The organism is Rhizobium sp. BK289 (genome assembly GCF_014193575.1).
In the GTDB taxonomy this organism is placed as follows: domain Bacteria; phylum Pseudomonadota; class Alphaproteobacteria; order Rhizobiales; family Rhizobiaceae; genus Rhizobium; species Rhizobium tropici_C.
Window position 1 is genome coordinate 56850 of the sequence record NZ_JACHZO010000003.1, and the last position, 57671, is coordinate 114520.

54 protein-coding genes and 1 tRNA gene (2 of these 55 cut by a window edge) are annotated in these 57671 nt (G+C 60.8%); 28 read left to right on the plus strand and 27 right to left on the minus strand.

Annotation, left to right across the window (positions count from 1 at the left end):
• The 4 genes from ftsE to FHT84_RS06490 all read left to right on the plus strand — a co-directional run.
• Positions 1-245: the end of a cell division ATP-binding protein FtsE gene (gene ftsE / locus FHT84_RS06475; RefSeq protein ID WP_162736933.1), read on the plus strand. Its footprint begins 415 nt before the window's first position; 245 of the gene's 660 nt are visible here — the last part of the coding sequence; its start codon lies beyond the left edge, outside the window; its stop codon occupies positions 243-245.
• A 91-nt stretch (positions 246-336) separates the two neighbouring features.
• Entirely contained in the window at positions 337-1284 is a 948-nt protein-coding gene (locus FHT84_RS06480; RefSeq protein ID WP_113249118.1) for an ABC transporter permease, read from the plus strand.
• 68 nt (positions 1285-1352) lie between these two features.
• Positions 1353-2075, plus strand: a complete 723-nt coding sequence (locus tag FHT84_RS06485; RefSeq protein WP_112341298.1) for a YdcF family protein — start codon at positions 1353-1355, stop codon at positions 2073-2075.
• A 99-nt stretch (positions 2076-2174) separates the two neighbouring features.
• On the plus strand, positions 2175-2978 hold the full coding sequence (locus FHT84_RS06490; protein ID WP_183761440.1) for a 1-acyl-sn-glycerol-3-phosphate acyltransferase: 804 nt from the start codon (positions 2175-2177) through the stop codon (positions 2976-2978).
• Positions 2979-3010: 32 nt separating this feature from the next.
• On the opposite strand, the gene FHT84_RS06495 is transcribed toward FHT84_RS06490, so the two are convergent.
• Positions 3011-3544 carry a gamma-glutamylcyclotransferase gene (locus tag FHT84_RS06495; RefSeq protein ID WP_181592303.1) on the minus strand — a complete coding sequence of 178 codons (534 nt, stop codon included), beginning with the start codon at positions 3542-3544 and terminating at the stop codon, positions 3011-3013.
• Between the two features lie 50 nt (positions 3545-3594).
• On the opposite strand from FHT84_RS06495, the gene FHT84_RS06500 reads away from it, so the two are divergent.
• On the plus strand, positions 3595-4608 hold the full coding sequence (locus FHT84_RS06500; protein WP_112341301.1) for a DUF2125 domain-containing protein: 1014 nt from the start codon (positions 3595-3597) through the stop codon (positions 4606-4608).
• Between the two features lie 101 nt (positions 4609-4709).
• Here the strand turns inward: FHT84_RS06500 and FHT84_RS06505 are convergent, their stop codons facing one another.
• The 3 genes from FHT84_RS06505 to FHT84_RS06515 form a co-directional block, all read right to left on the minus strand.
• On the minus strand, positions 4710-5639 hold the full coding sequence (locus FHT84_RS06505; protein WP_113249120.1) for a prephenate/arogenate dehydrogenase family protein: 930 nt from the start codon (positions 5637-5639) through the stop codon (positions 4710-4712).
• Entirely contained in the window at positions 5636-6745 is a 1110-nt protein-coding gene (gene hisC, locus FHT84_RS06510; protein WP_112341303.1) for a histidinol-phosphate transaminase, read from the minus strand. The genes FHT84_RS06505 and hisC overlap by 4 nt, the downstream gene beginning before the upstream one ends.
• A 103-nt stretch (positions 6746-6848) precedes the next feature.
• Positions 6849-7628, minus strand: coding sequence for a class I SAM-dependent methyltransferase (locus FHT84_RS06515; protein WP_112341711.1), 780 nt, complete (start codon positions 7626-7628; stop codon positions 6849-6851).
• Between the two features lie 53 nt (positions 7629-7681).
• Between FHT84_RS06515 and gloB the strand changes: the two genes are divergently transcribed.
• The 4 genes from gloB (at position 7682) to FHT84_RS06535 (ending at position 10748) form a co-directional block, all read left to right on the plus strand.
• Complete coding sequence (gloB, locus tag FHT84_RS06520) at positions 7682-8452, plus strand: hydroxyacylglutathione hydrolase (RefSeq protein ID WP_112341304.1); 771 nt, start codon at positions 7682-7684, stop codon at positions 8450-8452.
• On the plus strand, positions 8452-8877 hold the full coding sequence (locus tag FHT84_RS06525) for a cupin domain-containing protein (protein WP_112341305.1): 426 nt from the start codon (positions 8452-8454) through the stop codon (positions 8875-8877). The genes gloB and FHT84_RS06525 overlap by 1 nt, the downstream gene beginning before the upstream one ends.
• A gap of 134 nt (positions 8878-9011) precedes the next feature.
• On the plus strand, positions 9012-10169 hold the full coding sequence (locus FHT84_RS06530; RefSeq protein WP_113249121.1) for an esterase: 1158 nt from the start codon (positions 9012-9014) through the stop codon (positions 10167-10169).
• Positions 10170-10310: 141 nt separating this feature from the next.
• The gene (locus tag FHT84_RS06535) at positions 10311-10748 is read left to right on the plus strand and encodes a VOC family protein (protein WP_113249174.1); all 438 of its coding nucleotides are present in this window, start codon (positions 10311-10313) and stop codon (positions 10746-10748) included.
• A gap of 47 nt (positions 10749-10795) precedes the next feature.
• On the opposite strand, the gene FHT84_RS06540 is transcribed toward FHT84_RS06535, so the two are convergent.
• Positions 10796-11695, minus strand: coding sequence for an EamA family transporter (locus FHT84_RS06540; protein ID WP_112341307.1), 900 nt, complete (start codon positions 11693-11695; stop codon positions 10796-10798).
• A 136-nt stretch (positions 11696-11831) separates the two neighbouring features.
• Complete coding sequence (locus FHT84_RS06545; RefSeq protein WP_112341308.1) at positions 11832-12608, minus strand: DUF3108 domain-containing protein; 777 nt, start codon at positions 12606-12608, stop codon at positions 11832-11834.
• Positions 12609-12845: 237 nt separating this feature from the next.
• Here FHT84_RS06545 and rpmB point away from each other — a divergent pair, with 237 nt between their 5' ends.
• Entirely contained in the window at positions 12846-13145 is a 300-nt protein-coding gene (rpmB, locus tag FHT84_RS06550) for a 50S ribosomal protein L28 (protein WP_069612914.1), read from the plus strand.
• Positions 13146-13262: 117 nt separating this feature from the next.
• Positions 13263-13898 carry a queuosine precursor transporter gene (locus FHT84_RS06555; protein WP_112341309.1) on the plus strand — a complete coding sequence of 212 codons (636 nt, stop codon included), beginning with the start codon at positions 13263-13265 and terminating at the stop codon, positions 13896-13898.
• 46 nt (positions 13899-13944) lie between these two features.
• Here FHT84_RS06555 and FHT84_RS06560 read toward each other — a convergent pair whose 3' ends face one another.
• The 4 genes from FHT84_RS06560 to FHT84_RS06575 all read right to left on the minus strand — a co-directional run bounded on the left by FHT84_RS06560 (position 13945) and on the right by FHT84_RS06575 (position 18990).
• On the minus strand, positions 13945-14976 hold the full coding sequence (locus FHT84_RS06560) for an esterase-like activity of phytase family protein (protein WP_210278808.1): 1032 nt from the start codon (positions 14974-14976) through the stop codon (positions 13945-13947).
• 74 nt (positions 14977-15050) lie between these two features.
• A complete protein-coding gene (gene cobT / locus FHT84_RS06565; RefSeq protein ID WP_112341311.1) occupies positions 15051-16952 on the minus strand; it encodes a cobaltochelatase subunit CobT in 1902 nt (633 codons plus the stop codon).
• 119 nt (positions 16953-17071) lie between these two features.
• The gene (gene cobS / locus FHT84_RS06570) at positions 17072-18061 is read right to left on the minus strand and encodes a cobaltochelatase subunit CobS (RefSeq protein ID WP_106999201.1); all 990 of its coding nucleotides are present in this window, start codon (positions 18059-18061) and stop codon (positions 17072-17074) included.
• 308 nt (positions 18062-18369) lie between these two features.
• On the minus strand, positions 18370-18990 hold the full coding sequence (locus FHT84_RS06575; RefSeq protein ID WP_112341312.1) for a J domain-containing protein: 621 nt from the start codon (positions 18988-18990) through the stop codon (positions 18370-18372).
• Between the two features lie 107 nt (positions 18991-19097).
• On the opposite strand from FHT84_RS06575, the gene FHT84_RS06580 reads away from it, so the two are divergent.
• Entirely contained in the window at positions 19098-19385 is a 288-nt protein-coding gene (locus FHT84_RS06580; RefSeq protein WP_112341313.1) for a BolA family protein, read from the plus strand.
• A gap of 19 nt (positions 19386-19404) precedes the next feature.
• Here FHT84_RS06580 and FHT84_RS06585 read toward each other — a convergent pair whose 3' ends face one another.
• The 3 genes from FHT84_RS06585 to FHT84_RS06595 are packed head-to-tail and all read right to left on the minus strand — an operon-like array spanning position 19405 to position 22435.
• Positions 19405-20715, minus strand: coding sequence for an HlyC/CorC family transporter (locus FHT84_RS06585; RefSeq protein WP_112341314.1), 1311 nt, complete (start codon positions 20713-20715; stop codon positions 19405-19407).
• Positions 20715-21845: a 3-dehydroquinate synthase gene (gene aroB / locus FHT84_RS06590; protein ID WP_112341315.1), complete on the minus strand. Its 1131-nt coding sequence runs from the start codon at positions 21843-21845 to the stop codon at positions 20715-20717. The genes FHT84_RS06585 and aroB overlap by 1 nt, the downstream gene beginning before the upstream one ends.
• Positions 21842-22435, minus strand: coding sequence for a shikimate kinase (locus tag FHT84_RS06595; RefSeq protein ID WP_112341316.1), 594 nt, complete (start codon positions 22433-22435; stop codon positions 21842-21844). Before FHT84_RS06595 ends, aroB begins: the two co-directional genes overlap by 4 nt.
• A 160-nt stretch (positions 22436-22595) precedes the next feature.
• Here FHT84_RS06595 and FHT84_RS06600 point away from each other — a divergent pair, with 160 nt between their 5' ends.
• From FHT84_RS06600 to FHT84_RS06620, 5 genes are all read left to right on the plus strand, one after another.
• On the plus strand, positions 22596-22763 hold the full coding sequence (locus tag FHT84_RS06600; RefSeq protein ID WP_162943920.1) for a hypothetical protein: 168 nt from the start codon (positions 22596-22598) through the stop codon (positions 22761-22763).
• A complete protein-coding gene (gene xerD / locus FHT84_RS06605; protein ID WP_112341317.1) occupies positions 22760-23749 on the plus strand; it encodes a site-specific tyrosine recombinase XerD in 990 nt (329 codons plus the stop codon). Before FHT84_RS06600 ends, xerD begins: the two co-directional genes overlap by 4 nt.
• Positions 23750-23812: 63 nt before the next feature.
• Positions 23813-24766: an acetyl-CoA carboxylase carboxyltransferase subunit alpha gene (locus FHT84_RS06610; RefSeq protein ID WP_183761444.1), complete on the plus strand. Its 954-nt coding sequence runs from the start codon at positions 23813-23815 to the stop codon at positions 24764-24766.
• A 230-nt stretch (positions 24767-24996) separates the two neighbouring features.
• Positions 24997-26292: a murein L,D-transpeptidase family protein gene (locus FHT84_RS06615; protein WP_183761447.1), complete on the plus strand. Its 1296-nt coding sequence runs from the start codon at positions 24997-24999 to the stop codon at positions 26290-26292.
• Positions 26285-26518 (plus strand): sulfurtransferase TusA family protein, encoded by a 234-nt coding sequence (locus FHT84_RS06620; protein ID WP_183761450.1) that lies wholly within the window; start codon positions 26285-26287, stop codon positions 26516-26518. Before FHT84_RS06615 ends, FHT84_RS06620 begins: the two co-directional genes overlap by 8 nt.
• A 166-nt stretch (positions 26519-26684) precedes the next feature.
• Here the strand turns inward: FHT84_RS06620 and FHT84_RS06625 are convergent, their stop codons facing one another.
• A complete protein-coding gene (locus FHT84_RS06625) occupies positions 26685-27881 on the minus strand; it encodes a GTP-binding protein (RefSeq protein WP_183761453.1) in 1197 nt (398 codons plus the stop codon).
• Between the two features lie 15 nt (positions 27882-27896).
• Entirely contained in the window at positions 27897-29015 is a 1119-nt protein-coding gene (locus FHT84_RS06630; RefSeq protein WP_183761736.1) for a D-alanyl-D-alanine carboxypeptidase family protein, read from the minus strand.
• Positions 29016-29256: 241 nt separating this feature from the next.
• Here FHT84_RS06630 and FHT84_RS06635 point away from each other — a divergent pair, with 241 nt between their 5' ends.
• The 5 genes from FHT84_RS06635 to FHT84_RS06655 all read left to right on the plus strand — a co-directional run bounded on the left by FHT84_RS06635 (position 29257) and on the right by FHT84_RS06655 (position 33065).
• On the plus strand, positions 29257-30417 hold the full coding sequence (locus FHT84_RS06635; protein ID WP_183761455.1) for a M20 aminoacylase family protein: 1161 nt from the start codon (positions 29257-29259) through the stop codon (positions 30415-30417).
• A gap of 122 nt (positions 30418-30539) precedes the next feature.
• A tRNA-Arg gene (locus FHT84_RS06640) sits at positions 30540-30616 on the plus strand.
• 226 nt (positions 30617-30842) lie between these two features.
• Positions 30843-31847 (plus strand): hypothetical protein, encoded by a 1005-nt coding sequence (locus FHT84_RS06645; RefSeq protein WP_183761458.1) that lies wholly within the window; start codon positions 30843-30845, stop codon positions 31845-31847.
• A 248-nt stretch (positions 31848-32095) separates the two neighbouring features.
• The gene (locus FHT84_RS06650) at positions 32096-32701 is read left to right on the plus strand and encodes a hypothetical protein (protein ID WP_183761461.1); all 606 of its coding nucleotides are present in this window, start codon (positions 32096-32098) and stop codon (positions 32699-32701) included.
• Between the two features lie 109 nt (positions 32702-32810).
• Positions 32811-33065, plus strand: a complete 255-nt coding sequence (locus FHT84_RS06655) for a hypothetical protein (RefSeq protein ID WP_183761464.1) — start codon at positions 32811-32813, stop codon at positions 33063-33065.
• A gap of 269 nt (positions 33066-33334) precedes the next feature.
• Here the strand turns inward: FHT84_RS06655 and FHT84_RS06660 are convergent, their stop codons facing one another.
• A complete protein-coding gene (locus tag FHT84_RS06660) occupies positions 33335-33601 on the minus strand; it encodes a BON domain-containing protein (RefSeq protein WP_169645124.1) in 267 nt (88 codons plus the stop codon).
• A gap of 199 nt (positions 33602-33800) precedes the next feature.
• Here FHT84_RS06660 and dxr point away from each other — a divergent pair, with 199 nt between their 5' ends.
• Complete coding sequence (gene dxr / locus FHT84_RS06665) at positions 33801-34994, plus strand: 1-deoxy-D-xylulose-5-phosphate reductoisomerase (protein WP_183761467.1); 1194 nt, start codon at positions 33801-33803, stop codon at positions 34992-34994.
• 105 nt (positions 34995-35099) lie between these two features.
• On the opposite strand, the gene hemA is transcribed toward dxr, so the two are convergent.
• From hemA to FHT84_RS06685, 4 genes are all read right to left on the minus strand, one after another.
• Positions 35100-36311 carry a 5-aminolevulinate synthase gene (gene hemA, locus FHT84_RS06670; protein ID WP_183761470.1) on the minus strand — a complete coding sequence of 404 codons (1212 nt, stop codon included), beginning with the start codon at positions 36309-36311 and terminating at the stop codon, positions 35100-35102.
• A gap of 218 nt (positions 36312-36529) precedes the next feature.
• Complete coding sequence (locus FHT84_RS06675; protein WP_112341328.1) at positions 36530-37324, minus strand: xanthine dehydrogenase family protein subunit M; 795 nt, start codon at positions 37322-37324, stop codon at positions 36530-36532.
• A gap of 14 nt (positions 37325-37338) precedes the next feature.
• Positions 37339-39684, minus strand: a complete 2346-nt coding sequence (locus FHT84_RS06680; protein ID WP_112341329.1) for a xanthine dehydrogenase family protein molybdopterin-binding subunit — start codon at positions 39682-39684, stop codon at positions 37339-37341.
• Between the two features lie 84 nt (positions 39685-39768).
• The gene (locus tag FHT84_RS06685) at positions 39769-40257 is read right to left on the minus strand and encodes a (2Fe-2S)-binding protein (protein WP_112341330.1); all 489 of its coding nucleotides are present in this window, start codon (positions 40255-40257) and stop codon (positions 39769-39771) included.
• A 294-nt stretch (positions 40258-40551) separates the two neighbouring features.
• Between FHT84_RS06685 and FHT84_RS06690 the strand changes: the two genes are divergently transcribed.
• From FHT84_RS06690 to FHT84_RS06710, 5 genes are all read left to right on the plus strand, one after another.
• Positions 40552-40851 (plus strand): glycine zipper domain-containing protein, encoded by a 300-nt coding sequence (locus FHT84_RS06690; protein ID WP_069612891.1) that lies wholly within the window; start codon positions 40552-40554, stop codon positions 40849-40851.
• Between the two features lie 319 nt (positions 40852-41170).
• A complete protein-coding gene (locus FHT84_RS06695; RefSeq protein WP_183761473.1) occupies positions 41171-43096 on the plus strand; it encodes an autotransporter assembly complex family protein in 1926 nt (641 codons plus the stop codon).
• Positions 43097-43161: 65 nt separating this feature from the next.
• Positions 43162-47346, plus strand: a complete 4185-nt coding sequence (locus FHT84_RS06700) for a translocation/assembly module TamB domain-containing protein (protein WP_183761475.1) — start codon at positions 43162-43164, stop codon at positions 47344-47346.
• Between the two features lie 326 nt (positions 47347-47672).
• A complete protein-coding gene (rocF, locus tag FHT84_RS06705; RefSeq protein WP_183761478.1) occupies positions 47673-48608 on the plus strand; it encodes an arginase in 936 nt (311 codons plus the stop codon).
• Between the two features lie 251 nt (positions 48609-48859).
• Positions 48860-49336, plus strand: a complete 477-nt coding sequence (locus FHT84_RS06710; protein WP_069612887.1) for a chemotaxis protein CheW — start codon at positions 48860-48862, stop codon at positions 49334-49336.
• 70 nt (positions 49337-49406) lie between these two features.
• Here the strand turns inward: FHT84_RS06710 and FHT84_RS06715 are convergent, their stop codons facing one another.
• The 7 genes from FHT84_RS06715 to FHT84_RS06745 all read right to left on the minus strand — a co-directional run.
• Positions 49407-51068, minus strand: a complete 1662-nt coding sequence (locus tag FHT84_RS06715) for an OFA family MFS transporter (RefSeq protein WP_183761481.1) — start codon at positions 51066-51068, stop codon at positions 49407-49409.
• Between the two features lie 103 nt (positions 51069-51171).
• Positions 51172-51438 carry a formate dehydrogenase subunit delta gene (locus tag FHT84_RS06720; RefSeq protein WP_112341334.1) on the minus strand — a complete coding sequence of 89 codons (267 nt, stop codon included), beginning with the start codon at positions 51436-51438 and terminating at the stop codon, positions 51172-51174.
• The gene (fdhD, locus tag FHT84_RS06725) at positions 51428-52255 is read right to left on the minus strand and encodes a formate dehydrogenase accessory sulfurtransferase FdhD (protein ID WP_112341335.1); all 828 of its coding nucleotides are present in this window, start codon (positions 52253-52255) and stop codon (positions 51428-51430) included. Before fdhD ends, FHT84_RS06720 begins: the two co-directional genes overlap by 11 nt.
• Positions 52256-52442: 187 nt before the next feature.
• A complete protein-coding gene (gene fdhF, locus FHT84_RS06730) occupies positions 52443-55322 on the minus strand; it encodes a formate dehydrogenase subunit alpha (RefSeq protein ID WP_183761484.1) in 2880 nt (959 codons plus the stop codon).
• 5 nt (positions 55323-55327) lie between these two features.
• Complete coding sequence (locus FHT84_RS06735; protein ID WP_183761487.1) at positions 55328-56884, minus strand: NADH-quinone oxidoreductase subunit NuoF; 1557 nt, start codon at positions 56882-56884, stop codon at positions 55328-55330.
• A complete protein-coding gene (locus FHT84_RS06740) occupies positions 56881-57360 on the minus strand; it encodes a formate dehydrogenase subunit gamma (protein ID WP_183761490.1) in 480 nt (159 codons plus the stop codon). The genes FHT84_RS06735 and FHT84_RS06740 overlap by 4 nt, the downstream gene beginning before the upstream one ends.
• A 161-nt stretch (positions 57361-57521) precedes the next feature.
• On the minus strand, positions 57522-57671 hold the 3' portion of the coding sequence (locus FHT84_RS06745; RefSeq protein ID WP_183761493.1) for a LysR family transcriptional regulator. Its footprint extends 744 nt past the window's final position; 150 of the gene's 894 nt are visible here — the last part of the coding sequence; the start codon falls outside the window, past its right edge; its stop codon occupies positions 57522-57524.

Sequence of the window (57671 nt, forward strand, 5' to 3'; positions counted from 1 at the left end):
CGGGCGGCGAAAAGCAGCGCGCGGCGATCGCGCGCGCCCTCATCGATCGCCCGGAAATCCTGCTCGCCGACGAACCCACGGGCAATGTCGACCCGCCGATGGCGCGCCGCCTGCTCAACCTGTTTCTGGAACTCAACCGCCTCGGCACCGCCGTCGTCATTGCCACGCACGATCTCGCTTTGATGGACCAGATCGAGGCCAGGCGCATGATTCTATCGGGGGGGCATCTCGATATCTATGACTGAGCCCGCCCCCCGCAGAAAAGCGCAGAGCACCGGCGCTCCGCAGGCACGGCAGGCGCCAGGTACACCGCCTGCGGAACGCAAGCGCCCGGAGATGCGCGTGCGCCCGACCGGGCCGATCGTGCCGTCCTCCAATATTCAGGGCAATGCGCTGATCGTCGTCATCGCCATCATGGCCTTTCTCGCCTGCCTGACGCTCGGCGCCGTCAGCATGGTGCGCTCGACGGCGGCAAGCTGGGAGAGCCAGATTTCCCGCGAGATTACCATCCAGATCAAGCCGGACGACAATCTCGACATGGAAAAGACGCTGGCAAGCGCGCGTGACATCGCGCTGAGCTTTGTCGGCACCAAGTCCGGCCAGATCGTCGACGAGGCGGCGACGGCGCGCCTGCTCGAGCCGTGGCTCGGCGCCGGTCTCGACATCAAGGAACTGCCGGTCCCGCGCCTCGTCATCATCACCATCGACGAGACCCACCCGCCTGACTTCGAGGCGATGCGCAGCCTGCTCAAGGCGCAGATCCCGCAGGCGTCACTGGACGACCATCGCACCTGGGTCGACCGGCTCGTCTCCATGGCACATACCACGGTCCTCATCGGCACCGGCGTACTGCTGCTGGTCTTCACCGCCATGGTGCTGACGGTGGTCTTCGCCACGCGCGGCGCCCTGTCAGGCAATCGCCACATCGTCGAAGTGCTGCATTTCGTCGGCGCCGAAAGCACCTTCGTCGCCAATGAATTCCAGAAGCACTTCCTGAAGATCAGCCTGAAAGGCTCCGCGGCCGGCAGCGCGCTCGCCGCCCTGTTCTTTGCCACCGCCGGCCTCCTGCAGAGCCGTACGATCGCCACGCCGCAGACCGATCAGGCAACGGCATTGTTCGGGACGTTCTCCGTCGGCGCGCTTGGCTATATCGGCATCCTCGCCACTATGATCATCATCGCCTTGCTGACGACGCTGACCGCCCGTTTCACCGTCATGCGCACGATCTACGAGATCGACCTGATCCGTTCCGATCCCGGCAGGACGGATAGTGTCCAGAATTGACGCTTTGCGATGTTTTTTTACCGTCCGCCAGCCCGTTCCTTGCCGCAATTGGCGTATAGTACCGAATCATGAGCATGGATCTGACGACTCGCAAGACCGTGAGTTCGCAGCCGTTGCAGGAGCAATCCCGCAGCGATAGACCCGTGCGGCGCAGCTTGTTTCGCCGTCTCCTACGCTGGGGCGGGTTCGCCTTCATTTTCCTCGTCGCCATCGTTTTCGGCGGCTTCCTGCATTTCGCCGATTCGATCACCACCCTGAAGCCGCCGCTCGACCCCAAGGCCGATGCCATCGTCGTGCTAACCGGCGGCTACCAGCGGATCGATCAGGCGGTCGAGTTGCTGCGCACCGGTGCAGGCAACCGCCTGCTGATCTCAGGCGCACATCCGACCACGACGCCGTCGCAGATCCGCAAGCTGACGCAGAGCTCCGTCAATCTGTTCAACTGCTGCGTCGACATCGGCTATGATGCCCTCGATACCATCGGCAATGCGCGCGAAGCAGCAAAATGGATCCATGCCAGGGGCTACAAGAGCGTTCTCGTGGTGACGAACAATTACCACATGCCCCGCAGCCTTGCGGAACTGAAATATGTCGATCCATCGACCGATTTCATCGCCTATCCGGTCGTCAACTCCGATCTCAAGACCAAGAACTGGTTCACGGATCCGAATGCATTGCGCACGATGATCTCCGAATATGCCAAGGTGCTGCTCGCGGGCGCCCGCAATCTGACCGGTCTCGGGCGGCCAGCCGGCTTGCGCTCGCGGCAGCCGATCGGTGACGATGACTAAGGTCGAAGCGAAACCACGCACCGACTTTTTATTGACGCCGTAATCGTGTAGGCAGACCTTCGAATGCCGGTGCCAAGCCGGTGCGCTGGGAAAGCCTCGATGATTATCTTGCGTTCGGTCCTGTTCAATACCGTCTTATATGCCAATCTGATCATTCGCATGATCGTATTGACGCCGATCTATTTCCTGATGCCGCGCAAGGCGGCTTACGCGATTCCCAAGGCATGGGCGAAATCCAGCACCTGGCTGATGGAGAAGATCGTCGGCACCACTTTCGAGATCGAGGGCTTGGAAAATATCCCCAAAGGCAGCTTCATCTTCGCGCCCAAACACCAGTCTTTCTGGGACACGTTTGCGCTGCTCCCTTACCTCGACGATCCGGTCTATATCCTCAAGCGCGAGCTGATGTGGATTCCGCTCTTCGGCTGGTACGCGAAGAAGCAGCGCATGATCCCGGTGGACCGCAGCGCGCGCGGCAAGGTGATGTTCGACGTGTTGAAGCGCACGCGCGAAGAACTCGCCACCGGCCGCCAGCTCATCATCTACCCGGAGGGAACGCGCCGCCCGCCGGGCGCCGAGCCCATCTATAAATACGGCATCGCCCGCATGTATCGCGACCTTGGAATACCCGTCGTCGCCGTTGCCATGCATCCCGGCCTGTTCTGGCCGCGACGGACCTTCCGCAAATATCCGGGCCACTTCAAGGTACGCATCCTGCCGCCGATCGAGCCCGGATTGGATCCGGATGCCTTCTTCGCGCGTTTGATCGAAGAAACCGAAAAGGCGAGCGACGAACTGCTGGTCGAAACGATCACCGAAAACCCGCATCTGCCCATCCCGCCAACCGCGGCCCAGCGCCTGGCGGAGATCGGCAAGACGAAGCAGGTGACCGCAGCGGTTTGAGCTTCTGCGATGGCCCGCATGGGAAAGAATGGCTAGGAAGCTTTTCGCATCCGCTCCACTTCACCGACGACTTGTTCAAGCCAGTGATCGCGGATACCCATGTCGCGCAGATGCGTCAGCGTATTGAAGACATAGGCGTCGTTCGGCCCGGAGCGCCCGCTGGCGGCTTCCACCACGTGGGCCGCCTCGACCGCATCCAATGCGCCGGCATATTGCCTGTGGGCGCGATCGACGACATAGGTGACGGCTGCGGCGCGCCGGCCATCGGCGAGCCGGATCGGCAGCGTCTTTTCAAGGTAGACATTGGTGACCAGCTCACGCTCGCGCAGATAGGTCAGCACCTCCTCCCAATCGGAGGCCGGGACACGGAAGGCCATGCCGCGGCAGGAACCGCCACGATCGAGGCCGAGGACCAGGCCGGGGCTCGCCTCTGTGCCGCGATGGACCCAGGAACGGACGCAGAGTGAGCGACGATAACCGAAAATAAGGGCCTCGGCCCGTTCGTCATAAGCAAAGCCCGGATTCCACATGAGGGATCCGTAGCCAAACACCCAAAATTCGTCCATATCCAACGCCAAATCACTGTGAAGCTTCAGTCCAACCATTGGAGAACAACATGGCGGCGTCAAGCCAGAGCGTAACGACCGGTCGAGGCAAGCGTCTGTGGTTCATCCTGCTGGGGCTGGTGGTGGTCCTGGCCGGCCTCTACACCGGCGGGTGGTATTACGCGACCAATTTCGTCAGGACCAATGTCCTGAAGGCGCTCGGCCAGCAGAACAGCGCCGGCGTTGCCGGCAAATGCGAAAACATGGCCTTCAACGGCTTCCCCTTCTCCATCGGTCTGACCTGCGACACGGTGACGGTCGATAATCAGACGCGTGGCGTTTCGGCCAGTTTCGACACGCTCAGCGCATCCGCGCCGGTCTTCCAGCCCAACCATGTCAGCTGGAGCCTGAAATCTCCGGCCGAATTGCGCACGACCGCGGGCCTGACCGTATCGGCGGAATGGGCCGATCTGCAATCGAATCTCGTCGCCAAAGGCCGCGGCGTGGCGCAGACTCAGACCGTTATCAATGGGCTGAAGGCGGGCATCGTCTCCTCCTTCACCGGCCAAAGCGTGAATGTCACCGCCGCCCATACCGAGATGCATGCCAGCCAGAACGGCAGCGACCTGGATTTCGCGATCGGCGTCGAGAACGCCAATGCCGTCATCAAGGACTTTCCGCAGACCTTGCCGACCGCATCGACCAGCGCCAATGTGACGCTATCAGGCAAAGCCGGTCTGCTTGACGGCAGCGACCGCGAGGGGCTCCGCGGTAGCGCGGGCGTGCTGCATCAGGCGGTCATCGATATCGGTGACGGCCGTATCATGACGCTTTCCGGACCCTTCAATTTCGACGATGAAGGCTTTCTGTCCGGCCAGTTCAAGCTGGAGATCAATCAGATCGGCCCCTGGGGCGATAGCCTGACCGCCACGCTTCCCGCCGCCAAGAACATCATCAAGACGGCCACGAAGATGCTGAAGGCCCTTGCCAACGGCGCCGATAAGGTCTCCGTCGATCTCACCGCCGATCGCGGCCGCCTCTCGCTCAGCGGCTTCATCCCGCTCGGCAAGATCCCGCCGATCTGAAGTGTGAAGCTTTCCGCCTGGTGGATCGCGCCCTGCAGCGATGCGAAAATCCTGCGAGAAACCCAACACCTTCTCCCCGAGGGGAGAAGGCAGAAGAAGAGCTATTCCTTCGCATCCAGGGCATGACGGCCGAAGTCAGGCACGTCGACATCCTGTCCGGCTTCGACGATCGAGCGGCGAATGGCGCGGGTGCGGGTGAAGAGCTCAAAAATCTTGTCGCCGTCACCCCAGCGGATCGCACGCTGCAGCGATGCCAGATCCTCGGAGAAGCGTGACAGCATTTCCAGGATGGCATCGCGGTTGTGCAGGCAGACGTCGCGCCACATGGTCGGGTCGGACGCGGCAAGGCGCGTGAAGTCGCGGAAGCCGGACGCCGAATATTTGATGACTTCCGACTCGGTCACCGTCTCCAGATCATCGGCGGTCCCGACGATATTGTAGGCGATCAGGTGCGGCAGATGCGATACGATCGCCAGCACCTTGTCGTGATGTTCCGGATCCATCTCGTCGACACGGGAGCCGAGAGTTTCCCAGAAGGTACGCAGCGTCTTGATCGCGGCCTCGTCGGTGCCCGGAACGGGCGTGAAGATGCACCAGCGTCCCTTGAACAGCCCGGGGAAACCCGCATCCGGACCTGACTTTTCCGTACCTGCGAGCGGATGGCCCGGAATGAAATGCACGTTGGAGGGCATATGCGGCTGCATCTGCGCGATGACCGACGCCTTGGTCGAACCGACATCGGTGACGATGGCGCCCGGTTTCAGATGCGCAGCTATTTCCTTGGCGACACTCTCCGAAGCGCCGACAGGCACGGAAACGATGACAAGATCGGCATCCTTGGCCGCTTCGGCCGAGGACAGCGTATAGCGGTCGCCGAGCTGCAGCTCCTCGGCACGCTTCAGCGTTTCGGCGCTGCGCGTCGAGATCACCACATCCTTGGCAAGGCCCAGCCGTTTGATGTCATGGGCGATGGAAGAACCGATCAGGCCGATGCCGATCAGCGCGATGCGGTCGAACTGGATCGTGCTCATGCCTTGCGTCCCATAAATTCCGTCAGCGTGTCGATGAGGCCGAGATTGGCCTCTTCCGTTCCGATGCTCATGCGCAGCGAATTCGGGAACCCATAGGCCCGGACGGCTCGCACGATATAACCTCGGCTGGTGAGGAAATCGTCGGCCTCGCCAGCGCGCTTGCCCTCGCTATCCGGAAAATGGACGAGAACGAAATTCGCGACTGATGGCGTGACCCTGAGCCCTATCGCCTCAAGCGCAGCAGTCACCTTCTCGAGCCAAAGCGTATTGTGCGCGACGGCCTTCTCCGTGAAAGCCTGGTCGCGAATGGCAGCGGCACCCGCAGCGATGGCAGCCGTGTTCAAGTTGAACGGAGCGCGCACGCGGTTGATTGCGTCGACGATATCGACGGGTCCGTACATCCAGCCGATGCGAAGCGCCGCAAGACCATAGACCTTTGAGAAGGTACGGGTCATGACAACGTTCTGATTGGCCGAAACGAGCTCAAGGCCTGCCTCATAATCGTTGCGGCGGACATATTCGGCATAGGCGGCATCAAGCACGAGAATGACATGCTTCGGCAGGCTTGCGTGCAGGCGGCGGATCTCGCTGACCGGGACATAGGTTCCGGTCGGATTGGCGGGGTTGGCGATGAAGACCATCTTGGTCTTCTCCGTGACGGCGGCGAGGATCGCGTCGACGTCGACGGTGCAATCCTTTTCCTTGACCGTGACAGGCGTCGCGCCGGCGGCCATGATCTGGATCTTGTAGACCAGGAAGCCGTGCTCGGTGATGATGCCTTCATCACCGGTGTCGAGATAGGTGTGGCAGAGCAGGCCGAGCAGCTCGTCCGAGCCGGCGCCGCAGAGGATATTGGCCACATTCAGCCCATGCACGTCGGCGATCGCCTGGCGCAGTTCCTTGGCCTGTCCGTCCGGATAGCGTTCGAGATGCCCGGCAGCGCCGCGGAAGGCTTCGATGGCTTTGGGGCTGGCCCCAAGCGGCGTCTCGTTAGAGGAGAGCTTGAACACGCGCGCAACGCCCGGTGCATGCTCCTTGCCCGGCACATAGGCAGCGATATCGAGAATGCCGGGACGCGGGACAGGCTTGCTCATTTCCATGCTCATGGGATCGACCTTGGGAAAGACCGGAAAAGTCCGGGTTATGACACCCCGTCGCATTAATGCGGAAACGCGGTTTTGTCGAGTGTCGGCGCTTAGCTGAAACCTATCAGGGGATGTCGCGCGTCGTCGGTATGCCGCGCGGTGCCAGAACCGGCACGAAGACGCGGCGCGAGGCACGGACGGCAACCGGCAGCCCCTGATAGAGCCGTTTCTGCGCCTCGACGATGATGACGCCGGAGAAAGCGGGCCAAAGGGTGCGGCCGACCCGCTCGAAGGCGCGGCGCAGCCGCAGCACCGTGCGCAGTTTGGAGGGCGGGAAGAACAAGGCCTCCGCCGTCGCACCCGGCGTGAAATTGGTCTCGCGCAGCAGCGACGTCAGCTGGCCGCGCGAATAGGGCCGGCCGGAGCCGAACGGCGTATGCTCCATGCGCGCCCAAACGCCGGTACGGTTCGGCACCACAATGACCAGCCGACCGCCCGGCGCCAGAACCCGCCAAAGCTCCTTCAGGGTCTCGCGCGGACTTTCGGCGAATTCCAGCGAATGCACCATCAGCACCCGATCGATCGAACTATCCGGCAACGGCAGTTCTTCGTCAAAGACCAACGCCGTCGACGATGCCGATCCCATCGGCCAGTTCACCGCACCCTGCCCCGCCGGCATGAAGGCGAAGGTGCGCTCGGTATCGGCGCGGAAGCGATCGAGATAGGGAACGGCATAGCCGAGGCCGACTAGCCGCTCCTCCGGCATGCGCGCCCAGATGGAGGAAAGCGCCATGGCAATCGACTGCTCCGCCAAGCGACCGAGCTCGGAATGATAAAACTGGCGGAGATCGACGATATCGGTATGCATCGAAACAAATGTTATCAGCCGAACGTTGGACTTCAAGGCCGATCGGCTTACATTCTGTACCAACGGAAAAGACGAGGACGATTTCGATCATGAAACCATTGGAGTTAGAGATATTTATCTGCCGTTCCGACAATTACGGCGTCTTGGTCCATGATCCCGAAACCGGGTTAACGGCGTCGATCGATGCTCCGGAGGCAAATGCGATCCTGAAGGCCGCCGATCGCCGCGGCTGGACGATCAGCCATATCCTGACGACCCATCATCACACCGATCATGTCGAGGGCAATCTGGCGCTGAAGGAACAGTTCGGTTGCGAGATCATCGGCCCGATCAACGAGGCCGTTGCCATTCCCGGCCTCGATCGTGCCGTCGCCGACGGCGATACGTTCGAGTTCGCCGGTCATACGGTCAATGTCATCGAAACGCCTGGCCACACCGCCGGCCATGTCTGCTATAACTTTGCCGACGACAAGCTGCTCTTTGCCGCCGACACGCTGTTTGCGCTGGGTTGCGGCCGACTGTTCGAACGGCCGGCAACGGATATGTGGGCCTCGCTGCAGAAGCTTGCGGTTCTGCCGGACGAAACGGCCGTCTATTTCGGCCATGAATATACCCTCTCCAACGCCCGCTTCGCGCTGACCATCGATCCCGCCAATGAGCGGCTGAAGGCGCGCGCCGCCGATATCGAGGCCTTGAGGGCGGAAGGCAAGTTCACCATTCCGACGACCCTGGCATTGGAGAAGGAAACGAACCCGTTCCTGCGCCCCGCCGATCCGGCGATCCGCCGCCATCTTTTGATGGAAAGCCGCAGCAATGACGAGGTCTTTGCCGAGATCCGCAAGCGCAAGGATAATTTCTGATGCAGGCAAAAGAGATTATCGAAACGCTTTCCATGCAGCGGCATCCGGAAGGCGGCTGGTACGTGCAGACGTTCCGGGACGAGAACGGCGGTGCGCGCGGCCACTCGACGGCGATCTACTATCTGCTTGAGGCCGGCGATCGCTCGCATTGGCATCGGGTACGCGATGCCGCCGAGGTCTGGCACTACTATGCCGGCGCACCGCTCGCCCTGCATCGTTCGGCCGACGGCAAGGCCAGTGAAAGGCTGGTTCTCGGCATGGACCTGGCGAAAGGCGAGCGCCCGCAGGCGATCATTCCGGCCAATTGGTGGCAATCGGCCGAAAGCCTCGGACAATTCACGCTTGTCGGCTGCACGGTCGCCCCCGGCTTCGAATTTTCGAGCTTCGAGATGGCCGCGCCGGACTGGAAACCCACCTCAGGCTGAACCTCCCTTGCCTTTGATTGACATCACGCGGCATGCGGCCAGACGGCGCGGGGCAACGGCCTTGAAAAAGCATTGCGCTGTGTCAGCTTTACACGGGGGGAGTGAAAATTGATTCATCTGGAGGAGGTTTTTTCGTGCGTTTGTTGTTTCCTTTGCTCGTCGCGGCAGGCTGTGTCATGAGCGTTCCTGCCCTTGCCCTTGATGCACCGGCTTCGCCGCCGGCCAGCCAGCCCCTGAAAAACTTTGTCACCTCGGTCGAGAAGGATGGTTCGATCACCTTCCGCCTTTATGCGCCCTCGGCAAAGGCCGTTTCCGTCGTCCTCGGCTCACGCGATCCGATCGACATGCAACGCGGCGACGATGGCACCTGGAGTGCCAAATCCGGGGTCCTGAAGCCCGATCTCTATGAGTATTATTTCAACGTCGATGGTTTCCGCAGCATCGATACCGGCACCAATGCGCCGAAGCCGCAGCGGCAGGTCAATACCAGCCTGATCCTGGTGCCCGGCAGTATTCTTGATACCCGCAACGTGCCGCATGGCGACTTGCGGTTGGTGACCTTGCATTCCAAGGCGCTGGATTCGGAACGGCAGATGTATGTCTATACGCCGCCCGGCTATACCGATTCCTCCAAGCCGCTGCCGGTGCTCTATCTCTATCACGGCTTCGGCGACACCGTGGGGTCCTGGGTCCTCCAGGGCCGCGCACCGCAGATCCTCGACAACCTCCTTGCCGAAAAGAAGATCGAGCCGATGATCGTCGTGATCCCGGATACGGAAACCGACGTGCCGAATGCGATCGCCGAGAACTTCCCCGCTGCCGATCGTCGCGCGAATTTCTATCCGGCCAATGCCGAGGCGGCCGATCGCGAACTGACCGAAGATCTCATTCCATACATGAAGAAGCATTACCGGGTGCGGAACGACACCGATGGCCGTGCCGTTGCCGGCCTGTCACAGGGCGGATATCAAGCCCTCGTGTCAGGCCTTTCGCATCTCGACACCTTCGGCTGGGTCGCTACCTTCAGCGGCGTCAGCACGACGACCGTTCCGAACAAGAGCGTAGACACCGTGCTGAACGAGCCGGAAAAGATCAACAAGGCTCTGCGCAATTTCACCGTGACGGTCGGCAGCAAGGATCAGGTCGTCGGCAAGGATGTCGCCGGCTTGAAGGCGACGCTGGACGAGAAAAAGATCAAGCACGAATACCACGAATATCCGGATCTCCAGCATGAGATGGATGTCTGGCGGCCGTCGCTCGCAGCCTTCCTCGAAAAGGTCTTCAAGAAATAACAATCGGATCTGGCCGTAGACTCCTCATAGGCCCGTGCTCGCCTGGGGCATTTCCAGGAAGGTGCGAAGCGGTTTCCATTCGGAATGCGTAGCAAGCAGCTTGACGAGTTTACGGCCCAAGAGGCACTGGAGATTGGAAACATGGCACTCAAGCGGATGGACAACGTCGGAATCGTCGTCGAAGACCTCGAAGGGGCTATTGATTTCTTTCGCGAACTTGGTCTCGAGCTCGAAGGACGGGCCATGATCGAAGGAGAATGGGCCGGGCGCATCACTGGACTGGGCGATCAGCGTGTCGAGATCGCCATGATGCACACACCGGACGGGCATAGCCGGCTCGAGCTCTCCCGCTTCCTCACGCCCCCTGTCGTCGCAGATCACCGCAACGCCCCGGTCAACTCTCTCGGGTACCTCCGCGTCATGTTCGCCGTCGACGACGTCGACGAGACGCTTGAAAGGCTCCGCACGCGCGGCGCGCAGCTTGTAGGCGAAGTGGTCCAATATGAAGATGCATATCGGCTCTGCTATATCCGCGGGCCTGAAGGGCTTCTCATCGGACTCGCTCAAGAACTCAGCTGACCGCAATCCGACGACAATGGGGAAGGAGATGACAGCGCGCGGCGGAGCTATTCCGCCGCTTCCGCCTGTGCCCGCAGGGCATCGTCCCGGCGCAGGATCATGCGATGGGCGGCCAGCACGGCGCCGCCGGTAATCAGCAGGCAGGCAAGCGCAATGCCCCAGCTCGGCGCGGCAAAACCGAAAAGCGTCAGGATCAGTGTCGATAGCAGCGGTGCGGCATAGCTTGCCGCGCCGAGGATCTGGATATCGCCATTCTTGACGCCGTAATCCCAGGCGTAGAAGGCGGCGCCGACCGGAAAAAGGCCAAGGCCGAGAACGGCGATCCATTGCGGTACGCCCTCGGGCCAGATGGTCTCCTCCAGACCAAGATGGCAGAAAAAGGAGAGAATCGATGTCGCCAAGCAGAAGATGGTAACGACATCGGTGGAAGCGGCCTCGAAGCGGCGCGTTATTAAGGAATAACCGGACCAGGTGAAGGCGCAGAGAAAGGCTGCGCCATAGCCGATCGCATAGGCGCTCTCGAAGTGAAAACCATTGCGACCGACGATCAGAACCGTGCCCGCAAGCCCCATCAGCGCGCCGACAATATGATACCAGCGCAGCCGCTCGCCGGGCAGCAGCGCCGAGCCGACGACAATCAACAGCGGCCACAGATAGGCAATCAAGCCCGCCTCCACGGCCGGCGCATGGCGCAACGCGGTGAAATAAAGGAAATGATAGCCGAACAGACCGGCAATGCCTGTGATCCAGACCTTGGCCGGCTGACGCAGGAGCTTCACTCGCTCAGGTCTCAGCAGGAGCACGACAATACCGGGGAAGCTGCCGATGGCAAAGCAGATGGCGAGCAGCTGAAAAGGTGGCATCGTGCCCGAGGCCACCGTCAAAAGCGCCAGAAACGACCACATCACAATGGCCGAAAAGCCCATCAATGTCGCGCGAAATTTCATCCCTGCCCTCAGCTTGCCGCTGCGGACGTCCCAAGCCCGCTAAAGCAACTCCACGAAAAATGCACAGCAATTTTCGTGGAGTTGCGTAGAAATAACTACGGGAATCGTCAAGCTTTTCCGTGAAACAGCAGCCGGTCTAGCTGCCGTATTTTACAGCCGTAATCGTCACCGTTCCGTATTGCGTCGGGATGCGGACGTAGACAGGAGCGTAGACATTCATGGTATCCGCCTTGGCGAACCAGATCTCCATATCATCGCTCTTCGCAAGATAAAGATAGTCCTTGCGGGTGCTCTTGTAGCCGCTCTTCGGCGTGAAGCGCACGCCGCAGGCAATGGTCTTGCCCTTGAAGCCCTCGGTCGAGAACGGATGCGATCCCTTCGGCGACAGCTTCAGATCCATGCGCATCTCGCCGTCGAAGACGGCCAGCGTCTGGTTGCAGAGGTTGAGGCTGGGCGTGATCGGGAAGATCATGCCGGAAATCGGATCGAGCACGGATTTCAGGTCGCCTTCCGTGATGGGAACCCAGGTGTCTGGCCGTTTCGGCTCGGGCGTGATCGTGTTCGACGTCACATTGCCATTGGTATAGGCGACATCATAGGTGCGCTCTCTCTTGCCGCTCTTGTAGAAGAGCGTGTAGTGCGTCGCCTGCAGCTTGGTGTCGTTGACGACGCCGGCCACATCCGTCCTGGCGTCGATGGAGGTGACAAGATCGGCAAGACCCGCGGACGTGATATCGCCGCGGATAGTGAACTGCTTGCCGGTGACTTCCGTCTTGAAATCCGCCCTGGCGATCGGCAGGCCGGCCAGCGAAACGCGATAACGCGTTTCATGCCGCAGCACATCGGCCAATGCCATCGACGGCATCGACGCGATAATCGCTGAAATGAGAAGCCACTTCCGAATTTGAACCATGATCAAGGCCTTCAACGAGGATCAGGCAAGTTATATAGTTGCTTTGCTCGCCTGCTGCGAGCGTCAGACAACAGCAGCTTTTTGACGGAATTGCGGGAAAAGACAAGGTTTGGCTTGACGCGGCCGGCCTCTCTGACTATAGAACCGCAACTTTCCAATTATGGCCTGTTGGATTGCGCGTCGGGCTTTGCCCGGGATGTCTACCCGATGGCCAAGAAAAACAAAAGTAGGTGTACCATGTCCCGCATGTGCGAATTGACCGGCAAGGCCGTCCTCGTGGGCAACAACGTTAGCCACGCCAACAACAAGACCAAGCGTCGGTTCCTGCCGAACCTCTGCCAGGTCACGCTGATTTCCGACGTTCTCGGCCAGCGCTACCGCCTGCGCGTTTCCGCTGCAGCGCTCCGCTCGGTCGAACATCGCGGTGGTCTGGACGCTTTCCTCCTGAAGGCAAGCGAAAACGAACTCAGCATGCGCGCTCGCCTGCTGCGTCGCCAGATCGTCAAGAAGTCTGCTGAAGCTGCTGTTGCTGCGTAAGCAGCTCTAGTACTTCACGATTTCATACCGACTAAAAGGCTTGCACGGATGATATCCGGACAAGCCTTTTTCCATGTTCGGTTTGTTTCAACTGGTGGCATCTCCCAGGATAAAAAAATGCTGACGATACGTCATACCCTTATCTACGTTCTGCTGATGACGCTGGTCGTCGTCGCCTCCAACATCCTCGTGCAGTATCCGCTGCAGGCGACACTCGCCGGCATCAATCTTGCGGATATTCTCACCTGGGGTGCCTTCACCTATCCGGTAGCCTTCCTCATCACCGATCTGACCAACCGCCAGTTCGGTCCCAAGGCCGCGCGTAAGGTCGTCTTCGCTGGCTTCGTCGTCGGCGTCGCGCTGTCCTTCTATACGGCGCAGCCGCGCATCGCGATCGCCTCCGGTTCGGCCTATCTTGCCGGCCAGCTGCTCGATATCTCGGTCTTCAATCGCCTTCGCCGCATGGCCTGGTGGCGCGCGCCGCTGTTCGGCTCGCTTATCGGCTCGATGCTCGATACGCTGATCTTCTTCTCCTTCGCCTTCGCACCCTTCTTCGTCTTCTTCGGGCCGAACGATCCCTTCGCGATCGAATGGGCTCCGATCCTCGGCGCGTTCTCTTCGTCGGCGCCTCGCTGGATCTCCTGGGCCATCGGCGATTTCTCGGTCAAGACCACGGTCGGCCTCGTCATGCTGCTGCCCTACGGTGCGCTGATGAACGTGCTGAAGCCGATGTCGCAGGCGCCCACCGCCTAACGGCGATGATCGGAAGCGCGCCGGCATCGGCGCGCGACGACATGTTTCAGTTCTGGCTGAGAAGATTTTCCTCGTGCAGGCGAAACTCCAGCATCAGGCTGCGCTGCAGGATCGAATGATTGTCATCCGAGACCAGGATGAGATGCAGTGAGCCGTCGGCGGCGCGGAAGACGTCTATGCCCTCCATATTGTCGATCTGATCTCTGCTCCCCGCCTCGAAGATCACATCGCCGTCCACGACTGTACCCGGCTTGATATCCGCACCGGCGATACGGCGGATACGCAAGCCAAGGCCATGTATCAAGCCGAAGCGCCGCTCCAGCAGCAAAAGATCCCCATCAGGCAAGAAGACACCGTCGCTGACATTGAAGCCATCATGATGCCGAACGGCAAACCGGCCCTGGAATGGCCCATCCAGAACGGCAGCCGGCATATTGCCCTGATCGTCCAGACTGTCTTCGGCGACGACGACGGCGCCCCCCGCAAGCGGGCCTGACTTTGGAGCGATCATCAGCGCCTCGAGGCTTCGATTGGCGCGCAGCTGCCATCTCGGGATCGGCAGCAGGATGGTGCCGTCAGGCGGCGAAATCTCGAAGCCCGGATCGGGATAGATATCGACACGATGATATTGCTCGTAGCTGACAAGGACACGGTCGCCGCGCAACGCCAGCCCTTCGGCATCCAAATCCCCTTTACCGGTATCTGTGCCGCCGTCACGGTCGATCATCGGCAAGATCTGCACATCACCGATGCCCCTCAGCCGGCCCGCCTCGTCACGTTCGACAGCGCCAGTGAGCCAGTGGCCGGTATCGAGCACAGAGATGAAATGCCGTTGGTCGGCGCGAAAGCGAATGGCCGAGATGGCGCCGAGAAGCGGATTGTCCGAACTGAGCTCAAGGCCGCCGAGAAACTCCAGCGAACCGAAGTGTGATTGATCAGAGCCGGACCTGAAGGTGGAAATCACCTTTGCCTGGACGGCAGCCGGACCAGCCTCGTCGGAATCACTCGCGAAACTGCAGCCTGCAAGCAGGCCGGCAAGCACGGCTATCAGGCAGGCCCATCGCCCGGCAACGGGCAAGCCCCAGGGACCAGCGATGCCGGATGGAAAGGGCAGCGGCCATGAGGCCGATGCCACGGGACGCCGAGGCGGGCTCAGCTGGCGCGACGCATGCGCGAGCGCGGCATGCTCGTCTGATCTTCGAACAGCGAGGCAAGCTGTTCCGTCATGGCGCCGGCAAGCTCGTCGGCATCGACGATGGTGACGGCGCGGCGATAGTAGCGCGTGACGTCGTGGCCGATACCGATCGCCAACAACTCCACAGGCGAACGCGTCTCGATCTGATCGATGACGGCACGCAGATGCCGCTCCAGATAATTGCCCGGATTGACCGACAGCGTGGAATCATCGACCGGCGCACCATCCGAGATCATCATCAGGATGCGGCGCTGCTCTCGGCGCCCGAGCAGGCGATTATGTGCCCAGATCAGCGCCTCGCCGTCGATATTCTCCTTGAGCAGCCCCTCGCGCATCATCAGTCCGAGATTGCTGCGCGCCCGCCGATAGGGCTCGTCCGCGGACTTGTAGATGATATGGCGCAGATCATTCAGCCGGCCCGGCGTCTGCGGCTTGCCGCTGGCAAGCCACTTTTCGCGCGCCTGTCCGCCCTTCCACGCCTTGGTGGTGAAACCGAGGATCTCGACCTTGACTCCGCAACGCTCCAGCGTACGGGCAAGAATATCGGCGCAGGAGGCGGCGACCGTAATTGGGCGGCCACGCATGGAGCCGGAATTGTCGATCAGCAGCGTCACGACCGTATCGCGGAACTGCGTATCGCGCTCCATCTTGAAGGACAGCGCCTGCATCGGGTCGATGATCAGACGCGGCAGGCGTGCCGGATCGAGGTAGCCCTCTTCCAGATCGAAGTCCCAGGAGCGGTTCTGCTGCGCCATCAGGCGACGCTGCAGACGATTGGCGAGCCGGCCGACGGCGCCCTGCAGATGCGCAAGCTGCTTGTCGAGGAAGGCGCGCAGGCGCTCGAGCTCTGCCACGTCGCACAGTTCCTGTGCCGTCGTGGTTTCGTCGAACTCCTCCGTATAGACGTGATAGTCGACCTTCTCGTTGAAATCGGCAAAGGGCGTATTCGGACGGCGGGTTTCACCCGGCGTTTCCGAGTCTTCATCACCCTCTTCGCTCATGTCGTCGTCGGAGATTTCGCCGCCGTCTTCGGTCGCGCCATCTTCCATCTGCTCGTCGGAGGCTTCGCTATCCTCGGCCGGAGCGGCATCGGCGCCTTCGTCTTCCTTGACGTCGTCGTCGTTCTGGTCCTCGCCGTTCGGCTTGTCCTCTTCGCTCTGCTGGTCTTCGCTGTCGGGCTCCGACTGCTCGTCACCATATTCCTCGGCCATCTCCATGGCCGTCAGCATGTTGCGCACGATACGGGCAAAGCTCTGCTGATCGTTGATGGACGACAGCAGAGTGTCGAGCTCGCCGCCGGTCTTTTCCTCGATGAAGGGGCGCCAGAGATCGAGCACCTTGCCGGCGCTTTCGGGCGGCTTCTGCCCGGTCAGCTTCTCGCGCACGATCATCGCCATGGCTTCGCCGATCGGCGCATCCTCGCGCCGCTCGATGCCGGAAAAATTCGCCTTGGCGTATTTTTCCGTATTCATGGAGTTGAGGTTGGCGGCAACACCGCTCATGCGCAGCGAGCCGATCGATTCGACACGCGCCTGTTCGACCGCATCGAAGATCGAGCGGGCGTCCGCGCCTTGCGGCGCCATGACGGCATGCACGCGGGCATCGTGACAGGCAAGCCGCAGGGCCATCGAATCGCCAAGGCCGCGGGTCACCGCGAGCTCATGGGCTGTCGGCCGTTTCGAAAGCTCCGGCAAGCGGATGCGCTCGCCGGTCATCCCCGGGCGTTCATTGGCAAAGGCCACCTCGACCTCGGCATCGCCGGCGATCGAGCGGACACAACCGGTGATCGCCCGGCGCAACGGCTCCATGTCCACCGGGGCACCCGGCTTCGCTTTGGAATTATCTCCGCGACCTGACATGATGTATCGGCTTTTCCCTAAAGCAATTCCAGAAAAAATGCAGAGCATTTTTCTATCCGGAGTTGCGTCAAAACAAAAAGATAGAACGTTTTCGCGATTCGAAGAAAAGCGGAAATGTTCTAGGCTTCCAGCACGATATTGGCGGCACTTTCCTTCAGCTCGACGCCGAAGGCGCGCTGATAATGCTCAGCAACGAGCGGACGCTCCAGCTCGTCGCACTTGTTGAGGAAGGTGACGCGGAAGGCAAAGGCGACATCTCCGAAGATTTCCGCATTCTCGGCCCAGGTGATGACGGTACGCGGGCTCATGACGGTCGACAGATCGCCGTTCATGAAGGCCGCACGCGTCAGATCGGCGACGCGCACCATCTTGGAAACGGTATCGCGGCCCTTGTCGGTACGGAAGGACTTCACCTTCGCCAGCACGATATCGACTTCGTTGTTGTGCGGCAGGTAATTCAGCGTCGTCACGATCGACCAGCGGTCCATCTGCGCCTGGTTGATCTGCTGCGTGCCGTGATAAAGGCCGGTCGTATCGCCCAGGCCGATCGTGTTGGCGGTCGCGAACAGGCGGAAGGCCGGGTGAGGACGGATGACGCGGCTCTGGTCGAGCAGCGTCAGGCGGCCAGAGGACTCCAGCACGCGCTGGATGACGAACATCACGTCCGGGCGGCCGGCATCATATTCGTCGAAAACGAGCGCGACATTGTGCTGATAGGCCCAAGGCAGGATGCCGTCCTTGAATTCGGTAACCTGCAGGCCGTCCTTGACGACGATCGCATCCTTGCCGACGAGATCGATACGGCTGACATGGCTGTCGAGGTTGATACGCACGCAAGGCCAGTTGAGGCGCGCGGCGACCTGCTCGATATGCGAGGACTTGCCGGTGCCGTGATAGCCCGAGATCATCACGCGGCGGTTATGCGCGAAGCCGGCGAGAATGGCGAGCGTGGTCTCGCGGTCGAAGAGGTAGTCCGTATCCAGATCGGGCACGTAGGCGCTGCCCTGGCTGTAAGCGGGCACGCGGATATCGGAATCGATGCCGAAGACTTCACGGACCGAAACGGTGGTATCGGGGATCTCGGAAATATCAAGGTCAATCTTGCTCATCATGTCTCCAGGGCGGGTGCCTCTGACCCTACCATATCAAACTCAGCCGATTTATCCGAAACGCCGCAGCTTATTGCCCGCATCCGTTCGGTCGGAACAGCGGCGATACTTCTCCGGGACTAAAGCAAAATCTCGGCGCGATAATATGATCGCTTGCGAGCATCCTTGAACAGAGTCCCGGACAAGAAACGCCGCGTCCGGAAAGTTGGCCGAGGTGCAGCCAGCCAAATGCGCACCCTGCCGCGGTTGCCCGCAGCTTCAGCCGATTTGGACCATACCTGATTGAATGCGGAGAGCAAGGACAGGAATTAACAAAAACCGTTCTGCTTCAATAATTGATAGGCCTGAATAACCGCGCGAAAACGCTCCTCCGAGCCGCGGTCGCCGCCATTGGCATCGGGGTGGTGCATTTTCACCAATTCCTTGTAGCGGCGCTTGATCTCCGGCGCCGTGGCGGTGGCGCCAAGCCCCATCGTATCGAAGGCCTTCGCCTCCAGCGTCTTCAGCTTGCGCTGCTGGGGGAAACGCGGCCCCCGGCCCTGCCCCTCCCCTTCCTTGACGAAACCGAAGGGATCGCGGACGCGGGAATAGGAGCCGGAGCGGATATCGGATTGAAGCGGGCTGTTGCGGGCAGCCTTGTTGACCCCGACCGTCCAGGTCGGACGATGGCCGGTAATCGCTTCCTTCTGGTAGCGCGCGATCTCGCCGTCCGAGAGGCCGGAGAAATAATTGTAGCCCTTGTTGTATTCCTTGACGTGCTCGAAGCAGAACAAAAAGAACTGCCCTTCCGCATTGCGCCCGACCGGGGCGCGATGCGTACCGTGCTTGTCGCAGCCGTCCCACTGGCACGTCGGCGGACCCTGCTCGGGCTCCTGCGCGCGCTTGCGGCGAGTACGGATGCGATCGAAATATTTTGAATCAAGTCTCATGGCGTCCTAATTATGGGGCCTTGGATACCCCACAACAAGAATTGACAAACAGGAATGTTACAGGCTTTGTGGGAGCCTTTTTTCGAGAGCGAGGTCGACGCGGGAATATGGAAACGACACTGCAATCCCGCATTGAACGGAAGCTCAGCGACGCTTTCGCGCCCGAGCGCCTTATCGTCATCAATGAAAGCCATCTGCATGCCGGCCATCAGCCCGACATGACAGGAACCGGCGAGACCCATATAAGAATTCGCATCGTTTCTGCCAAGTTCACGGGCATGCCGCGCCTTGCGCGCCATAGGGCGATCAACGAATTGCTGAAGCCGGAGCTTGATGCCGGCCTGCATGCATTGGCCGTAGAGCCGGCAGCTCCAGGCGAGGCTGTGCGCTGGTAGTCCATCGATGAGATAGCTCCTACGGAGCCTTCGCCTCTTCCGTCTCGGCGGGACGGATGCGCAGTTTGGTAATGCGGTTCTTTTCCCGCTTCATAACGATGAAGCGCTTGCCGTAGAAGGTGAACGCCTGACGCTCTTCCGGAATGGTCATCGATTCGTGGATGACGAGACCGGCAATCGTCGTCGCCTCTTCGTCGGGCAAGTGCCAGTCGAGCGCACGATTGAGGTCGCGAATCGGTACGACGCCATCGACGACGATCGAGCCGTCGGCCTCCTGCCGCACGCCCTGGATGTCGAGGTCGTGCTCGTCGGCGATATCGCCGACGATCTCCTCCAGAATATCCTCCAGGGTAACGATACCCTGCACCTCGCCATATTCGTCGACGACGACGGCGAAATGCTGTTTGCGGCGCAGGAAGGCGTTGAGCTGATCCTCGAGATTGGTGCTGTCGGGCACGAACCAGGGTTTTTGCGCGATCTTCACGATATCGAGATTTTCCGGCTCGATATTACGTTCCGCCAGCGCCCGCAGCAGGTCCTTGGCGTGCACGACGCCGATGATGTTGTCGATGGTGCCGCGCCAGAGCGGCATGCGCGTATAGGGGCTGTCGAGGATCGCACGCACGACCACTTCTGGCGGATCATCGGCATTGATGGCGCGCATCGCCGTGCGATGCACCATGATGTCGGACAGTTCCAGCTCGCCGAGGTCGAGGACGCCACCCAGACGGTCACGGTCGGCCTTGACCACGGAACCCTCACGGTGAAGCAGGTCCACGGCGCCGCGCAGCTCCTCATGCGCCGACAGCATCGACACTTCACGGGAGAGATTGACGCCGAAGATGCCCAGGATCTGGCGCACGATGGCATTGACGACGCTCGAGACAGGCCCGACGACGACGACGAAGAGGCGTATAGCGCTGGCGACGTTCAGCGCGAAACGGTCCGGCGTCGCAATGGCCCAGCTCTTCGGCAGAACCTCCGCGAAAATGACGAGGATAACAGTCATGGCGGCGGTGGCGATCGCCACGCCGGAATTGCCGAACAGACCGAGGAACAAGCTGGTCGCAAGCGAGGACGACAGGATGTTGGCGAGATTGTTGCCGATCAGCAGCGCGCCGATCAATCGGTCTCGACGCTCTATCAAGAGCCGCACGATGCCGGCCCGCCTGTCGCCGTTGGCTTCCAATGTGTGGATACGGCTGCGCGAAGCCGCCGTCAGCGCTGTCTCCGAGCCGGCAAAGAAGGCGGAAAGCAGCACCAGGGCCACGATCGATATAATCTCGGGCCAATATTCCCACAGAACAGCCAGCGTGCCCTCGACGGTCATCAGGGATGTTTTTCCTTCAGGAAGCTCAGGACTTCGGACGACGGCACATCGTCCGCAACGAAGGACTGGCCGATGCCGCGCGTGAGGATGAAGGTGAGCTTGCCGCTCTTGACCTTCTTGTCCTGCGCGATCGCGTCCATCAGCGTTTCGGCCGGCGGCAGCGCGCCGGGAATATCGCCCATCCGCGTTGGCAGGCCCACGGCCTTCAGATGCGCCTCGACGCGCTTGGCATCATCTGGGCTTGCGAGATTAAGGCGCGCGGAAAATTCATGCGCCAGCACCATGCCGATCGCAACACCCTCGCCATGCACCAGCCGGCGGCTGTCATAGGCGGTGGCTGCTTCGAGCGCGTGGCCGAAGGTGTGGCCGAGATTGAGCAGGGCGCGAGGCCCGTTTTCGCGCTCGTCGGCGACGACGACATCGGATTTCGCCTGGCAGCTTGCAGCAATCGCCTCGATGCGGGCCGCCCCGCCGGCAAAGACTTGCCTCCAATTGGCCTCGAGCCAGGCGAAGAAATCCGGCTTGTCGATCAGGCCATATTTGGCGACCTCGGCGTAACCGGCGCGGAATTCACGTTCGCTGAGTGAATTCAGCACATCGGTATCGGCAAGGACGAGATCCGGCTGGTGAAAGACGCCGATGAGGTTCTTGCCGTGACGGGTGTTGATGCCGGTCTTGCCGCCGACGGACGAATCCACCTGCGACAGCAGCGATGTCGGCACCTGGACGAAACGAACGCCGCGGCGAACGATGCCGGCGGCAAAGCCCGAGAGATCGCCGATGACGCCGCCGCCAAGCGCGATGACCGCATCGTTGCGCTCCACACGTGCCGTCAGCACCGCATCGCAAACGGTAATCAGATGCTCGAAGCTCTTGGTCTTTTCGCCTGCCGGCAAGACGAGGCTGGAGGCCTGGATGCCCGCAGCCTCGAGGCTGGCGACCAACGCATCGAGATAGTGTGGCGCAACATTTTCATCCGTAATGACGGCGGCCTTGCGGCCCTTCAGCCGCGCGGCAATCTCACGCCCCGCGCGGGCAATCAGGCCGGGGCCGATCAGGATGTCATAAGCGCGCTCGCCGAGAGGCACGCGCACGAGACGCTCTGACGAGGCCGGTGTGATCGCATTCATGGTATTTTGCTTTCTGCTTTCTTTCCCTCGGCGATGGCGGCAAGGACTTCCTTGACCATGATTTCCTTGCTCACATCGCGGGACAGAACCGTAAAATCGGCTTCCGCATAGATGGGGTAGCGCGCATTCATCAGGTTCTCGAGGGTTTGTTTCGGATTCTCGGTCTTCAGCAACGGCCGTGTGTCGCGCTTGTTGACGCGCTCCCACAAGACGTCGAGATCGGCCTTCAGCCAGACGGAAAGGCTGCCGCGCTTGACGTGCAGGCGCGTGCTCTCATTGATGAAGGCGCCGCCGCCAGTGGAGACGACACGCGGTCCACCCTTGAGGAGCCGCTTGATGACGCGAGTTTCCAGCGCCCGGAACTCCTGCTCGCCATAAGCAGCAAACAGTTCGGCGATGGTCATGCGCGACACGCGCTCGATCTCGACATCCGTATCGACGAAGGGAATGCCTAGCTGCTGTGCCAAAAGCCGGCCGACCGAGGATTTGCCCGCACCCATCAATCCCACGAGGACAAGATTGCGCTGACCCAGCGCAGCGCGCGCCTTGTCTTTGAGGCTTTCGGCAAGGGTCAGGACTTGTTCACTCATCGGCCCATTCACAATTTCTTTGGAAACGGTATCGTCAAATGCACCGGTAGCGTCAAGACGCCGCTATCGTAAACATGTCTGCAATATCCTTCAGCTAACCCTTGAAGGACATAATTATTGCGCATCGCCGCGCCAATGAACGGCGAAGGAGATTTTTCGAATGCCAACCCTGTTTCGCTTCCTTGTCATCTGCGCGGTCATCGCCGGATCGATATATGGAGCGATGTGGGCACTCGTGCTCTTTGTCGATCCGCAGCCGCGCGATGTGACGATCCGCATTCCGCCGGAGCGCCTCAATCCGCCGACGACGGGATCGCTGAAGCCATGAGCACACCGGCCACGAACGCAAAAACCGGCGCGCGCGATCTGGGGCGCGTGCACCTGGAGGCCTTCCTGGAAATGATGAGCGCCGAGCGCGGCGCTGCGGTCAACACGCTGCAATCCTATCAGCGCGATCTCGACGACCTCCATTCCTTTCTGTCCGGCCTCGGCGTCCGTTTGGCCGAAGCCAGTGCCAACGATCTCGGCGCCTATCTTTCCAGCCTGTCGAGCCAAGGCTTCAAACCCTCGTCGCAGGCACGACGGCTCTCAGCCATGCGCCAGTTCTACAAGTTCCTTTATGCGGAAGGGTTGCGCACGGACGATCCCACCGGAATTCTCGATGCGCCGAAGAAAGGCCGCGCCCTTCCGAAGACGATGGGCGTCGACGAGGTGACGAGGCTTCTGACCCAGGCCGAGCAGGAAGCGGCGGTCGAAGGACCGGACCGGCTGCAGCGACTGCGCATGCTGGTGCTTCTGGAAATGCTTTATGCCACCGGCATGCGCGTCAGCGAGCTCGTTTCTCTGCCGGCGAAGGTGCTGGATCAGGAGGGGCGCTTCCTGATGATCCGCGGCAAGGGAAACAAGGAACGGCTGGTGCCGCTGTCGCAATCCGCCATTTCGGCCCTGAAGACCTATGGACGGCTGCAGACGGAGATTGCGGCAAATGCCAAGCAGCCCTTGCCGGAGAGCCCATGGCTCTTTCCAGCGGCCTCCAAGCAAGGCTATTTGCCACGCCAGGTCTTCGCGCGCGATCTCAAGGATCTTGCCATTCGGGCGGGCCTGACACCATCGATGATCTCGCCGCATGTGATGCGCCATGCCTTCGCGAGCCATCTTCTGGCCAATGGCGCGGACCTGCGCGTGGTGCAGGAACTTCTCGGTCATTCGGATATCTCGACCACGCAAATCTACACACATGTGCTGGAAGAACGCCTTCATCAGCTCGTGCAAACGCATCACCCCCTTGCCAAACAGGCAAAAAAACAGGATTAGGACCGGCACACAGGCTAAAGCCGCCGTCTCTCGTCACGGGCAAAAGGATCGGAAACGCACCTCATGCACAATTATCTCGACTTCGAAAAACCCATCTCGGATCTCGAAGGCAAGATTCACGAGCTCAAGAAACTGGCGAGCGAAGACGAAAGCATCGACACATCGGACGAAGTCGGGCGGCTTGAAATCCGCGTCCGCGAGGCGATGGCCGACATCTATTCCAAGCTTAATGCCTGGCAGAAGACACAGGTCGCCCGCCATCCGCAGCGCCCGCATTTCGTCGACTACGCCAGCACCCTCTTCACCGAATTCACGCCGCTGGCCGGCGACCGCAAATTCTCCGAGGATGCCGCCATCCAGGCAGGTTTCGCCCGCTTCCGCGGACAGCCGGTCGCCCTCATCGGCCAGGAAAAAGGCAACGACACCAAGAGCCGCCTGAAGCACAATTTCGGCAGCGCCCGGCCGGAAGGCTACCGTAAGGCGATCCGTATCCTGGAAATGGCCGACCGTTTCCAGTTGCCCGTCATCACGCTTGTCGACACGGCCGGCGCCTATCCCGGCGTCGGCGCGGAAGAGCGCGGCCAGGCAGAGGCGATCGCGCGCTCCACCGAAATGTGCCTTGGCGTGAAAGTGCCGCTCATCTCGATCGTGATCGGCGAAGGCGGTTCGGGCGGCGCGATCGCGATTGCCACCGGCAACCGCGTCTACATGCTCGAACATTCGATCTACAGCGTGATTTCGCCGGAAGGTGCGGCCTCGATCCTGTGGCGCGATTCAACGCGCGCCAAGGAAGCCGCGACCAACATGAAGATCACCGCCGAAGATTTGAAGAGCCTCGGCATTATCGACGGCATCATCCCCGAACCTCTCGGCGGCGCGCACCGCGATCCCAACACGGTGATGGCCTCCGCCGGCGACACGATTGCGAACGCGCTCGGCGAGCTTTCCAGCCGTTCCGGCGAACAGCTGCGCAACGACCGGCGCCAGAAATTCCTTTCCATGGGCCGCAATCTCTAAGCCACATTCGGAAAAAGTGATCGCTAAAAACGGGAATGAGGCCAAATCTTGGCCACATTTCCGTTATCGAAGCTTTTATGGCAAAGAAAAGCTTGCCGACGCGCTGCGGGCAGGTCATAGGCTGGTAAGGAATTTTCAAGTATAAACCGCCTATGATTCCGTTTCATGCTTCGAGGGGAGTGGCGAAACAGACCAAGCTGCCGCTCTTCGCATTTATGGGCTAAGTCAGAATGCGCATCCGTCACCTTGCCTACGTCTCATTGATGGCGCTGTCACTCGCCGGCTGCAACGATGCACTGGACACGGCGTCGGTCGACCTGTCGACGGTCAAGAACAAGGTCGAACAACCGCTTCCGAGCCATATCCTCGCCGATATGGCGAAGAAGGGCATGGACCGCAACTCGCCGATCATGATCCGCATCTTCAAGGAAGAAGGCGTGATGGAGATCCTGAAGGCGAACCAGAGCAATCGCTTCGAAGTCATCGCCGATTACAAGATCTGCGCCTGGTCCGGCCGTCTCGGCCCGAAAGTGAAGGAAGGCGACCGGCAGGCGCCGGAAGGCTTCTACATGCTGACGCCGGCCAACCTGAACCCGAATTCGAAATATTACCTCGCCATCAACACCGGTTTCCCAAACCGCTACGATGCCGCCAATGGCCGCACCGGCAACAATCTGATGATCCATGGCGCCTGCTCTTCGTCCGGCTGCTATTCGATGACAGACCAGCAGGTGCTGGAAATCTACGCCTTCGCGCGCGACGCCTTCAAGGGCGGCCAGAAGGCGATTCAGCTCGAGGCCTTCCCCTTCCGCATGACGGCGGAGAATATGTGGAAGCACCGCCTCAGCCCCAATATCGACTTCTGGAAGATGCTGAAGGTCGGTTACGACAATTTCGAGGTCACCAAGCGGCCGCCCGAGGTCGAGGTGTGTGAGAAGAAATACGTCTTCAACCAGCAGGCCAGCGGACCGTTCAATGCCGGCGGAAAATGCCCTGTCATGACCACGCCGCCAGCCCTGCAGGTGGCGCTTGCGACCTATGACAAGCAATACCAGGCCGATTATGCCATGGCCTCGAAGAAATTCGACGGCATGGCCTGGTACGATCCGACTGAAGCCGAGCGCAAGGCCATCGTCGCCAAGCAGCGCAAGGGGCACGATCTTGCCTATGCTCCCACGGGCACCGCGCTTGCCGCCGGCAAGATGATGAAGGTCGCCGATCTGGAATCGATGGTATCCAACCAATCGGCGCAGCAGATTGCGCGGGGCGGCACGGTGGCGAACCCGACCGCCAATCCGCCGACCGCAAGCATCCGCGTCGCGACTGCGGCTCCCGACGCGACTGCCCAGCAGCCGAGCGGCCCTGTGGTGGCAGCCAATATGCCGGCCAATGTGCCGATCCCCATGGCAAACCCGATGAACCAGGCCGTCAATCCGCTCGCCTACGCGCCGCCTCCGCCTGTCGAGACCGCGCAGACGGAAGCCAAGAAGCCGCCTTTCTGGAAGTTCTGGGCCAAGAGTGAATAGCTCGGATAACGGGATCTATGATCTGCGCGGGCTGAAATGCCCCTACCCGGCGATCAAGACGGAGAAGCGCTTGCGCGGCATGGAAAGCGGCGCGACCTTGACCGTCGAGACGACAGACCCGCTTGCCGCCATCGATATCCCGCATCTCTGCAATGAGAAGGGCCACACGCTTCTCCTGAGCGAGAGGACGGAAAGCGGCCATCGCTTCGTGATCCGCAGGGGCTGATTGGCGAGACATGATGGCCATCCTCGTGATTCGAGGATCGCTACGCTCTCGCCTCACCATGAGGGCAATCGCATATGAGGCAGGTACGCTGCCGCACACTCCTTCTCCCCACTGGGGAGAAGGAGCTTTCAGAGCGAGGTGGATTACTAGATATCAAAGGCTGAAACTAAAATTTCATCCCCGGCACGGCGAGCGGATTGTCCTCCAGCGCCGCCCTGTCAGGCGTATCGACGCGCGGCTTGCTGAGGAAGGCGTCGAACAGGCCCTTCACAAAATCCTCAGGCAGATCCTTGGTGATGATGACCATGCGCGTCCGCCGGTCTTCGGGATCGGGCCAGGCCGGCAGCCGAACCGGCGCATGGAAGATGTTCTGCACGCCATGCAGAACGACAGGACGCTCCGGCCGGTCCGATACGGCAACGATCGCCTTCATGCGCAGGAGCTTTTCGCCATGCGCCGAACGAAGGAGGTCGATGAACATTTCGAGCGCTGTGGGATCGATGGGCTGCGTCTCGACGATCGAGAAGGATCGGATCGAGCCGTCATGGCGGGTGACATCATGGGCGTGCTGATGCCGGTGGCCGTGGTGATGCGCATGATGGTGATGGTGGTGTCCATGATCGCCGTGATGATGATCATGGTCGTGGTGATCGTGCTCATCATGGTGATGATGATCGTCGTCCGCTTTCAGCTCGTCCTGCAGCCAGCGGCCGACATCCGCGATCTTCGAGGCCGGGTCGTAAAGGCCGTTGACGAGAATGGCGACGCGGCCAGCCTCGTCGCTATCGGCATTCAGGATCTGCGCACGCGGATTGAGCGCCCTCAGCCTGCTCTCCAGCTGCGCTTCCGGCACGGCGCCGGCGATCCCGGTCTTGGACACGATCAAGCGGTCCGCAACCGCTACCTGCTTGCGCGCTTCTTCATGATTGTCGAGCGTCTGCAGCCCATTGACCGCATCGACGACGGTAACGACGCCATCGAGATCGAAATTGGTCGCAATGATCGGATTGCCCATGATCGACTGCATGACGGGAGCAGGATCGGCAAGGCCGGTCGTTTCGATGACGACGCGCTTCAGCGGCCGGATGCGGCCGGTTTGCATCGCGTCCATCAGGTTCGCCAGCGTATCCACCAGCTCGCCGCGCACCGTGCAGCACAGGCAGCCATCGGAAAGCTCGATGATGGCATCGCCGGAACTCTCGACCAGCAGATGATCGATGCTGACATCGCCGAACTCGTTGATGATGACGGCCGCATCGCGCATGGCCTCATCCTTGAGGATGCGGTTGAGCAGGGTCGATTTACCCGCACCGAGGAAGCCGGTCAGGATGGCAACCGGCACTCTTTGCTGCGAAACGCTCATGATTCCTGTCCGATATTAGAAAGTGGGACGCGGCATCGGGATAGGCACACCGGATGCGCCGCCGGAAATGGCGATTTTGCTGTCCCTGATTGCCTTGTCGCCTCTGGCCGCGACATCGTCCTTGTCGCCCTTGGCGGCAGTCGCGACATCCTGGCCGCCGATCAGGCCGGCATAGACGAAATTGGGCTCGTGATCCATTTCATGAATATAGGGCGACTGCACCTTGGTGCGGCCGAAGGGATCGCGGGTCTCGCTGCGCGCCTGCGCGCCCTTGGTGCTGCAGATGTCGGCGGTGACATCGGCGACGTCGGCTGCAAGCGGCGCATCGGGCCTGAGGGTCGACAGCGTGTCGCGGGTCGACAGCTGGTTCTGGAAGCCCTTTTCCAGGAGATTGGCGGAATCGTCGGCGCGTGCCGCCAGGCTGTCGGTTCCGAGCACGACCGAGATCAGCGTGCGGCCGTTGCGGGTTGCCGATGCGATCTGGTTGAAACCGGCCGCGCAGATGAAGCCGGTCTTCATGCCGTCGGCGCCGTCGAAGCGGCCGATGAGCATATTGATGTTCGGCACCTGCTTCACGCCGTTGGTGAAGCCCTCGAGCGAGAAATAGCCGGCATATTGCGGGAACTCGCGGCGTAGCGCGACGCTGAGGATCGCAAGATCGCGCGCCGTCGTATATTGCCCCTTGCCGGGAAGGCCGTTCGGGTTGATGAAATGCGAGTCGCGCATGCCGAGGCGGGCGGCTTCCGCATTCATCAGCGCCACGAAGCCCTGCTGCGAACCGCCGACCGTCTCTGCGACGGCCATGGCGAGATCGTTGGCCGATTTGACCAGCATCATCTTCAAGGCGTTGTCGAGCGTCATCTTCTGGCCCGGCTTGAAGTACATCTTCGCGGGCGGCTGTGCCGCCGCAAGCTTCGACATGACGACGGGCGTATCGAGCCTGACCTGGCCGGACTGAATGGCCCGGAAGGTCACATAGGTCGTCATCAGCTTGGTGAGCGAGGCGGGATACCAGCGGCGAAACGCCTCCTGCTGGTCGAGAACACGTCCCGTGCTGACATCGACGAGAATATGCGGATTGGCTGCGGCTGTGCCAGCAGCCGACAGGAAAAGCATGGATGCTGCTGCGGCCATAGGAGCGAGCCGCAGGGCGGCATACAAACGATTCTGCTTCGTCGGCACGATCTATCCTTCAGAAGTCCGGAATTTTCTCGAAAGCTTCGTCTATTTAACCTATATGGCTAGGAGAAGGCAAAGGCGATTGACGACTTTATTTGCCGTCAGCACACCGCAAAGGCCGCTATAAGCTGGTCAGGGCCGTGCGGCGGATCCGTGAATTGAACCAGAATCGATATTGAGCAGCAGGAAAATCAGCATGCCGATCTTGAAAAGGGCCGCAGAACTCCAGGGCGAAGTGACCGAGTGGCGCCGCCATATCCATGCACATCCGGAACTCCTCTATGCCGTTGAAAATACGGCCGCCTTCGTGGCCGAGAAACTGCGCGCCTTCGGCGTTGACGAAGTTGTGACCGGCATCGGCCGCACCGGCGTCGTCGGGCTGATCCGCGGCAAGGCTTCGGGCCGCACGATCGGCCTGCGCGCCGACATGGACGCCCTGCCGCTGACCGAGATCACCGGCAAGCCCTATGCTTCAGAAACACCAGGGAAGATGCATGCCTGCGGCCATGACGGCCACACCGCCATGCTGCTGGGTGCTGCGAAATACCTCGCCGAAAACCGGACCTTCAACGGCAATATCGCCGTCATCTTCCAGCCGGCCGAAGAAGGCGGCGCCGGCGGCGACGCCATGGTCAAGGACGGCATGATGGAGCGCTTCGAGATCGCTGAGGTCTACGGCATGCACAACATGCCGGGCCTGCCCGTCGGCCATTTCGCCATCCGTAAGGGCCCGATCATGGCGGCGACGGATGAATTCACCGTCTCCATCAAGGGGCTCGGCGGCCATGCGGCCATGCCGCATAAAACGATCGATCCGATCGCCATCGGCGCCCAGATCGTTTCCAACCTGCAGCTCATCGCCTCGCGCAGCGCCGACCCGCTGAAATCGGTGGTGGTTTCCGTCACCAAGTTCAACGCCGGCAACGCGCATAACGTCATCCCGAACGATGCAAGCTTCGGCGGCACGGTGCGCACCCTCGATCCCGAAATGCGTGATCTCGCCGAACGGCGCTTCAAGCAGATCGTTTCCGGCATCGCCGCGAGCCACGGTGCAGAGGCCGAGATCGAATTCCACCGCAACTACCCGGTCACCTTCAACCATGCCGACGAAACCGATCACGCAATCGCCGTCGCCGAGGAAATCGCTGGCGCGGGCAATGTCATCCCGAATATCGACCCGATGATGGGCGGCGAGGATTTCTCCTACATGCTGCTCGCCCGTCCCGGCGCCTTCATCTTCGTCGGCAACGGCGACAGCGCCGGCCTGCACAATCCGGCCTACGACTTCAACGACGAAGCCATCGCCCACGGCATTTCCTACTGGGTGCGGCTCGCCGAACAGCGCCTCAACGCCTGAGGCCTGCCTCGATACCTCCGCGTGGTCTTTAAGGCTGCGCGGAGCCCGCTCAAGACAGATTGTCTCCACGACGCAAAAAGGCTTGGCTTCGGGCCTTGGCTTTTGTATGGATCATGCCGAGTGGTCTCGTAGCTCAGCAGGATAGAGCATCAGATTCCTAATCTGAGGGTCACGCGTTCGAATCGCGTCGAGATCACCATAGATTTCAATAATTTAGAACGGTTTTGGCGCCATTTTCGTGTGCCAGCCGTCTACGAGAATTACCAGCATTTACAGTGATTTTCCGACGTTGGCGAGGATTCGGTGGCGCATGATTGGCACATGAAGGGCGCTGGACGAAGCAGGGGAATGGCATATGCGCTGCGCACCACAAATTCCGATGCGCTGTCTCTCAGCGCTCGTTCCAGTTCTGAGGTTGGAATTCGATGGATAGTTTGTTTGAACGGATGTGCGAAGCGCGCGGGCGAAAACCACTCGATCGAGGGGCGTTAAATTCAACTGATCAAGTTGAGGTGTCCAAATCGCTCGGTTTTTTCAATTGGCTCAATGAGGAGCATGGCAGGAGCCGGAACCCAGGGCTCAAAATTGAGATCGGATTCTACGACTCGCATCAGGTTAATGCTTTTGCCACCATTTTCGAAGGCGCTGATGTGATTGCGATTAGCTGGGAAGCAGTGAAATCGCTTCGCGACCTCTTCCATGATGTTTTGGACCTACCAGTCCTCACTTGGATTGACGAACCTTACCGGCCGGCAGCGGCGACATGGCTTTATCGTTGCGGGATGCACTTCATCTTCATGCATGAACTTGGGCATGTATGGCATGGGCACACAAGCTTGGTTGAGCGACATGGGATCGCAACAATGGACGAGGTGACTGCCTTTCCTGATGGGACTCTTGGCAACCTCGACCGGCAGACGCTGGAGTTCGATGCCGATGCCTTCGCCGCCACAAACGTCTTTAACTATACCGTTTTCTCGTGTCCTTTTCCGGTTGTGAACCCCGCTTGGGAAGATTTTGGCCATGGCATGACAAGTCTAATAATGACAGCATTTTCGCTCCACCTGCTTTTCCGTGTTTTCGATAAGGCTGTGAATTTCGACCTCGATGCACAACGGCCCCATCCATCACCGCCGCTGCGCCAATTGATATTGGCGGAAACCATGACAGCGCAGGCCGAGGAAAAGGGGGGCTTCCTTAGCGCCTCCGAAATTATTGAGTGGGGAATAAAAGGTGCAGAGGAAGCTTACGCTAAGCGACAGAGAATGCCCTTTGACGATACCGCGATTCAAGAAGCGAAGGGACCTGAGGGAAAGAAGTACATCGCGAAGCTACTCCGTAATTGGCATAGTATTCGGCCTCAACTCGATCCACTCAAGAGGGGTGGCTTACTACCACCAACCCAAGAGGTCGATGACGGCTTTGCCTAGCGGTCGAAGGCGCTCCCCTGCTAAGGGTCGAGGATCAAAAACACTCTTCCGAATTTTCTGCTTGTTTATCAAACAGTTGGATGTTTATCTTTCAGCTTAGTTTTCGCAACTTTGCAGAAAGTTTGCAGACGCCCTGAAGGTAAGCAAGCCTATGGTTGGCGTCTCGTTTGTTGAGTAACGGAACGCAATGCTACAGGATGTCGGCCCGGTTATGGCGGCGCAACTTCTTTATTGATCTGAGGAACGCAGTGGGTAAGGAAAATGTATCAGATGAGGTCGTCGACCTCTTTGGCGACATAGTCGATATCGCTTCAGATATCGCGGAACTGATTCCTGTAGTTGGCCCTATACTCAAGTCAGCAAAGATCTATAGATCTATACGCGATCAACTTTTTCTATCAAAAACGAAATTGATCTTCGAGGAGATGGACAGGGCTTCAAAAGCGGACATGGCAGCGTTCGTTGAAAATCTGAAGTCCGATGATAAACTCCACGAATTTGGAACTAACATTCTATTCCTAATCGACAAAATGGATGACTTGGAGAAGCCTGTAATAGTTGGCCGACTGTTCAGGGCTGCGATAGAAAAGAAATTGAAGCTCGAGACGGCAAAGCGAATAGCTTCGCTTGTTAACGGAGTGTATTCACCCGATCTGAAATCGCTGTGGGAATTTCGCCATGAGAGCATCGGAAAGAATCCAGATGTCTCTGCGACCTTAGAAACCGCAGGCTTTTTAAGAGCAGTTTCTGAAGATTGGGGAAACGTTGCAGGCGTGCCGAGCGGCACCACCGTAACATATACATTAAATCAATATGGCCGGGATCTTCTGGAATTTGGAATGTCCCCAAACTAAATGCAGCATGTTCAGCTGTTATCTGCGATAACTCATTTCATTGGTTGCGTTGCAAGCAGGAGGCTTCGTATCTAGATTGCACTTTGAGCCGGGAATGCGGGAGGGTGCAATGTCTTCAAAGCCGATGCGATTTGAGATTTTTGATTTGGGAAATCAGAATCCTGCCTTTGAGAAGTCAGCGGATGAGATCAACGCAGCCGCTATGCTTCTAGGGTTGAACTGCTCTGATCTAGGAGCGTCCGGTCGTTTTCTGAAGCTAAGCGGCGAGCGCGAGCGAAAAGCATCGTTTGATGAGCTTTTTGCCTTCATTAACTCAATACCATACCATCCAGACCAAGAACCTGATCCTGACGAGGACATATAACGAGCATCAGCTTGGGAAGCTCGACTTAATGCATATGGCTCAGGTACTTAGCTGTAAAACTCAGCCGTTTGCGCCGGAAAAAGCCTTTTAGCATCAATGCGTGTGTAAAACCGCGAGCGCTCCGTTATTGGCGACGTGACCGCAATATTGACCCGAAGATCCGTTAGAAGATAACAAGAGCAACATGCAGCGGCATTGTATCCCCCGAGGATGGAATGCGGCTCCGCCCCCTGCCGAGCGCAGGACGAACGTGGACTCAAGTTGGCGCTTTAACCTACAGCAATCCTGTTCCTCACCAACCGCACCCCGGGAATGGATTCCGCGACCGCGGTTGCCCGCGTCACCTCCTGGGAAGTCGCGACCGAACCGTGCAGGCGGATTTCCTGACCCGCAGCAATCACGGTGACATCGGAAGCATCGATTCCGCCGGCAACGGCGAGCGCATTGGCAACCGCAGATTCCAGCGCCGAGCGCCTGGCCTGGTCGTTTTCCAGATAGAGCTCCATGCCATGAAACGTTGCCGCCTTGAAAACCATTCATCGTCCTCCGCCTTCAGGTGGTCGGAAAACGCGGCAGTTTGCATTTGGTTCAATGGAGATCGAAAAAAATATGACTAATTCGCACGCTCGCTTTTCGCGGGTGCTGGCAGAGGAGCGGTTGCATGGCTGCGGACTTGCCGCTCCACGCAATCCCCTGTAGAGCCTTGGGGGAACAGCAGCAAATGCGGATACCTGAATGAATACCGGCAGCAAGGCGCGTCGCCGCCTGACGATATTGGGTTCGACCGGCTCCATCGGCCAGAATACACTCGACGTCATCGCCCAGCTTGGCGGACGTGACGCCTTCGATATCGCCGCGATCACCGGGCATGACAATATCGGCCTGCTGGCCGAGCAGGCCAAGGCCTGCGGCGCCGCTTTCGCGGTGACGGCCAATGAAGAGCGCTATCAGGAGCTGAAGGATACGCTCGCCGGGACAGGCATTGCCGTCGGCGCGGGCAAGAACGCCTTGATCGAGGCTGCTTCCATGCAATCGGAATGGGTCATGGCGGCGATCGTCGGCACCGCCGGTCTTGCGCCGACGCTGGCCGCCGCCCGCCGCGGCGCCGATATCGCGCTCGCCAACAAGGAATGTCTCGTCTCGGCAGGTGATCTCTTCGTGCGCGCCGTTGCCGAGGGCGGCGGCCGCCTGATCCCCGTCGACAGCGAACACAGCGCCATCTTCCAGGCACTGGAAGACGACCAGCAGCACGCGGTGGAGCGCATCATCCTCACAGCATCCGGCGGCCCCTTCCGCACCTGGACGCGCGAGCAGATGGCCAATGTCACGCCGGCGATCGCGCGCGCCCATCCCAACTGGTCGATGGGCTTCAAGATCTCCATCGGCAGCGCCTCCATGTTCAACAAGGCGCTGGAGATGATCGAGGCCAAGCACCTGTTCAACGTGCGGCCCGATCAGATCGAAGTCGTGGTCCACCCGCAATCCGTCATTCATTCCATGGTCGGCTATACGGACGGCTCCATTCTGGCGCAGCTCGGCTGTCCCGACATGCGCACCGCCATTGGCTACGCGCTGACCTATCCCGCCCGCACCAGGCTCAGCGTCGACCGGCTGGACTTCGCCAAGCTTGCAAGGCTCGATTTCGAGGCGCCGGACGAGGTTCGCTTCCCGGCATTGCGCCTTGCCCGCACGGCGCTGGAGCGCGGCGGCCTGCAGGGCGCCATCATGAATGCGGCCGAAGAGATCGCCTTCCACGCCTTCGTCGATGGCCGCATCGGCTTCCTGGAAATGGCCGATATCGCCGAGGCTGTCATGGACGAGATGATCGCGACCGGCAGCGCCGAGACCATGGATGCCGTCTTTGCCGCCGACGCCGAGGCGCGCAGCCGTGCCGCCGTGCTCGTCGCCCAGCGGGAAAAGGCTGCGTAACGCGTAAGTAGTCGCTTACAATTTATGGCAGCTTAACAGCACGCCTGGCTCATCCGCCGTTCCGATTTCTGGCAGAAACCCCTGGGCTCTGAGAGGAAGCTTTCCTTACGCAACGGCCCTTGCGAGCGCACAGCGAGACCAGAGCGCGTGCAGCGCACCGACCAGCTGTTCGATATCGCCATCCGAATGCAGCGGCGTCGGCGTGATGCGCAAGCGCTCGGTTTTCTTCGGCACGGTGGGATAATTGATCGGCTGCACATAGACGCCGGCGTCGAGCAGCAGATCCGAAATCCACTTGCACTTGGCGGCATCGCCGACCATGACCGGAACCACGTGGCTCGGGTTCGGCATATGCGGAATGCCGGCCGCATCGAGTTGCGCACGCAGCCTGCGCACGCGATCCTGATGGCGCATGCGTTCGAACTGGCTGACCTTGAGGTGCTGGATCGAGGCGACGGCGCCCGCAGCCAGCGCCGGCGGCAGCGAGGTCGTGAAGATGAAGCCGGAGGCAAACGACCGGATGAAATCACAGAGTGCGGTCGAAGCGGCGATGTAACCGCCCATAACGCCGAATGCCTTGCCGAGCGTGCCTTCGATGACGGTCAGGCGATCCATCAGTCCCTCGCGCTCGGCAATACCGCCGCCGCGCGGGCCGTACATACCGACGGCATGCACTTCGTCGAGATAGGTCATCGCGCCGTACTTGTCGGCGAGATCGCAGATTTCATTGATGGGGGCGATATCGCCATCCATGGAATAGACGCTCTCGAAGGCGATCAGCTTCGGCGCCTTGGGATCGGCAGCCTTCAACTTGGCTTCGAGATCGTGGAGATCGTTATGCTTCCAGATGACCTTGTCGCACTTCGCATAGCGAATGCCTTCGATCATTGAAGCGTGGTTCAGCGCATCCGAGAAGATGATGAGACCGGGAATGCGCGCGCCAAGCGTGCCGAGCGTCGCCCAGTTGGAGATGTAGCCCGAGGTGAAGATCAGCGCGGATTCCTTGCCGTGGAGATCGGCGAGTTCCTGCTCGAGCAGAACATGGTAGTGGTTGGTGCCAGAAATATTCCGGGTGCCTCCCGCACCCGCGCCACAGTGATCGATGGCTTCTTTCATCGCCTCAATCACCTTGGGGTGTTGGCCCATGCCGAGATAGTCGTTGGAGCACCAGACGGTCACTTCCTGCGGGCCGTTCGGGGTATGTCTGACAGCGCGCGGGAAATTGCCACGGCGGCGTTCCAGATCTGCGAAGACCCGGTAGCGGCCTTCATTGTGAAGACCTTCCAGCTCGCCTTTAAAAAATGCTTCGAAATCCATCATCTGCTCCAGTACCGTGCGACCGTTTTCGAGAATGCCGGTTCACACGTCAACCCCTCCGCATTGCTTTCGCGCCCGCTGCGGCAAATGGCCACTAATTTTGAATAATTCCAGACAAGAATAACCATTCACGTCAAATTGACAATCGAAACCGTGCTGGAAACACTCTATCCGGAGCGGCGGGTAAACCCCGCCGCTCCGGCCTGTTCATGGCGAATCTAGACAGCAGCTACGGCGCGCTTGGCCATGACCTTGATCAGATTGGCGCGATATTCGGCCGTGGCGTGCAGGTCGGAGAGCAGCGCCGATGGGTCCACTGTCACGCCGGTAACTGCGTCCGGCAGCCAGTGGACCGCAAGCGCCTGTTCCAGTTCGGCATGGCGGAACACGCCGTCCGCGCCGGCACCGGTAATGGCAACGCGCACGCCCCCTGCCCCCTTGGCGACGAAGACCCCCGTCAACGCATAGCGCGAGGCGGGATTGGGAAATTTGGCATAGCCTGCCCGCTCCGGCGCATCGAAGGCGATGGAGGTGATAAGCTCCGCCCCTTCCAGCGCCGTCTCGAACAGGCCCCGAAAGAAGTCGTCGGCCGCGATCTGGCGGCGATCGGTGACGATGGTGGCATTCAGCGCCAGCATAGCCGCCGGATAATCGGCGGCCGGATCATTGTTGGCGATGGACCCACCGATCGTGCCCATATGCCGGACATGCGGATCGCCGATCATGCCGGCAAGATCGCAAAGCGCCGGACAGACCGTGCGGATCGCTGCCGAAGAGGCAACTTCCGCATGGGTGGTCGCCGCGCCGATCGTGACCCTGCGGCCATCGACACGGATTCCCTTGATCGAAGGGATATGCCTGAGATCGACGAGATCGCTCGGCGATGCCAGACGCTGTTTCATGGTCGCGATCAGCGTCATGCCACCGGAGACGTATTTGCCTTCGTCGGCATCAGACAGAAGCTTCACGGCTTCGTCGACCGAGGAGGCGCGATGATAATTCGTTGCGTACATGTCCTGTCCTCCTCTCAGCCAGCAGCCCGTGCCGCTTCCCACACCTTGAGCGGTGTGGCCGGCATGGTCAGCGTGTTGTTGCCGATCGCATCGGTGATGGCATTTATCAGCGCCGGCGGGGAGCCTATGGCGCCCGCCTCGCCGCATCCCTTCACGCCCAGCGGATTGTTCGGGCACGGCGTATTCTGGTGCGAAAGCTGGAAGGACGGCAGATCGTCCGCGCGCGGCATGGTGTAGTCCATGAAGCTTGCCGTCAGAAGCTGGCCGCTCTCGTCGTAATGCACGCCTTCCAGCAGCGCCTGGCCGATACCCTGCGCGATGCCGCCATGCACCTGCCCCTCGACGATCATCGGATTGATGATGTTGCCGAAGTCGTCGGCCGCGACGAACTGCACGATCTCGGTCTTGCCGGTCTCCGGATCCACCTCCACCTCGCAGATGTAGCAGCCGGCCGGGAAGGTGAAGTTCGCCGGATCGTAGAAGGCGGTTTCCTTCAGGCCCGGCTCCATGCCGGCGGGCAGGTTATGCGCGGTGTAGGACGCCAGCGCCACCTGGAACCAGGGCAGCGATTTGTCGGTGCCCGCCACCTTCACTTCGCCGTTCTCGATGACGATATCGCTTTCGTCTGCCTCCATCAGATGCGCGGCGATCTTCTTCGCCTTCGCCTCCACCTTGTCGAGCGCCTTGACGACGGCGGACATGCCGACGGCGCCCGAGCGGGAGCCATAGGTGCCCATGCCCATCTGCACCTTGTCGGTATCGCCATGGACGATGGAGACGCTGTCGATCGGCACGCCGAGCCGGTCGGCGACGAGCTGCGCGAAGGTGGTCTCATGTCCCTGCCCGTGGCTGTGCGAGCCCGTGAGCACTTCGATGGTCCCGACCGCGTTCACCCGCACCTCGGCGGATTCCCAAAGGCCGACGCCGGCACCGAGCGCGCCGACGGCCTGCGACGGCGCAAGGCCGCAGGCCTCGATATAGCAGCTCATACCGATGCCGCGCTTCATGCCGCGGGCGGCTGCCTTCGCCTTGCGCGAAGGAAAACCATCCCAATCCGCTTGCTGCATGGCGGCATTGAGCGAGGCCTCGTAGTCGCCGGCATCGTAGTTCATGATGACGGGCGTCTGGTGAGGGAAGGTGCGGACAAAATTGATCCGCCGCAATTCCGCCGGCGAGACGCCGAGTTCGCGCGCCGCCGTTTCGACCGTACGCTCCAGAAGATAGGTCGCCTCCGGACGTCCCGCGCCGCGATAGGCATCGACCGGCACGGTGTTGGTATAGACCGTGCGGACATTGGCATGAATCGCCGGGATCGCATACTGGCCTGACAGCAGCGTCGCATAAAGATAAGTCGGCACGCACGAAGAGAACAGCGACATATAGGCGCCGAGATTGGCGATCGTGTCGACCTTCAGCGCCGTGATGCGGTTCTGCGCATCGAAGGCCATCTTGACCTTGGAGACATGATCCCGGCCATGGGCGTCGGTCAGGAAAGCTTCCGTGCGGTCGGCCGTCCATTTCACCGGCACGCCGGTCTTCTTCGATGCCCAGAGGCAGACGATTTCCTCCGGGTAGATGTAGATCTTCGAGCCGAAGCCGCCGCCGACGTCGGGCGCGATGACACGCAGCTTGTTTTCGGGGGCGACATTGTAGAAGGCGCTCATGACCAGCCGCGCCACATGCGGGTTCTGGCTCGTCGTGTAGCAGGTATAATGGTCTTCGGCCGCATCGTAGATGCCGAGCGTGGCGCGCGGCTCCATGGCATTCGGCGAAAGCCGGTTGTTGTGGATCTCGATCTCGGTGACATGGGTTGCCTCGGCAATCGCCTTGTCGGTCGCCGCCGCATCGCCCAGTTCCCAGTCGAAGATCAGGTTATCGGGCGCTTCCGGATGGATTTGCGGCGCGCCCGCTTTCAGCGCATCCACCGCCTCGACGACGGCGGGCAGCTCCTCGTAATCGACCGCCACGGCCTCCGCGGCATCGCGCGCCTCGCCGAGACTGTCGGCAACGACGATGGCAACCGCGTCGCCGACATAGCGCACCGTATCGGCCGCCAGGGGACGCCAGGCGCCCATCTTCATCGGCGACCCGTCCTTGGAATGGATCATCCAGCCACAGATCAGGTTGCCGATACCATCATCAAGCAATTGCTTGCCGTCGAACACGCCGATCACGCCAGGCATGGCCAAAGCCGCGGTCGTATCGATGCTTTTGATCTTTGCATGCGCATGCGGGCTGCGGACGAAATAGGCATATTTCATGCCCGGCGTCACCATGTCGTCGGTGTAGCGCCCCTTGCCCGTCAGAAATCGCTTGTCTTCCTTGCGCGCCACGCGCGCACCAATGCCTTCCACGCCCATCACATCCTCCCATCGGGGTTGCGGGCCTGGCATCACGCCAAGACGACGATCATCGGCGCTCTGCCAGACGGTCTCGGTGAAACTCTATTCAGCCGCCTGCTTGGCGGCATTCATCTCGGCATTGGCTGCAAGCACCGCCTTGACGATGTTGTGATAGCCGGTGCATCGACAGATATTGCCCTCGAGTTCGCTGCGAACGGTCTTTTCGTCCAGCTTGCCGCCGTGACGATTGATCATGTCGACCGATGCCATCACCATGCCCGGGGTGCAGAAGCCGCATTGCAGGCCATGATGCTCCTTGAAGGCGGCCTGGACCGGGTGCAGCTCGCCATTGGCGGCCAGACCCTCGATGGTTGTGATCTTGGAGCCGGAAGCCTGAACGGCCAGGATCGAACAGCTCTTCACCGACTTGCCATCCATGTGGATGACACAGGCGCCGCACTGACTGGTATCGCAGCCGACATGGGTTCCGGTCAGGCCGAGTTTTTCCCTGATGAAATGGACAAGCAGCGTACGATCCTCGCACTCGCCGCTGACCGAACGGCCGTTCACCGTCAAAGTCACCTTTGCCATATTTTCCTCCTCGCCTCTCCTCCAGAGGCAAGCGGCATCATTTGACTTTTTTGCAGTCCAATCAACCTCTACTTTAGAGCAGTCGCGGATTTTCTGCTTCGCGCCGTCGTTTTATTCTCCGGATACGAAGCGGCCTATGTTCGGCAACAAAAAAACTATTGGCAGCCAATGGACAATCATATTTTGCACGATATTTTTCATCATTGCAGGACTGAAAGACAGCCCATCGTGGTGGAGCTGAAGAATGGGACGACGTTGGCCGGGGTTCGGCTTAACTAACGTTGGAGAGAGTCAATGAAGAAAGTTCTTATGCTCGCATTGGTCGGCTTGTCTATCGCAAGCTGCACGCCGACCGAACAGGGCGCAGGCATCGGTGCAGCATCCGGCGCCATCATCGGCGGCGCAGTCACCGGCAACGTCCGCGGTGCGGCGGTCGGCGCGGCCATCGGCGGCGTCTCCGGCGCCGTTATCGGCAGCGTCCAGGAGCAACCCGGCCAGTGCTACTACCGCGACCGCTATGGTCGCCGCTACATCGACGATTGCCCGCGCGGCGGCTATCGCGGTGGCTACGGCGGCGGTTACGGCGGCTACTGATCGATCCCAGTACGGCGTTTTCGAAAGTCCCGGACCGCAAGTCCGGGACTTTTTGATTCCGGCCGATAAAAGGTTGTGACACCGACCCCAAACCCGCCTGCCACATGGCCGGGACACCCCTTGGAAACTATTTTTCAGACCGCTCGAATATATGGAAATCTGGCGGAAACATCAGCGTTTCACCCAAATAATGGGCATATTTTCCACGTTTTTACTTCAAAAAGGTACACCTGAGAGATTTTTGCCTCTATGGTGGCCGCGCGTTAACTCCCGGGAAACGTCAAACTGAGTAAGTTCTCATGTAACCGTAAAGCGGCGTATGCATAAAAGAACTGAACCGAGGAAGAGTATTGCGTATCGGCGGGCAGGAACCGTGGCAGCGGTTGCGGCAGTGCTTGCGCTCGGTCCAATATGTGCCGGAAATGCCTTTGCATTTAAACTCTTTGGGATAAAGCTCTGGGGAGAGGACGAAACGGCGGACCAGGTTTCCGATCCCGTTCGCTACACGGTCGATTTCAAGGCCGACAATCTCGACAAGGATCTGAAGGACGCGTTGAACGACAGTTCGATGCTGATTGCCGACGAGAAGAAGCCCGTATCCGGCGATCTCGGCGTCGTCGTAAAGGCGCGTGACGATCGCGACCGGCTGATCGCCGTCCTCTATGAAAAGGCTCGCTACGGCGGCGTGGTTACCATCACCATCAACGGCACCCCGCTCGATGCACTGCCACCGACGCCGACCTTCAGCCGCGCCAAGCCGGTCGCGGTGACCATCGCCATCGATCCGGGCCCGGTCTTCAAACTCGGCAGAGTAAGCCTTCAGGGCGACGCCGCCAGGCTGGACCCGGCGAATTACGGGCTCGTGCGCGGCGGCGATGCAGGCTCTCTGACGATCCTGAAGGCCGGCGACAAGATGGTCGCCGATTTCAAGAACGAGGGACATCCGCTCGCCAGACTCGACAAGCGCGACGTCATCGCCGACCATGCGACCGACACCGTCGACGTATCGCTGAAGGTCGAAAGCGGCCCCGTCGCTCCCTTCGGCAATGTCGGCGTTACTGGCCAGAAATCGGTCGACCCGGATTTCATCAAGCGCTACGCCCGCATCAATGAAGGCAAGCCTTACTCTCCCGACGAATTGAAGAAGGCGTCGGACCGTTTGAGAAAACTCGGCGTCTTTTCCAGCGTCACCATTCGCGAGGCAGACAAGCTCGCGCCGGATGGCAGCATCCCGACGACTATTGAAGTCTCGGAAGGCAAGCAGCGCTTCTTCGGCGTTGGCGCACAATATTCCACCATCGACGGTTTCGGCCTGCAGGGCTATTGGGGACACCGCAACCTGACCGGCCGCGCGGATTCGCTGCGCATCGAGGGCTCCATCTCCCGCATCGGCGAGACGACCGATGTGGGCCAGTTCGATTACACGGCCGGCATCACCTATGTCAGACCCGCCACCTTCTATCCTTCGGCGACCTTCACGGCCGGCCTCAAGCTGCAGAGCCTGCATCCGGACGCCTACGACGCCAATACGGCGACGGCAAGCGGCAGCCTTGCTTATGAAATCAACGATCAGGATACCGTCTCCGCCGGCGGCGAGATCTCCTATGAATCGGATACCACCGACGCCTTCGGAAAACACAACTATCTGACGGTCGCGATCCCGCTCGAATACGTACGCGACACGCGCGACAACAAGCTGGACCCGACGGAGGGTTATCGCGCGTCTGTCGGCGCCAAGCCGAGCTATGAAGCGATGGGCGGCACGATCTTCAGCTCGTTCGAGGGTTCCATCACCGGCTACAAGGGCATCGGCGCCAACGACAACGTCGTCTTTGCCGGCAAGCTTGCAGCCGGCTCGCTGCTGGGCGCGAACAATATCGAGGATATTCCGGCCACACGGCGCTTCTATGCCGGCGGCGGCGGCTCGGTGCGCGGCTACGGCTATCAGGAGATCTCACCCTATAATTCCAATGGTGACGAAACGGGCGGACGCTCCTATGTGACCGCCTCTTTCGAAGCCCGCGTGAAGATCACCGATACGATCGGCGTCGTACCCTTTGTCGACATGGGAAGCGTTACCGACACCAGCTTCCCGGACTTTTCCGATCTGCGCATTGGCGCTGGCGTCGGCCTGCGCTACGCTACGCCCTTCGGTCCGATCAGACTCGATGTCGCCGTTCCATTGAAGAAATATGACAATGGCACATCTTATGGCATCTATGCCGGCATCGGTCAGGCCTTCTGACAAGCCGTATAGTTGTCGCGGACGTTTCAGCACACGGTTACAAAATTGAGGTTACTGTCGCTTTCATGAGCATATTGATTCGAATCCTCGGGAGATTGGTACGCTGGATCGCTTACGCGGTCGTGGCGATCCTTTTGCTCGTGATCGCGGCTGTGCTCATCGTCGGCCTCGTCCCCTCCGCAACGACCTATGCCGTCGACCAGGTGGCAAAGCTCGCCTCGACACCCGACCGCACCATTACCATCGCAGCGCCTTCCGGGCTGCTCGACGGAAACCTGAGGGTTGGTGCCATTACGGTGGCAGACACGAAAGGCGTTTATGCCAAGGTCCAGAACCTTACCGTGGATTGGTCCCCGCTGTCCTTGCTGACAGGCACGTTCCACGTCGATCGTATCGCCGCCGATGTCGTCGATTTCCAGCGTCTGCCGGTTTCGACGGCAGCCCCCGCGCAGGAAACGCAAACGGCAGGCAGCAGCGGGTTTTCGCTGCCGATCGCCGTCAATATCGACGCAATCGCGCTGCCCGATCTTCGCGTTGGCCAGGCGGTCGCCGGACAGGATTTCGTTCTGGCCGCCGATGGCAGCGTCAAGGCAAACAGCAACAGCATGGGTCTCATGCTGAATGCCAGCCGCCATGATGTGCCCGACGCCAGGCTTTCCGCCGATATCGCCTTTGCGCCGGCGGAGAACCAGCTGAAGCTGAAGACGCAGATCTCCGAGCCGCGCGACGGCATGCTGGCGGGCCTCCTGCATCTGCCGGGCGGCCCGGCGATCAACATTGATCTTTCGGGCGATGGCCCCCTCTCCAACTGGGCCGGCAAGCTGCAGGCAGCGCTGGACGGCAAGCCGACGGTCGCCATCAACGGCCATCACAGCCTCTCGGCCGACGGCCTGCATCATATCGACGTCAAGGGTGGCGGCGACGTCGACTCGCTGCTCCCGCCGACCATGCGGCCGCTCTTTGCCGGACAGACCACCATCGATCTCTCGGCAACCTTCGACGGCAAGGGCAAGATCGATATCCAGACCGGCAATCTTGCTACCGGCAGCGTGGTGCTTGCCGCATCCGGCACGCTGGATCCCAACGGCAACAACAGCCTCAATGCCAATCTGCTCGGCACTTCCGGCCCCGTCGACTTCCGCTGGCCGATGGAAGACGGCGAAGTGCGCGCGCTGATTTCCCGCGTCGATATCGCGCTGACGGGCGCGGCGCAGTCGGTGAAGATCGATGCGAAGGCGGCTCTCGACAGCGCCAGCACGCCGCAGGGGCAGATCGGTCAGGTCAATCTCAGCGCCAGAAGCGACGCTTTCAATCTGGCCTCCATGTCCGGCCCGCTGCAGCTCCGCCTGGTCGTCGGCCAGACCGCCTTCCTCAGTGCCGATCTCAACCGTCTGATCCGGGCGCCGATCGCGCTGACCGCGCCTCTGCAGCTCTCGCCCGACACGATCGGCTTCAACAATACGACGTTGGAAAGCGCCAGCATCGGCGGCACCGTCAACGGCAAATATACGCTGTCTTCGAAGGCGCTGACGGGCAATTTCAAGCTCTTCGCCCTGCCCGGCGTGCTGCCCGACGGCGTCTCGGATAAGTTCGAGGGCACGATTTCGCTGGAGGGCCAGGTCGCCGGCACGGTGCCGACCAAGATGACGCTCTCCAACCTTGCGGTGAAATCCAATGTTGCCGAGATCAACGGCAATCTCGCGCTCAACGACCAGTCGCTGACCTCGGATCTGGCGGGCAAGCTGCTCGACCTTTCCAAGCTCGTTCCAAACGCCGAAGGACAGGCCGATTTCGGCCTCAAGGCCAGGGGAGCGCTGACCGCTCTCGGCATTGACGCGACCGTCAAGGCCGTCAACGTGAAACTGGCGGGACGGCTGCTCGATACGCTTGATATCGGCGTGACCGGCACCGCCGATCCCAAGGCCCCACAGGCAAACATCCAGGCAAATGGGGCTATCGACGGCAAGCCGATCCGTATCGCCGCCGACGCCGTTTCAAAGGACGGCCGCACCAGCATCCCGTCGCTATCGGCCGAGATCGGTACGAACAGGCTGCAAGGCAAGCTGGATCTGTCGCCGAGCTTCGAACCGTCCGGCGCGCTGACATTCGATCTGCCGGATCTGAGCCTCCTTGCAGCCCTCGCCGGACAGAAGGCCGAGGGTGATCTCAAGGGCTCGCTCGATATCGCCAGCGCCCATGGAAAGACCGGCCTGAAGATCAACGCCAGCGGCAATGGCATCCGCCGTGACGATCTCGTCATCGCCAAGCCGGCTGTCGTGCTCACCGTCGACGACCTCAAGGCCTTCTCCGCCAATGGCAGCATCCGGGCGGATACCATTGCCTCCGGCGCCAACCGCATCACCGGTCTCGGCCTGACCTTCACCCAGCAGGGCAGCCGCACGGACTTCGATCTGAAATCCACATACGATAACGCGCCGCTGACGACGCGTGGCAGCGTCGAGACGTCTGGCGACCAGACGACGGTGAACCTCGACTCCTTTGCCGGCGCCCCGCGCACCATACCGGTGAAGCTGGCATCGCCGACCAAGATCGTCATCAAGGATGGGATCGCATCGCTGAACGGTCTGGCCCTTCAGACGGGCGGCGGCTCGGTGACCGTCGACGGCACCGCCGGTCAGACACTGAACATCAATGCCAAGATCGCCAACCTGCCGGCGAGCCTTGCCAATGTCTTCGCGCCTACCCTTGCGGCAGAAGGTGTCATTTCCGGCACCGTGGCGGTCACCGGCAAGGCGACCTCGCCTGCCGTCGTGTTCCAGACAAACTGGTCGGGCGCGGCGACGAGCCAGACGAAATCCGCCGGCCTCGCCGCACTCGGCATCAAGGCGGACGGCAAATTCGCCGACAATGTCGTGACCATCAATACCAACCTGACCGGCCAGAGCGGCCTCGCACTCAACGGCGGCGGCACTGTCGCCATTGCCGGCAGCAAGGCGATGGCGCTGAAGTTTTCCGGCAATGTGCCTTTCGATGCACTTGCCGGCCAGCTCGCCGCCCAGGGCCTGGTCATGACGGGAACGGCGAAGATCGACATGCAGATCGGCGGCACGACGGCAGCACCGGCCGTCACCGGCACGATTACCGCCGACGGTGCCAAGCTGGTCGATGTCCGCCGGAACCTGACCCTCAACGGCCTTGCTGTCACAGTGAGCCTCGACGGCAAGCAGGCCGTTATCTCGCGGCTCAGCGGCAACCTGACGAGCGGCGGCAGCATTTCAGGCAGCGGCACGGTGGGGATTGCCCCGGATAGCGGTTTCCCGGCCGATATCCAGATGAAGTTCAACAACGCGACCTATGTCGACGGGACGCTGGTGGCCGCGACCATCAATGGCACGCTCGGCGTCAAGGGTCCGCTGCTGACCGCACCGATGCTGACGGGCAATCTGAGGATCAACAAGGCGTCGATCACGGTGCCTGAAAAGCTGCCGGCATCGCTCTCCGAGATCAACATCAAGCACAAGAATGCCCCGGCTGCGGTCAACGCTCAGTTCAAGGATCAGAAGCCGGAGGGACCGCGCAGCAAATCGACCACCCTCGGCATCGACCTGCAACTCGATGCACCCTCGCAGATCTTCGTGCGCGGCCGCGGCATCGACGCCGAACTCGGCGGCAGCATCACCGTGCGCGGCACGGCGGCGGAGCCTGTGGTATCCGGCGGCTTCACCATGCGGCGCGGTCGTCTGACCGTCCTCAGCCGCCGGCTGGACTTCACGGATACCAGCAAGATCACCTTCGGCGGCGACCTGACTCCCGCGCTCAACATGGAGGCGACCTCGACGGTAAGCTCAACCACCATCACCGTCGATGTCACCGGTCTCGCGACCGATCCGCAAATCAGCTTTTCCTCCTCGCCGGCGCTGCCGCAGGACGAGGTGCTGGCGCAGCTGATCTTCGGCCAGTCCATGTCGAAACTATCGGCCATGCAGATCGCCCAGCTTGCCGATGCCGCAAGCCAGCTCGCCGGCGGACGCTCCTCATCGCTGTTCGAGGGGTTGCGCAGCCATCTCGGCGTCGACGATCTCGATATCTCGACCGATGCGAACGGCCAGGCGCAGGTGGGCGCCGGCAAATATATCAACAAGCGCACCTATATCGAACTGCAGCAGGGCGCCTCCAACAACACCAAGGCCATCATCAATTTCAACGTCGGACGCGGCGTGAAGCTGCGCGGCGCGGCAGGATCGGACGGCGCCGGAGAAGCCGGTGTCGTCTACGAGCATGAATATTGAGGCGACCGCGCGGCATCTGTTGATGCCGTGAGGAGCCTGATCCGGCGTAGCATCTCATCGAAGGAGCCGAGATCGCATTCAGATCGTCCATATGCTGGTCATTCTGTGCAATCGGACTGATCAATCTGTCGAAACCCAGTTGATTTTGGACAATTTTCCATCTTTTTGCTGTCATCCAGACAATTGATAATGCACGCCACCATAATTCAGACCGGTTCGGCTCGTCAGGGACTCTCCGAGCTGGACTATCTCATTGTTTTCATGCCGTCCCGGGCAAAGCCGCTGCTGGCTTTTCCGGAAGCGCTCTAACCCTCGGAGCAATGCCGATGAATACGCAATCCACTCCCGTTACCTTGATCGGCGTTCCCCTGGAGGAAGGTTCCGGCCGCCGCGGCGCCGGTATGGGTCCTACGGCGCTCCGCATCGCCGGCATCGAAACCACGCTGATCGAGCTTGGCCATCGCGTCACCGACAGCGGCGACCTGCATCCTGTTCCGGCAGCGGACCTCCCGGAGCATCCACAGGCCCACAATCTGAAGATCGTCGGCGCTTTCACCCGAGCGTTGGAAGCAAAGGTCTATGATGTTGCATCATCGGGCGGCTTTCCGCTGATCCTGGGCGGCGATCACAGCCTGTCCATGGGCAGCGTCTCCGGCATGGCGCGTCATGCGGCGGAGGTCGGTCGCCCGCTCTTCGTGCTCTGGCTCGATGCTCACTCCGATTTCAATTCGCCGGCCACCTCGCCATCAGGCAATATTCACGGCATGCCCGTCGCATTTTTCTGCGGTGAAGCCGAGATAGAGGGCGTTCTGCCGGCCGGCCGGCCATTGGTCGACCCGAGCAAGGTCTTCCAGGTCGGCATCCGCTCCGTCGATCCGCACGAGCGCGAGGAAATCCGCGAACACGGCGTCAACGTCTTCGACATGCGTTCGCTCGACGAACAGGGTGTCGCCGCCATCATGCGCAAGGTGCTCGATACCGTCAGCGCCGCCAACGGCCTGCTGCATGTCAGCTTCGATGTCGATTTCCTCGATCCGGATATCGCACCAGGTGTGGGCACAACGGTGCCAGGCGGCGCCACCTATCGCGAGGCGCATCTCATCATGGAGATGCTCTCCGACAGCAATCTCGTCTCCTCGCTCGACCTCGTCGAACTCAACCCCTTCCTCGACGATCGCGGCAAGAGCGCCCGCGTCCTGGTGGAAATGGCCGCAAGCCTCTTCGGCCGCCGCATCTTCGACCGCCCGACACGAGCCGCCTGAGGCGCTGCCCGGCTGGCAGAGGAATCCGGAGGTGGATTGCTGGCGGGCGAGCATTCCTATCTGAGGCCACTCTCGTCCTTCGACGGGCTCAGGATGAGGGCGGAGTGAGCCCCTTCCTCGATATAGCTACGTTCTTTGCCAGCCTGTCCAGTCGAAACCGCTTGTATAGATTTAGGTTTGAGCAATCTTCTTGCTCTATCGTGCCAATAACGCGCCGCATTCGGCGTCAGAGTTCAACGGGAAGAACGTTCATGGCCACGATCAATTCCACTAGCTTCAGCGGCGAAACTCTGGAGATCATTGCCTTCCGGCTGCATGATCAGGAATTCTGCGTCAAGACCACCACAATCCGAGAAATTCGCGGTTGGGCACCGTCGACTCCGATCCCGCATGCGCCGGCCGATGTTATCGGCGTCATGAACCTGCGCGGTTCGGTAATCCCGATCATCGATCTCGCCTATAAGCTCGGCATGCAGAGCACGGTCGCTAATGAGCGTAGCGCCATTGTCGTCGCCGAAGTGCACAACATGGTCATCGGTATGCTGGTAGACCGCGTCTCCGACATCCTGACGATCGCCTCCAGCCAGGTACAGCCGGTGCCGGAGGTCACGGCATCTTTCGATCGCGCCTATTGCGAAGGCATCATCGCCACAGAGAACGGAATGATCTGCTTCCTGAACCTCGCCAAGATGTTCAAGGAAAACGAAACGGACGAACTCGCCGCCTAACTTCGCAGCTCGATTTTTTTGAAGCCGCTCCGGCCTTTCGGGGCGGCTTCGTCATTTTCCGAAGGGTCGCTTAGCCGAATAGCGCGTAAGTGCTCTTGATCGTCACCCATACGCCCCAGAGCAGCGGAATACCGACGAGCGCCCAGGCGATCAGTGCCTTGCCGTCGAAGCCACCGGTGCCGATGCCGAAGGAGCCAGTGGGGCCTGCATTGGCGGCAGCGGTCTTTGCTTGCAGCGCCGCCACCTCTGCGTCCGACATGAACCACTTGTCGGCAAGCGGTCTCACCAGCGAATTGGCGATCAGCCCCAGCGCCAGCATGCCGGCGAGGATATACATGGTGAAGGTATAGAGCTGGGCGCCTTCGACGCCGGCCGCCTTCTGTGCCTCGCGGATATAGTTGACCACGACAGGACCGATGATCCCCGCCGTCGCCCAGGCCGTCAGCAACCGGCCATGGATGGCGCCCACGAACTGAGTCCCGAAAATATCGGCGAGATAGGCGGGAACGGTAGCGAAACCGCCGCCATACATCGACAGGATGATGCAGAGCGCGCCCACGAACAGCACCTTGCTATGGATACCGGCGGCCCAGGGAGCCAGGACATAGAGCGCAATGCCGATGACGAAGAAGCAATAGTAGGTGTTCTTGCGACCGATCTTGTCGGAGAGCGATGCCCAAAAGAAGCGGCCGCCGATATTGAAGAGGGACAGCAGCCCGGCAAAGCCGGCGGCTATGGCAGCGACAGTGGCGATCTGATCCTTGCTGAGGTCGGCAAATTTCACATCCGGCAGGCCAATCAATGCGCCGCCGAAGATCTCCTGCAGCATCGGCGAGGCCATGCCGATGACGCCGATACCGGCCGAGACGTTGAGGCACAATACTGCCCAGATCAGCCAGAACTGCGGGGTTTTGTGAGCATCGCGAAGATGCACATGCTTCGTGGTGATCATCGAGCTCTTGGCGGCAGGGGCTTTCCAGCCCTCGGGACGCCATCCGGCCGGCGGCAAACGATAGCCAAAAGCACCGCCCAGCATGAAGACGAAATAGATCGCGGCCATGACGATGAAAGTCTGCCAGACGCCGACAGCGCCATCCGTTCGGAAGTGGTTCATCAGCAGGCTCGCAAGCGGCGCTCCGATCATCGCGCCGCCGCCGAAGCCCATGATCGCCATGCCGGTCGCCATGCCGCGCCGATCCGGAAACCATTTGATCAGCGTCGACACCGGCGAGATATAGCCGAGGCCGAGCCCGATACCGCCGATGACGCCAGCCCCAATCCACATGATCCAGAGCTGGTGGAAGATGACGCCGATCGCGGCAATCAGGATGCCGCCGCACCAGCAGCAGGCAGCAACGACGCCGGCCTTACGCGGCCCGGCCCGTTCCAGCCAGCCGCCCCAGATGGCGGCGGAGGAGCCGAGCAGCACGAAGAACAGCGTATAGATCCAGCCGAGGTCGCTGACGCGCCAATCGCAGCTCGTCGTAAACAGGGCGGTCAGGAGATTGAGATTTGCGCATTCGGCCGATGGCGGAGCCGAAGCACCGAGCGCCTTGGAGAGCGGCAGCCAGAAGACGCTGAAGCCATAGGCCATGCCGATGCAGAGATGGATTGCCAGTGCCGCCGGCGGTACGAGCCATCGGTTGAAGCCCGGCTTGGCGATGATTCGCTCACGGTCGAGCAGACCGGCCGTCACCGTGCGCTCGGAAATATTCGTATCAGCAGCCGTCATGAACAACTCCTCCTTGGCCCAAAGACAGCACCTCTTCCCGTGACGGGAATTACACGTGCGGGTGGATTCTCCCTCTCCATCCCTTCATCTTGTCACTTGGATACTAAGCCGACTTGATATCCTCAACGGGTGGCGGCCTGTGGATCAACGAAGCCGCCTCAAGCACCAGCGGGCTCAGCCCGCTGTCGCCATGGTCGATGATTGCGAACAGCTGTCTCCGCATGCGCGGCTCCCAGAACTTGTTGATGTGCGTCGCCACACCCTGCACCGCCTCGCCCGCCGGTTGTGTCTTGAAGAAGGTGGCGATCTGGTTCGCCATATAGATGAGCTTGGTTTCGGTCTTGCCGTGCGGCGTTTCCTCAGGCGACATCGGCGATGCTCCCTGTGATGATGCGATGCGGATGGGTGAAAATCTCGAAATCGTCGCCGCGCACCAGCGCCACCAGCGTCATGCCGGCTTCGTCGGCCGTGCGGATGGCAAGCGCCGTCGGGGCGGAGATGGCGACAAGCACGGAGCTGCCCAGGATTGCTGCCTTCTGCACCATCTCGACCGATAGCCGGCTGGTGACCGCGACCACACCATCCGCGCCCTTATGACCAGACCGGATGACCGCACCGCAAAGCTTGTCGAGCGCATTGTGCCGGCCGACATCCTCGCGCACGGCAAGCAGACCCTCGGACGGGATATAGAAGCCAGCGCCATGCACGGCGTGAGTCTCGCGATGCAGCGGCTGGGCGTCGTTCAGAAGCGCGACCGCGCGGACGATATCCTTCTGCGTCAGCTTCAAAGCGACCTTGGAAACGTCAGGCACCTTGCGCACCGCCTGCTCTATCGATTCGATGCCGCAGAGGCCGCAGCCGACGGGGCCTGCCATATGGCGACGGCGCAGCCGCAAGGCATCCGCGGCGTCATCGACGAGAATGATCTGCACGTCGATCCCCTGCTCGTCTTCGATCGGCTCGATCGCAGCAATCTCACTCACATCGGTGATGATGCCCTCTGTCAGGCTGAAGCCGACGGCAAAATCCTCGATATCGGCGGGTGTACCCATCATGACCGCATGCGACGTGCCGCCATAGGAAAAAGCGATCGGCACTTCCTCGGGAACGATACGGGAGCCGGACCGCACCAAGCCGTTGCGACGGGCGGTTTCGGGGACGGTGGTGGTGGGAGGGAATTTGGTCATTATCCGGTCTCCCCTTCTCCCCCTCGGGGAGAAGGTGGCGCGAAACGTCGGATGAGGGGGGCGAGGAGCGACGGCTCCGAGCGTCCTGAGCGCGAGCGAAGGCCCATTCTTCCCGTGCGGAAAGACCCCTTCATCCGCCCTGCGGGCACCTTCTCCCCAAGGGGAGAAGGAGAAAGCATCCTCAAACTCACTCCGCAGCCTCCATCTTCCCGACAATACGCCGCGACTGCCGAGCCTGTTCATCATACTCGACCTGCCACTGCGACGGACCGTTCGACGGCGAGACCTGCACCGCCGTCACCTTATATTCCGGACAGTTCGTCGCCCAGTCGGAATAGTCTGTCGTAATGACATTCGCCTGCGTATCCGGATGATGGAAGGTGGTGTAGACGACCCCGGGGGCCACGCGGTCGGTAATCAATGCCCTGAGCGTCGTGTCGCCGGAGCGGCTGCTGAGCCGGATCCAGTCGCCCTCACGGATGCCGCGCTGCTCGGCATCGTGCGGATGGATCTCCAGGCGATCCTCGGCGTGCCAGACGACGTTCTCGGTACGCCGCGTCTGGGCGCCGACATTGTACTGGCTGAGAATGCGCCCGGTCGTCAGCAACAGCGGGAAGCGAGGGCCGGTGCGCTCGTCGGTCGGGACATATTCGGTGCGGATGAACTTGCCCTTGCCGCGCACAAAGCCATCGACATGCATGATCGGCGAGCCGAGCGGGGTCTTCTCGTTGCAGGGCCACTGCACCGAGCCCATCTTGTCCAGATAGTCGTAGGAGACGAGCGCGAAGCTCGGCGTCGTCGCGGCGATTTCGTCCATGATCTCGGACGGATGCGTGTAGTTCCAGCCGAGACCCATGGCCTGCGCCATCTTCTGCGTCACTTCCCAATCGGCATAGCCGTTGCGCGGGGTCATGACCTTGCGCACGCGGTTGATGCGCCGCTCGGCATTGGTGAAGGTGCCGTCCTTTTCCAGGAAGGTCGAGCCGGGCAGGAAGACATGCGCGTAGTTGGCCGTCTCGTTCAGGAAGAGGTCGTGGACGACGACGCATTCCATCGCGGCAAGGCCGGCCGCCACATGCTTGGTATCCGGATCGGACTGGAGGATATCCTCACCCTGGATGTAGATCCCCTTGAACGTGCCTTCGACGGCGGCATCCAGCATGTTCGGAATACGCAGGCCCGGCTCGTTGTTGAGCTTCACGCCCCAGAGCTTTTCGAAGATATCGCGGGTCGCATCGTCCGAGATGTGGCGATAGCCCGGCAGCTCGTGCGGGAAGGAGCCCATGTCGCAGGAGCCCTGCACATTGTTCTGTCCGCGCAGCGGGTTCACGCCGACGCCCGGACGGCCGATATTGCCCGTCACCATGGCAAGGTTAGCAATCGCCATGACCGTGGTCGAGCCCTGGCTGTGTTCGGTAACGCCGAGGCCATAATAGATCGCGCCATTGCCGCCCTTGGCAAAGAGACGAGCGGCTCCGCGTACGAGTTCCGGAGAAACGCCGGTGTATTTTTCCGTTTCCTCCGGGCTGTGCTGCGGCTCGGAAACGAAGGCAGCCCAATCCTCGAATTCGGACCAGTCGCAGCGCTCGCGGATGAATTTCTCGTCGAACAGGCCTTCGGTGACGATCACATGCGCCAGCGCCGTCATAACGGCGACATTGGTGCCGGGCTTCAGCGGCAGGTGATAGCTGGCTTCGACATGCGGTGTGCGCACCAGATCGATCCGGCGCGGATCGATGACGATCAACTTGGCGCCCTGGCGCAGCCGCTTCTTCAGCCGCGAACCGAAGACGGGATGACCGTCCGTCGGGTTGGCACCGATGACGATGACGACATCGGAATGCTCGACGCTGTCGAAATTCTGCGTGCCGGCCGAGGTTCCGAACGCCTGGCCGAGGCCATAGCCGGTCGGCGAATGGCAGACGCGGGCGCAGGTATCGACATTGTTGTTGCCGAAGCCGGCGCGCACCAGCTTCTGTACGAGATAGGTTTCCTCGTTGGTGCAGCGCGAGGAGGTGATGCCGCCGATGGAATCACGGCCATATTGATATTGCAGCCGTTTGAACTCGGTGGCGATATGGGCAAAGGCCTCGTCCCAGGTCACTTCGCGCCAGGGATCGGTCACCTTCTCGCGGATCATCGGGTTGAGAATGCGGTCCTTATGGGTCGAATAGCCATAGGCGAAGCGGCCCTTGACGCAGGAATGGCCGCGATTGGCCTGGCCGTCCTTCCACGGCACCATGCGCACCAGCTCCTCGCCGCGCATCTCCGCCTTGAAGGAGCAGCCGACGCCGCAATAGGCGCAGGTGGTGACGACGGAATGTTCCGGCTGGCCGATCGAAATCACCGATTTCTCGGTCAGCGTCGCGGTCGGGCAGGCCTGCACGCAGGCGCCGCAGGAAACGCACTCGCTATCGATGAAACTCTCATGCATGCCGGGCGAGACGCGCGAACCGAAGCCGCGGCCCTCGATCGTCAGCGCAAACGTACCCTGCACTTCCTCACAGGCCCGCACGCAGCGCGAGCAGACGATGCACTTCGAGGGATCATAGGTGAAATAAGGGTTCGACTCGTCCTTCGGCATCCATTTCAGATTGATGTCGCCGTTGTTACGCGCCTTGACGTGGTTGTCGCCCTCGTAGCCGTAGCGCACATCGCGCAGGCCGACGGCGCCCGCCATATCCTGCAATTCGCAATCGCCATTGGCGGCGCAGGTCAAACAGTCGAGCGGGTGGTCGGAGATATAAAGCTCCATCACGCCACGCCGGATATCCTTCAGCCGGCCGGTCTGCGTGTGAACGACGAGGCCGGGTGCCACAGGCGTCGTGCACGAGGCCGGCGTGCCGTTGCGGCCTTCGATCTCGACGAGACAGAGGCGGCAGGAGCCGAAGGCATCGACCATGTCGGTGGCGCAGAGTTTCGGCACCTGAATGCCTGCTTCCATCGAAGCGCGCATGATCGACGTGCCCTCGGGCACCGTGATCTGGCGCCCATCAATGGTCAGCGTCACCATGGTTTCGGAGGTGGAGGCCGGCGTGCCGTAATCGATTTCTGGAACGAGTGACATGGGTCTTACTCCGCCGCTTCAATCAAGGGAGCCGGAGAAAAATCCTCCGGGAAATGGGTCATCGCGCTCATGACGGGATAGGGTGTGAAGCCGCCGAGTGCACAGAGCGAACCGAACTTCATCGTGTTGCAGAGATCGGCGAGCAGAACCCGGTTCTTCTCCGGCTCGATCCCTCGCGCGATCTTGTCGGCCGTCTCGACGCCGCGCGTCGAGCCGATGCGGCAGGGCGTGCACTTGCCGCAGCTTTCGACTGCGCAGAATTCCATCGCGAAACGCGCCTGCTTCAGCATGTCGGCGGTATCGTCGAAGACGACGATGCCGGCATGGCCAATAAGACCGTCCTTGGCCGCAAACGCTTCATAGTCGAATGGCGTGTCGAATAGGGCGCGCGGGAAATAGGCGCCAAGCGGCCCACCCACCTGCACGGCCTTCACCGGTCGGCCTGTCGCTGTGCCGCCGCCGATCCGGTCGACGATGTCGCCGAGCGAAAGACCGAAGGCCGTCTCGTAGAGACCGCCATATCTAACGTTGCCGGCGATCTGCAGCGGGATCGTGCCGCGCGACCTACCCATGCCGAAATCGCGATAGAAGGCAGCACCCTTGTCCAGGATGACGGGGACCGAGGCAAGCGAGATCACGTTGTTGATGACGGTAGGACAGTTGAACAGGCCCTTATGCGCCGGCAGCGGCGGCTTGGCACGCACGATGCCGCGCTTGCCCTCGAGGCTGTTCAAGAGCGCCGTTTCCTCGCCGCAGACGTAAGCGCCGGCGCCGGTGCGGATTTCCATGTCGAACGCTTTGCCGGAACCGAGCACCGAAGCACCGAGAATACCAGCCTTGCGCGCGATTTCGACCGCCTCCGTCATCGCGCCGATCGCATGCGGATATTCCGAGCGCGTATAGACGAAGCCCTTGGTCGCGCCCGTCGCGAGGCCTGCGATCGTCATGCCCTCGATCAGCACGAAGGGGTCGCCCTCCATGATCATCCGGTCGGCGAAAGTGCCGCTATCGCCCTCGTCGGCATTGCAGACGATGTATTTACGGTCACCCGGCGCATCGAGCACCGTCTTCCATTTGATTCCGGTCGGGAAGCCCGCACCGCCACGGCCGCGCAAGCCGGAATCGGTGACGTCCTTGACGATGTCGCCAGCCGCCATATCGATGGCGCGGCGCAGCCCCTTCAGGCCACCATGAGCTTCATAATCCTGCAACGAAAGCGGGTCGGTGATACCGCAGCGGGCAAAAGTCAGGCGGGTCTGTTCTTTGAGGAATGGGAGGTTTTCGACCTCCCCAAGACAGAGCGGATGCTCGCCGCCTTCGGCGAGCCCGGCATCGAACAATGCGGAGACATCCTTGGCCTTCACCGGTCCATAGCCGATGCGCTTGCCGTCGATCTCGACTTCGACCAGGGGCTCGAGCCAGAACATGCCGCGCGAGCCGTTGCGCACGATGCGCGCATCAAGCCCGCGTTTGGCGATTTCCTGCGTGACGGCTTGCGCCACTTTCTCCGCGCCGAGCGAAAGGGCGGCGACATCGCGGGGAATATAGATGGTGATCGTCATTGGCGCGCCTCCTTTACGAGGTCGTCGGCGCTTTCGCCGTCAAGTCGGCCATAGAGCTCGCCGTCGAGCATCGCAGCCGGAGCGCAGGCGCAGAGCCCAAGACAGTAGACCGGCTCCAGCGTCACGCTGCCATCGAGCGCGGTCTGATGGAAATCGATGCCCAGGAGCCGCTTGATACGCTCTGCCAGCGCATCGCCGCCCATCGACTGACAGGCCTCGGCGCGACAGAGCTTCAGGACATGACGGCCGGCGGGATGATCGCGATAATCATGATAGAAGGTCATAACGCCATGCACTTCGGCGCGCGAAAGGTTCAGTGCCTTGGCGATCAGCGGCAGCGCATCCTGCGGCACATAACCGAATTCTTCCTGAATCCCGTGCAGGATCGGCAAAAGCGGCCCCTCCATCGATTTCATGCTGTCGATGATGGTGCCGGCCCGGGTTGCGATATCGCCCGCGGCCTGATTCAAGTTCATAAGCAGCCTCCCGCGCATGGCTTCCGAAAATCGAAGGCGAATCTTCGGGAAACCTATGCGGCATTTCCTCCGGCGCGCGATCGACACGCCACAAGGATAAGCTCGCAGGGAGACGGCCAGGGATCAATAAGGCAGTCCCGTCACTCGATAGGAATTTTCTATCAATTCTTGTTCTCTTCCGCCAGCAATCTCGCCTCGTGCAACAAGGCGGAGACGAGGGGCGTAAAGGGTTCGCGATGGGTGGCGACCAAGCCGACCAGATGCTCGGCGTCAGGCTCCGTGATTGGAATCTTATGAATATCCGCCGGAAA

Coding starts and splice junctions, on each gene's coding strand:
- FHT84_RS06480 (WP_113249118.1), top strand. CDS start 337: ATGCGCGTGCGCCCGACCGGGCCGATCGTGCCGTCCTCCAATATTCAG.
- FHT84_RS06485 (WP_112341298.1), top strand. CDS start 1,353: ATGAGCATGGATCTGACGACTCGCAAGACCGTGAGTTCGCAGCCGTTG.
- FHT84_RS06490 (WP_183761440.1), top strand. CDS start 2,175: ATGATTATCTTGCGTTCGGTCCTGTTCAATACCGTCTTATATGCCAAT.
- FHT84_RS06495 (WP_181592303.1), bottom strand. CDS start 3,544: ATGGACGAATTTTGGGTGTTTGGCTACGGATCCCTCATGTGGAATCCG.
- FHT84_RS06500 (WP_112341301.1), top strand. CDS start 3,595: ATGGCGGCGTCAAGCCAGAGCGTAACGACCGGTCGAGGCAAGCGTCTG.
- FHT84_RS06505 (WP_113249120.1), bottom strand. CDS start 5,639: ATGAGCACGATCCAGTTCGACCGCATCGCGCTGATCGGCATCGGCCTG.
- hisC (WP_112341303.1), bottom strand. CDS start 6,745: ATGAGCATGGAAATGAGCAAGCCTGTCCCGCGTCCCGGCATTCTCGAT.
- gloB (WP_112341304.1), top strand. CDS start 7,682: ATGAAACCATTGGAGTTAGAGATATTTATCTGCCGTTCCGACAATTAC.
- FHT84_RS06525 (WP_112341305.1), top strand. CDS start 8,452: ATGCAGGCAAAAGAGATTATCGAAACGCTTTCCATGCAGCGGCATCCG.
- FHT84_RS06535 (WP_113249174.1), top strand. CDS start 10,311: ATGGCACTCAAGCGGATGGACAACGTCGGAATCGTCGTCGAAGACCTC.
- FHT84_RS06540 (WP_112341307.1), bottom strand. CDS start 11,695: ATGAAATTTCGCGCGACATTGATGGGCTTTTCGGCCATTGTGATGTGG.
- FHT84_RS06545 (WP_112341308.1), bottom strand. CDS start 12,608: ATGGTTCAAATTCGGAAGTGGCTTCTCATTTCAGCGATTATCGCGTCG.
- rpmB (WP_069612914.1), top strand. CDS start 12,846: ATGTCCCGCATGTGCGAATTGACCGGCAAGGCCGTCCTCGTGGGCAAC.
- FHT84_RS06555 (WP_112341309.1), top strand. CDS start 13,263: ATGCTGACGATACGTCATACCCTTATCTACGTTCTGCTGATGACGCTG.
- cobT (WP_112341311.1), bottom strand. CDS start 16,952: ATGTCAGGTCGCGGAGATAATTCCAAAGCGAAGCCGGGTGCCCCGGTG.
- cobS (WP_106999201.1), bottom strand. CDS start 18,061: ATGAGCAAGATTGACCTTGATATTTCCGAGATCCCCGATACCACCGTT.
- FHT84_RS06575 (WP_112341312.1), bottom strand. CDS start 18,990: ATGAGACTTGATTCAAAATATTTCGATCGCATCCGTACTCGCCGCAAG.
- FHT84_RS06580 (WP_112341313.1), top strand. CDS start 19,098: ATGGAAACGACACTGCAATCCCGCATTGAACGGAAGCTCAGCGACGCT.
- FHT84_RS06585 (WP_112341314.1), bottom strand. CDS start 20,715: ATGACCGTCGAGGGCACGCTGGCTGTTCTGTGGGAATATTGGCCCGAG.
- aroB (WP_112341315.1), bottom strand. CDS start 21,845: ATGAATGCGATCACACCGGCCTCGTCAGAGCGTCTCGTGCGCGTGCCT.
- FHT84_RS06595 (WP_112341316.1), bottom strand. CDS start 22,435: ATGAGTGAACAAGTCCTGACCCTTGCCGAAAGCCTCAAAGACAAGGCG.
- FHT84_RS06600 (WP_162943920.1), top strand. CDS start 22,596: ATGCCAACCCTGTTTCGCTTCCTTGTCATCTGCGCGGTCATCGCCGGA.
- xerD (WP_112341317.1), top strand. CDS start 22,760: ATGAGCACACCGGCCACGAACGCAAAAACCGGCGCGCGCGATCTGGGG.
- FHT84_RS06610 (WP_183761444.1), top strand. CDS start 23,813: ATGCACAATTATCTCGACTTCGAAAAACCCATCTCGGATCTCGAAGGC.
- FHT84_RS06615 (WP_183761447.1), top strand. CDS start 24,997: ATGCGCATCCGTCACCTTGCCTACGTCTCATTGATGGCGCTGTCACTC.
- FHT84_RS06625 (WP_183761453.1), bottom strand. CDS start 27,881: ATGAGCGTTTCGCAGCAAAGAGTGCCGGTTGCCATCCTGACCGGCTTC.
- FHT84_RS06630 (WP_183761736.1), bottom strand. CDS start 29,015: ATGGCCGCAGCAGCATCCATGCTTTTCCTGTCGGCTGCTGGCACAGCC.
- FHT84_RS06635 (WP_183761455.1), top strand. CDS start 29,257: ATGCCGATCTTGAAAAGGGCCGCAGAACTCCAGGGCGAAGTGACCGAG.
- FHT84_RS06645 (WP_183761458.1), top strand. CDS start 30,843: ATGGATAGTTTGTTTGAACGGATGTGCGAAGCGCGCGGGCGAAAACCA.
- FHT84_RS06655 (WP_183761464.1), top strand. CDS start 32,811: ATGTCTTCAAAGCCGATGCGATTTGAGATTTTTGATTTGGGAAATCAG.
- FHT84_RS06660 (WP_169645124.1), bottom strand. CDS start 33,601: ATGGTTTTCAAGGCGGCAACGTTTCATGGCATGGAGCTCTATCTGGAA.
- dxr (WP_183761467.1), top strand. CDS start 33,801: ATGAATACCGGCAGCAAGGCGCGTCGCCGCCTGACGATATTGGGTTCG.
- hemA (WP_183761470.1), bottom strand. CDS start 36,311: ATGGATTTCGAAGCATTTTTTAAAGGCGAGCTGGAAGGTCTTCACAAT.
- FHT84_RS06675 (WP_112341328.1), bottom strand. CDS start 37,324: ATGTACGCAACGAATTATCATCGCGCCTCCTCGGTCGACGAAGCCGTG.
- FHT84_RS06680 (WP_112341329.1), bottom strand. CDS start 39,684: ATGGGCGTGGAAGGCATTGGTGCGCGCGTGGCGCGCAAGGAAGACAAG.
- FHT84_RS06685 (WP_112341330.1), bottom strand. CDS start 40,257: ATGGCAAAGGTGACTTTGACGGTGAACGGCCGTTCGGTCAGCGGCGAG.
- FHT84_RS06690 (WP_069612891.1), top strand. CDS start 40,552: ATGAAGAAAGTTCTTATGCTCGCATTGGTCGGCTTGTCTATCGCAAGC.
- FHT84_RS06695 (WP_183761473.1), top strand. CDS start 41,171: ATGCATAAAAGAACTGAACCGAGGAAGAGTATTGCGTATCGGCGGGCA.
- FHT84_RS06700 (WP_183761475.1), top strand. CDS start 43,162: ATGAGCATATTGATTCGAATCCTCGGGAGATTGGTACGCTGGATCGCT.
- rocF (WP_183761478.1), top strand. CDS start 47,673: ATGAATACGCAATCCACTCCCGTTACCTTGATCGGCGTTCCCCTGGAG.
- FHT84_RS06710 (WP_069612887.1), top strand. CDS start 48,860: ATGGCCACGATCAATTCCACTAGCTTCAGCGGCGAAACTCTGGAGATC.
- FHT84_RS06715 (WP_183761481.1), bottom strand. CDS start 51,068: ATGACGGCTGCTGATACGAATATTTCCGAGCGCACGGTGACGGCCGGT.
- FHT84_RS06720 (WP_112341334.1), bottom strand. CDS start 51,438: ATGTCGCCTGAGGAAACGCCGCACGGCAAGACCGAAACCAAGCTCATC.
- fdhD (WP_112341335.1), bottom strand. CDS start 52,255: ATGACCAAATTCCCTCCCACCACCACCGTCCCCGAAACCGCCCGTCGC.
- fdhF (WP_183761484.1), bottom strand. CDS start 55,322: ATGTCACTCGTTCCAGAAATCGATTACGGCACGCCGGCCTCCACCTCC.
- FHT84_RS06735 (WP_183761487.1), bottom strand. CDS start 56,884: ATGACGATCACCATCTATATTCCCCGCGATGTCGCCGCCCTTTCGCTC.
- FHT84_RS06740 (WP_183761490.1), bottom strand. CDS start 57,360: ATGAACTTGAATCAGGCCGCGGGCGATATCGCAACCCGGGCCGGCACC.